Origin of the sequence: Aeromonas sp. QDB39, from assembly GCF_027707585.1 — a bacterium.
GTDB classification, from domain to species: domain Bacteria; phylum Pseudomonadota; class Gammaproteobacteria; order Enterobacterales; family Aeromonadaceae; genus Aeromonas; species Aeromonas hydrophila.
The window spans coordinates 1-42503 of record NZ_JAPCIV010000039.1; the positions used below are offsets into that span (position 1 = coordinate 1).

Genomic DNA, 42503 nt, shown 5'->3' on the forward strand with positions numbered 1-42503 from the left:
TTAGAAAGCCCCAAGTGTAACTATCACCTGGGGCTGGGGAAGTTGTGGCCTAATGGCTTATTTGGGCAACAACGCCAGTCGATGCCCCATGCCAGCCTGGACCAGATCATCCGGGCCGCCACCCTGGCCGGGGCCCACGACTTCATTCTGCGGCTGCCCCTTGGTTACGACACCGTGCTGGCGGAGGGGGGCAGCTCGCTCTCCGGCGGTCAGCGCCAGCGCATCGCCATCGCCCGCACCCTGCTGGCCGACCCCAGGATCCTCATCTTCGACGAGGCCACCAGTGCCCTCGACGATGAGTCCCAGGCGCTGATCCAGCGCAACATGCGCCAGATCGCCTGTGGCCGTACCGTCATCACCATCGCTCACCGACTCTCCACCGTACGCCAGTGCGACCGCATCATCGTCCTGCAGCGCGGCAAGATCGTCGAGCAGGGCGACCACGCCAGCCTGCTGGCGCGAGGAGAGCACTACGCCCGGCTGTGGCGACTGCAGCAGGACTTGCACGAGGAGACCCCATGAATCTGCGTACCTGGCTGGCCCGCTTTCGCCAACCCCGTCCACCCCGGCAGGCGGATACCCACTACGGCTTTCTGCCAGCCCACCTGGCGCTGGCCGAGACGCCCCCCTCTCCCTTTGCCCGCATCACGGCGCTGACCCTCAGTGCCGGCGTGCTGCTGACCCTGCTGTGGGCCTGCTGGGGCGAGCTCGACATCCAGGCCACCGCCAGCGGCCGCCTGCTGGTGCTTGGCCGCAGCCAGATGATCCAGTCCTACGAGCAGGCCAGAGTGGTGAGCATCCACGTGGAAGATGGTCAGGCGGTTGCCGCCGATGCGCCGCTGCTGACCCTCAATACGCTGGGAGTCAGTCAGGATCTGAGCCGCTTGCGCCAGCAGCAGGCGTTCCAGTACCAGACGTTGATCCGCTACCAGTCGCTCTATCGTGACCAGGCCCCCGACCAGCATCCGGACTATGTCAGGCTCACGCCGGAGCAGCAGCAGGCGCTGGTGGAAAACTACCAGAGCGAACTGCACGAATTTCACAGCACCCTCGGCAACCTGCAGGCCGAGCTCGGGGTCAACCAGGCCAACCAGGCCGCCAGACGGGGCGACATGGCATCTCTCACCACCCTGCTGGCCAACATCCGCCCTCGCCTGCAGGCCCGTCAGACCCTGAGCCAATCCCAGGCCATCTCCCGGGTGGAGTATCTGGAGCAGGAAAAAGAGCTGCTGGAGACCCAGCGCCAGCTCGCCCAGCAGCGGGCCGAGCTCGAGGTGCTGCAATCCCAGCAGCAGAGCCTGCAGGAGCGGCTGGCCGGCTTCAAGGCACAAAAGCAGCGGGAGTGGATCGAGAAACGCCAGCAGGCCAGGCTGCAGCTGACCGCCATCGAGCAGGAGCTCGCCAAACTGCGCGAACGGGAGCACCTGGAGGTGATCCGCGCCCCCGTGGCCGGCACGGTACAGCAGCTGGCCATTCACACCCAGGGCGCCGTAGTGCAACCGGCCCAGCAGTTGCTGGTGATCGTGCCCAACGAAGGGGTGCAGCTCGCCGAGGTGAAGATCCTCAACAAGGACATCGGCTTCGTGCACGAGGGGCAGGCGGTGAGCATCAAGGTGGATGCCTTCCCCTACACCCGCTACGGCACCATAGATGGCGAGCTGGTGAGCGTGTCGCGCGACGCCACCGCCGATGAGCAGCTGGGGCTGGTCTTTGCCGCCAGGGTCAAGCTGAGCCAGGGCGAGATGCTGATCGATCAGCAGCCCGTCAAACTCACCCCCGGCATGTCGGTGGTGGCGGAGATCAAGACCGACCGGCGCCGGGTCATCGACTATCTGCTGAGCCCCATTCGCGAGTATCAGGCCGAGGCGCTGCGGGAGCGATGACAATGACACACGCGTTGCCGGCCCGCGAGGCCCCCGTGAACGAGCCCCCCCCCATCGCCAATGGCGCCCTCGCAGCCCTCACCCACGCGGCGCACCAGCTGATGCTGACGGCCGATGCAGAACAGCTGGCCCACGCCCTGGGTTGCGATCTGGCACCGCCCGACCTGACGGTGCGGGAAGCCGCTGCCCATCTTGGCCTGCGCAGCGCCCTGTCGCAGGGGCCGGGCTGCCCGCTCGCGGCGCTGCCGCTGCCGGCCTTGCTCAAGCGGGATGGCCGCTGGTACACCATCACCGCCATCACGCCAGAGGGCTGGCAGCTGTTTGATCCCGCCAGCGGCAGCAGCGGGCAGCAACCGCTGCCGAGCCAGGCCGAGGCGGCGCAGTGGCACTTTTTGTTGCTGGCCCAGCAGGATCTCACCCCGGCCGAGGTCAAATTCGGGCTGGGCTGGTTCAGCCCGGCGGTGCTGCGCCAGCAGAAACAGCTGCGGGACGTCTTCTGTTTCGCCATCCTGCTGCAGCTCATCGCCCTCGCCAGCCCGCTGCTGTTCGAGAACATCATCGACAAGGTGCTGGTGGGGCGCAGCCTTGGCAGCCTGCACGTGCTGGCCCTGGCCATGGTGGCACTGGCCTGCGCCGAGCCGCTCTACGGCTTTCTGCGCGGCCAGGTGTTCGGTCACCTGGCCAACCAGGTCAATGCCGAGCTCTCCGGCAAGCTCTATCGCCATCTGGTCGGCCTGCCCATCGGCTACTTCAAAGCCCGCCAGACCGGCCAGATCATCGCCCGGGTCAAGGAGATGGCCCAGATCCGCCAGTTCCTCACCGGCTCGACCCTGATGCTGGTGCTGGATCTGCTGTTCATCCTGCTGTTCGTCGGGGTCATGTTTCACTACGCCCCGCGCCTGACCGCCTGCGTGCTGGGCTCGCTGCTGATCTACTTCCTGCTCTGGCTGCTGATAGGGCCGCTGGTGCGCAGAAAGGTCGAGGCGGAGTATCAGGCGGATGCCGATGCCACCAGCTTTCTGACCGAGGCGGTCACCGGCATCGAAACCATCAAGACCACGGCCACCGAACGCCGCTTCTACCAGGAGTGGCAGCGCCTGCTGGCACGCCAGCTCAGGCGCGGTTTTCAGGCCAAAAAGGTGGGGTTGGCGGCTGGCCAGGGCATCGACCTGGTGCAAAAACTCACCGCCGCCCTGCTGCTCTGGCTCGGGGTCGGCGAGGTACTGAACGGTCGCATGAGCCCGGGGGAACTGGTCGCCTTCAACATGCTGGCCGGCCACGTCACCCAGCCGGTGCTGCGCCTGGCCCAGGTGTGGCAGGATTTTCAGCACACCCTGATTGCCCTGCGCCGGGTCGGCGACATCCTCGACGAGGCCCCGGAGCATGGCAACAACGGGCTCGCCTCCGTGCCCGCCCTCAAGGGGGCCATCGAGTTTCGCCACATCCGTTTTCGTTACCAGCCGGATGCCCCCGAGGTGCTGGCCAACCTCTCCCTCACCATTGAGCCGGGGCAGTTCATCGGCATCACGGGGCCATCCGGCTGCGGCAAGAGTACCCTGACCCGTTTGCTGCAGCGGCTCTATGTGCCCCAGCACGGTCAGGTACTGGTGGACAACATGGATCTCGCCATCGCCGATCCCGTCTCCTTGCGCCGCAACATGAGCGTGGTGCTGCAGGAGAGCGTGCTGTTCTCCGGCACCATCGCCGACAACATCCGCATCTGCTGCCCCGATGCCAGCCAGGCCGAGCTGGAGCAGGCGGCGCAGCTGGCCGGTGCCCTCGCCTTCATTCGCGAGCTGCCCCAGGGCTTCGAGCAACAGGTGGGAGAGAAGGGAGCCCGCTTGTCGGGCGGGCAGCGCCAGCGCATTGCCCTGGCCCGCGCCCTGCTGGTCAACCCCAGGATCCTGCTGCTCGACGAGGCCACCTCGGCCCTCGACTATGAGTCGGAAGCGGCCATCATGGCCAACATGGCGGCCATCCGCCGCGGCCGCACCCTCATCAGCATCGCCCATCGCCTCAATACCCTGCGCGAGGCGGACCGCATCCTGGTGATGGAGGCAGGGCAGATAGTGGAGTCGGGCAGCCATGATGAACTGCTGGCCCGCGAGGGGCTCTATGCCAGGCTGTGGCGTCAGCAGACCGGTGCTGAGACGAGTCAGGCCCTGGCTCACACAGGCTAGGGAGCGGCTAATGATGGGGTGGTGAGTAATGGCGGGCTGATTCAGTCCCGATACAGCCAGGGCTGTTAGGATCCGGATTGACTCTCCCCGTCATAAGCCCTCTAATTGACAGCCTGGATCCCCATGATCGCGCACCTTATGAAAATATTGTTGGTCGAAGACGACAAGCTGCTCAATCACCACCTCAGCACCCTGCTGACCGAAGCCCAGAATCAGGTACACAGCACCGACAGCGCCCAGGTGGCACTGCATTACGCCGCCGACTATCCCATCGACGTGGCCATCATCGATCTGGGCCTGCCGGACATGGACGGTTTGCAACTCATCCGCCAGCTGCGCGAGCAGCAGATCCCCTTCCCCATCATCGTATTGACCGCCCGCGGCAACTGGCAGGACAAGGTGGAGGGGCTGGAAGCCGGGGCGGACGACTACCTGGTCAAGCCGTTCCAGAAGGACGAGCTGCTGGCCCGCCTCAACGCCCTGGTGCGCCGCAGCGCCGGCTTCATCTCCCCCAGGGTCAAGGCCGGCGACTACGAGCTGGATCTCTCCCGCAAGGAGCTGACCATCGCCGGCACCCCGGTGGTGCTCACCAGCTTTGAATACCTGATCCTCGAATACCTGATGCGAAACGCCCGCCAGGTGGTCTCCAAGCAGCAGCTGCTGGATCAGCTCTATGGCGACGGCGAGGGGGACCCCAACACCATCGAGGTGATGGTGAGCCGGCTGCGCAAGAAGCTGGATCCGGAGGGGACCATCCAGCCCATCTCCACCATCCGCCGCCAGGGTTACATCTTCAACCTGTCGTGCAACTGATGGACGTTCGTCTGCTGCGCCCCATGCGCTTCATCCGCCGCTCGCTGCACATCAAGCTGATGCTGAGCGCCATGCTGGTCATCGCGCTCATCATGGCCTTCTCGGTCTACATCCTCTATCTGGGTCACACTGAGGAGCAGGCCCAGAAGGCCAGCACCCGCATGCAGGAGAACCTCTCCAAGCTGTTCTCCTCCAAGCTGCCGGACGCCCATGCCACCACGGATCTGGGTCGGATCACCCCGGATGCCGTCGACCCCAATCTGGATACCCTGATCTGCCGGGCCGATGGCCAGCTGAGCTGGTCCAGCATGCACATGCCGGAGGTGATCCAGGCCAGGGACACCATCTGTCAGGATCTGATGAAGTATCTGGGCGGGCTGGATCAGGACTACTTCTTCAAGCGTCACACCATCAAGAACGGCGAGAGCTACTTCATCTACAGCCTGCGCTTTTTGCGCAATCACGGCGACGGCCCCACCACCTATTACGTGGTGATGGTCGATTCGGCCAAGCGCTACCTGGCCCAGACCCGCGATTACCTCTACCAGTGCATCCGCCAGGCCCTGCTCGCCTACTCCCTGCTCGGCGCCTTGCTGCTGCTCACCAGCTTCTGGAGCCTGGGCTCCTTGCGCACCATGGCGCGCCAGATGGACGAGATCCGGGCCGGCAAGCGGGAGGCGCTCTCCAACGACTATGAGCGGGAGCTGACGCCGCTGACCGAGTCGGTCAACCAGCTGCTGGAGAACGAACGCCAGCAGACCCAGCGCTACCAGCACGCCCTCAACGATCTGGCCCACAGCCTGAAAACTCGGCTGGCGCTGATCCAGATGACGGCGCAGGAGGTCAAGCTGGGGCGCGACATCCACGACAACATCAATGAGCAGATCCTGACCATGGATCAGATCATCCAGTACCAGCTGCGCCGCGCCGTCACCGGCCGCAAGCGCCTCGCCAGCAAGGGTACCGAGCCGGTGCCCCTCATCGAGAAGCTGCTGGCCAGCCTCGCCAAGGTCTATCGCCACAAGAAGCTGCAGACCCGCTTCAAGTTCGATGACGACGTCTTCTTCGCCGGCGAACAGGGGGACTTGATGGAGCTGATGGGCAACCTGCTCGACAACGCCTTCAAGTTCGCCATCAGCGAGATCAAGGTGACGGTGAGCCGCCGGCTCGACCGGCTGCGGATCGAAATCGAGGACGACGGCCCCGGCATCGACCCCGGCAAGTCGCAGCAGATCTTCCAGCGCGGGGTACGCGCCGACAGCTCCCCCGGCCAGGGCATCGGGCTGGCGGTGGTCACCGAAATTGTGCACAGCTACGGCGGCCAGATCATGGTGGATGAGTCCCCGCTCGGGGGCGCCCGCTTCACCCTCGACCTGCCCTGAGCCCATCCCGGCCCACACACTGCGCCTGCCACCCGGCAGGCGCAGTGTATTGCGGCGCAGGCCCATCCTTGCGCAGAGGACGACATCCCCATCCAGCCGGCAAACCGCAGGCATAAAAAAACCGGCCGCGAGGGCCGGTGAAACAGTTCAGGCTTGTCAGGTGACAAACGCACCCAGCGGATGAAGACAAGTCCCAACTCCTTATGGAGCCCTGCCTTCTTGAGTACGTGTTGACACTCTACGCCATGGTCACTGAATCAAGGCTGAACCATGGCCGATCCGTCCCCCGGCAAGCCGCCTGCTTATAGCTTGATGCCGAGCGACTGGCGCAGATAGGCGCCGGCACCGAGCAGACCCGGCCCCTCGTGGGTGATGAGGAAGACGGGGATATCCTTGAGGTAGGATTTGAAACGCCCCTTGTCTTCGAAGGCCACCCGAAAGCCCGAGCCGATGAAGAACTCCTGAAAGCGCGGCACTATGCCACCGGCGATGTAGACGCCGCCGAAGGTGCCCATGTTGAGCGCCAGGTTGCCGGCAAAGCGGCCCATCAGCACGCAGAACAGGCTCAAGGTACGGCGGCAGTCCAGGCACTCGCCCGCCAGCGCGCGCTCGGTGATGTCCTTGGGTTCGAACGCCTGCGGCTCGCGGCCGTCGGATTTCACCAGACCACGGTAGATGTTGACGAGGCCGGGGCCGGAGAGCAGCCGCTCGGCCGAGACGTGGCCCAGCTCGGCGCGCATCACCTGCAGCACCGCATCCTCTTCTTCGCTGTTGGCGGCAAAGTCCACGTGGCCGCCCTCGCCCGGCAGACTCAGCCACTGCTCGCCGGTGTGCACCAGGTGGGCCACGCCAAGACCGGTGCCGGCGCCATAGATGGCGATGGGCTTACCAGCTACGGGCGCCGCGCCTCCCAGCTGGATGCAGTCAGCCGCGTCCAGCACCGGCACTGCCATGGAGACGGCGGTAAAATCGTTGATCACCTGCAACCGGCTCAGGCCCAGGTTGGCCTGCATCTCGCTGATGGAAAACTCCCAGCTGTGGTTGGTCATGGCGACCCAGTCGCCGTTGATGGGGCAGGCGATGGCGATGCAGGCTTCGCCCACCTGCACCTTGTGTTCATCCAAATAGAGGCGAACCACGGCTTCCAGACTGGGATGGGCCAGCCCGGAATAGGTCTTGGCCTGGGAAATGGTGCCGGTTGCCAGCTCGCACAGGGCCAACCGGGCATTGGTGCCGCCTACGTCGCCGACCAGCGCATGGGTATGCTGCATAAAACAACTCCTTCGTTACTGGGGTCGGGGCGGCCGTTACCGTCCCGCACTTATTATTTGGTGCCAATTCTACCCGAGCCCCTCCCCTTGCGGCGCGTTTGATGGGTGCAACTGTGCGCCCGCTCACAGTGTTGTTGCTTTGCAACATTTGTAAGCGCTTTCACGGAATGACTGGAAGTTTGTAACCAAAACAACGAAATAATTAGACATGAGTCATACTTTGCAGGGCCGAGATTAGTTTCGATAAGAGCTTGTCTTGTATAGTCATCAAGTTGATTGGAAACCTGCTTAGCCATGAATTTAGTGCAAAGACACTGAAGCTAAATTACAAAAACGCCTGGTGGTGATGATGAATACCCTTGATAAAATTACTAATAATTTGGAAAGTTTCAGTAAATCAGAGCGTAAAGTCGCCGAGGTCATCCTGGCCTCCCCGCAGACGGCCATCCACTCCAGTATCGCCACCCTCGCCAAGATGGCTGACGTCAGCGAGCCGACCGTCAACCGTTTCTGCCGCCGTCTCGATACCAAAGGCTTTCCCGATTTTAAACTGCATCTGGCCCAGAGCCTGGCCAACGGCACGCCCTATGTGAACCGCCACGTGGAGGCGGAAGACGGGCCCGATACCTATACCGCCAAGATCTTCGAATCCACCATGGCCTGCCTCGATGCCGCCAAGAACAGCCTGGACATCTCCGCCATCAATCGCTGCGTCGATATCCTGACCCAGTCCAAGAAGATCAGCTTCTTCGGCCTCGGCGCCTCTTCCGCCGTCGCCCGCGATGCCCAGAACAAGTTCTTCCGCTTCAACATCCCGGTGGTGAGCTTCGATGACATCGTCATGATGCGCATGAGCTGCATCAACAGCAGCGAAGGGGACGTGGTGGTGCTCATCTCCCACACCGGCCGCACCAAGGCGCTGGTGGAGATTGCCGCGCTGGCCCGCGAGAACGATGCCACCGTGATCGGCATGACCGCCAAGGACTCCCCGCTGGCACGCGAGTGCAACCTGGTGCTCTCCATGGACGTGCCGGAAGACACCGACGTCTACATGCCGATGGCATCGCGCATCGCCCAGCTCGCCCTGGTGGACGTGCTGGCGACCGGTTTCACCCTGCGCCGCGGCATGAAATTTCGCGAAAACCTGAAGAAAGTCAAAGAAGGTTTGCGCGAATCCCGCTTTGATACACCCCACTCTTCGTAAGCAGCGGGGGCCTCGGCCCCCGGCTGTCTCTGCCACCTTCCTTGGTGTAGTATTGTAATTTAGTAACAAAAGCCACCCAGATGGCTTGCAAGCGGGTGCAATGGGTCATGCGCTTGACGGGGCAGTATCTCAAGTCATATCAACTTCAAAACTGGAGTCTTTCATGCCAAGACGTACAAAGATTGTAACCACACTCGGTCCGGCCACCGATCGCGAAGGGATCCTCGAGGGGATCATCCGTGCCGGCGCCGACATGGTGCGGATGAACTTCTCCCACGGCACTGCTGAAGACCACATCCTGCGCGCCAACCAGGTGCGTGACATCGCCGCCAAGCTGGGTCGTCACGTCGCCATCATGGGCGACCTGCAGGGCCCCAAGATCCGCGTTTCCACCTTCAAGGACGGCAAGATCTATCTGGCCGTCGGCGACAAGTTCATCCTCGATGCAGCCCTCGGCAAGGGTGAAGGCTGCCAGGAGCAGGTCGGCATCGACTACAAGAGCCTGCCGGGCGACGTGATCGCCGGCGACATCCTGCTGCTGGACGACGGTCGCGTGCAACTGAAGGTGGAGCAGGTCGAAGGCACCCGCATCCACACGACTGTCACCGTGGCCGGTCCGCTCTCCAACAACAAGGGCATCAACAAGAAGGGTGGCGGTCTCTCCGCCCCGGCCCTGACCGAGAAAGACAAGGAAGACATCAAGACCGCCGCCCGCATGAACGTGGACTACCTGGCCGTCTCCTTCCCCCGTTGCGGCGATGACCTGCGCTACGCCCGCGAGCTGGCCCGTGAAGCTGGCTCCAACGCCAAGATCGTGGCCAAGGTCGAGCGCGCCGAAACCGTCGCCACCGACGAGGCGATGGAAGACATCATCCTCGGCTCCGATGCCGTCATGGTGGCCCGTGGTGACTTGGGTGTCGAAATCGGCGATCCCGAGCTGGTCGGCGTGCAGAAGAAACTCATTCGCCACTCCCGCCGTCTGAACCGTGTGGTCATCACCGCCACCCAGATGATGGAGTCGATGATCAACGCGCCGCTGCCGACCCGCGCCGAAGTGATGGACGTGGCCAACGCCGTGCTCGACGGTACCGATGCGGTGATGCTCTCCGCCGAGACCGCCGCCGGTCAGTTCCCCATCGAGACCGTCACCTCCATGGCCAGCGTCTGCGTCGGTGCCGAGAAGCACCCGAGCCTGAACGTCTCCAACCACCGCATGAGCTACACCTTCACTTCGGTGGAAGAGGCCGTCGCCATGTCCACCATGTATGCAGCCAACCACTTGGAAGGGGTCAAGGCGATCGTGGCGCTGACCGAATCGGGCACCACCCCGCTGCTGATGTCCCGCATCAGCTCCGGCCTGCCGATCTTCGCCATGTCACCGCACAACAAGACCCTGGCCTGGACCAACCTCTACCGCGGCGTCACCCCGGTGCTGTTCGACGGCGACGAGACCAAGCCGGTCTACGAGGTGTGCCGCGACGCGCTGGACGTGCTCAAGGCCAAGGGACTGCTGCAAAGCGGCGACATGGTGTTGCTGACCCACGGCGACAAGATGGAAACCGTCGGCAGTACCAACACCTGCAAGGTGATGATGGTCGAGTAATCGCCCTTCACCGGCACCAAAAACGGCTCCCGCAGGAGCCGTTTTTTTATGGCGAAACCGCCGCCTCAGCCGCGAAACAGTTCGACCTTGTCGCCATCCTGCAAGCTGCCGGCGCCGCGCACCACCACCCTGTCCCCCTGCTTGAGCGCCCCGCTCACCGCCACCTGCCGGCTGTCGCCAAACAGCACAGTCACCGGCACCCGGTTCACCGTCAGCTCCTCGCCGCGCTGCTCCACCTGATAGACCACGCTCCCCTCGGTGTTGAGCACCAGGGCATCGCGCGGCAGCAGCATGGTCTGCTGCTCCGCCAGCGGCAGCGCCACCCGCACCGGCGAGCCGATGATGAAGCGGCCCGCTTCGGGCTTGAGGCGCAGCTCGATGAGGCGCGACTTGGGATCGGCGCTCGCCGCCCGCTGGTAATAGACACCGTGGCCGCTGAGCTGCTCCCCTTCCACCCGCAGCCGGGTCTGGGGTGCCAGCTGGCCGGCCCAGACGATGGGGGCCTGCAGCCGGATGTCGGGCTGATCGGGGTTGACCAGCTCCAGCGCCTGCTCGCCGGCATCCACGTGCTCCCCCGGCTGGATGAAGTGGTTGTTCACCACCCCGTCGAACGGGGCAAAGATGTGGCTTCTGCGCAGCTGCTCCTCAATCTGGCGCACCTGTACCCGCGCCAGCCGCTCGGCCAGTTCAGCCTGCTCCACGTCGTAGCGCGCCTTGTCATACTGGCTCTGGGAGGTGCTCTTCTGGCGGTGCAGCGTCGCCAGCCGGCCAAACTCGGCGCGAGCAAAGCGCACGTTGCTCTCCCACTTGGCCTGCTCGGCCTGGGCCTGCTCCAGCGAGAGCCGCAGCGCCGCACTGTCGAGGCGCAGCAGCTCATCCCCCTTGCTGACCCGGCTGCCGAACTCGGCGATCCACTCCACCCGGCCGCTCACCTCGGCGCTGAGCGCCGCCTGCTGGCGGCTCGCCACCGTGCCGCTGACCCAGATGCTGGCCGCCGCCTCCCCCCGGGTCACGTCCGCCAGGGTCACCATCTTGCCCTGGGCCAGCGCGGGGAACACGCCCCCCGCCAGCAGCGCCGCGCCCACTACCATCCTTGTAAAACCGTGTGTCATCGATGAGCTCCTTGCTCAGGCCCGCTGGCGCAGGGCGAGCGGTGATTCGACCCGCTCTCCCAGTCGCAGGAAGGCGGGCAACAGGATCAGGGTAAACAGGGTGCTGCAGCTCATGCCGCCGACGATGACGGTGGCCAGCCCCCGGTAGATTTCACTGCCCTCGCTCGGGCTCAGCATCAACGGCAGCATGCCGAAGATGCTGGTGAGGCTGGTCATGGCGATGGGCCGCATCCGGCTTTGCAGGGCATCGGCCACCGCCAGCTGGCGGCTCATCCCCTCCCGCTCCGCGGTGCGGGTCTGATGCACCAGCAGGATGGCGTTGTTGACCACCAACCCCAGCAAAATGACGAAGCCGATGATGGTCAGCAGATCCATCGGCAGCGGCACCAGGAGGCCGCTCAGGTGCAGCGCCAGCACGCCGCCGACGGTGGCAAGCGGCAGGGTCAGCAGCACCAGCACGGCATCCTTGAGGGAGGCAAAGACCCCCCACAACAGGATCAGTAGGATCATCACCGCAAACAGGAAGATGGCCCCCAGGTTGCCCAGCGCCTGCTGCAGGCTGTCGGCATTGCCGGAGACCCGCAGCTCACCGCCGACGGGCAGCAGTGGCCGGATGGCGGCAAAGCTTTTGCTCTGCAGGGTATCGAGCACCTGCTCCATGCTCATCCCCGCCGGGGGCGAGATCTGCAGGCTGATGCTGCGCCGGCCATCGGCCCGAAAGATGCTGGCCGGCCCCATGTCGTGCTCCACCCGCAGCAGCTCGCCGAGCGGCACGATGCGCCCGGACGGCGTCGCCAGCGGCACCGCCTTGAGTTCGTCCGGGTTGGCCGAGGTCTGCCCCATCAACATGATGTCGAGCCGCTCCTCCCCGTCGAAATACTCGCCAACCCGCAGCCCGTCACCGAAGGTCTGGATGATGGCGGGCATGGGGGTGCGATCCCAGCCTACCTCGGCCAGACGCCTGTCCTGCGGCACCAGCCGCAGCTCGGGGGCGGTGAAATCGAGATCCGGCTGCGGCCTCACCTGAGCGCCCGGCAGATCCTGCTTGACGATGGCCATGGCGGCCCGCGCCGCCTGGTAGAGCTCGGCCAGATCGCCCCCCTGCAGCAGCAGGGAGATGCCGTTCTCGCTGTCAAAGCCGCCGAACAGCGACCCCTGGCCGCCAAACACCTGGGTGTCGGGGATCCCCACCAGCAGCTGCTTCATCAACAGCTGCTCCAGCACCTTGATCTGATCCTCCTCTTTCGGTCGCACCCCGATCTGGGCGCCGCCCGGGTAGCGCAGGATGTAGTAGTTCTTGAGGGCCGGCTCCCGCTCCCCCTTCATGTAGGGGGCGAGGCGGGCGATCAGGGTGTCGATCACCTCCTCGCGCTGGGCCTGGAGGTTGAAGCCCGGGGTGAAGTTCATCCAGACATCCACCGCATCGCGCTTCACGTCGGGCAGGTAGTCCATCTTGGGCAACAGGGCCCAGGTAGCCAGCGCCGGCAGGCTCATCATCAGGGTGATGACGGCCCAGCGCTGGCGGGAGGTGCCGGTCCAGCGGATCACCCGTCGGGTGGTGCCCTGCCACAGCCCCTCATAGGGATCAATCAGCCGCTCACGTCCCATCCAGCGCGCCGCCACCGCCGGCAGCACGGTCACCGCCACCAGCATGGAGACACTCACCGCGCAGGCGATGGTCAGCGCCAGATCAGCAAACAGCTGACCCTCCACGTCGTTGAGCAGCAGCACCGGCAGGAAGATGGCGACCGTGGTCAGGGTGGAGGCCACCAGCGCGGTCCACACCCGGCTGGTGCCTTCCAGCGCCGCCTCCGCCTTGCTCAGATCCCCTCGCTCGTGGCGCCGATAGATGCTCTCCAGCACCACGATGGCGGCATCGAGCACCATGCCCACCGCAAAGGCGATCCCCGCCAGCGAGATGACGTTGAGGGTCCGCCCCAGCACCTTGAGCAGGCAGAAGGTGAGCATGATGCTGATGGGAATGGCGATCGCGATCATCAGGGTCGCCTTGAGCTGGCGCAGAAAGACCCAGAGGATGGCGCAGGAGAGCAGCACGCCGAGCCCCAGGTTGGCGGTCACCATGCCCACCGCCCGGTTGATGTAGAGGGAGGCGTCGAACGACTGCTCCATGTGCAGGCCGACTGGCTCCAGCACCTCGCGGTTGAGCTCGCCCACCTTGAGCTTGATCGCTTCCAGCGCCGCCAGGGCGTTGGCACCGCTCTCCTTGAAGATCTGGGCCGCGATGGCGGTGTTGCCGTTCTGGATGCGCAGCACCGGGTTCTCTTCCCGGGCCAGCCTGATTTCCGCTACATCCCGCAGGTAGATGGGCAGGCCGTCGCGCCAGTCCACCACCTTGTCCCCCAGAGTCGCCACGTCGTAGCGGCCGGCAAAGCGCAGCTTGTACTCCCAGCGGCCGATGTCGAGGGTGCCGGCGGAGACGTCCCAGCCGGTGCTGGCCCGACTGGCCAGTACCGGGATCTCCACCCCCAGCTCGGCGGCGCGGTAAGGGTCGAAACGGATCTGGATCTGGCGCTCGTTGATCCCCTCGATGTCGACCGTCGACACCCCGGGGATCCGCTCCAGCTCCGGCTTGACCCGTGCCTCAATCAGCGCCTGGTGATCGTCGATCTGCCCCTTGGCACCGGGCAGCTGCTGGATGAAGAAGAAGGTGAGGGTATCGTTGCTGCTGTAGTTGTTGACGTAGGGGCCGCCAATCTTGTCCGGCAGGCCGGAGACCCGGTTCAGGCGGGAGATGACGTCGAGCTGGGCCCGCTGCATGTCGGTGCCGAGGGCAAACTCCAGGTCGATTTCGGTGAAGCCGGGGAAGCTGTTGCTGGTGAGGTTCTTGAGCCCCTGCACCCCCTGCATCTCCTGTTCGATGGGGTCGGTTATCTCCGACTCCATCTCCTGAGGCGAGGCCGAGCGCCAGTCCACCGAGATATTGAGGTGCGGGCGATCGATGTCGGGAAACAGCTGGATCGGCAGCCCCCGGATGCTGAACAGGCCCAGCAGAAAAATCAGCACGATCGAGACCGCCACCCAGATGGGGCGTTCGATCGCCGTTTTGGCGAGATTCATTCACTCTTCCTGAGTTTGTTGTTGTCGGCCATTCCGCTGGCCTTGCTTCCTGCCCCAAGGGTGAGGGGCCATTGCATTAAACTGGAATTAATCGAGGTTGTAAATGCAGGATTAACAAACAAAAAAACCGGCCATGACGGCCGGTTTCAGGTTCAGGAGTGAGTGCTCTCTCAGGCGGCGTGCACCACCGGATTTTGCTGGGATAACCCCTCCAGCTCGCCCGGGGCGAAGTTGTCCACCTGGATCGCCTCGTAGCGCAGAGCATCGGCGGCCAGCAGCTTGTCCGCCTCGTCCTTGCTCAGGATGGATTGAGACAGGGCAGCGGCAACCAGCTCCGGCAGCGCCAGTTTGCGGGGCAGCTTGCCCTCTTTCTGGGCCTGCACCAGTTTCTTCTCGTAGGGCTGCACCGAGACCATGGCCTGGAAGGCGCGCTCCATCAGGCCGACCGGATCCGCCTCGTCTTTACCGACGTAGCACAGCGCCGTCAGACGGTCGCGGAACTCGCCCGGTTTCATCATGGCCAGACAGATGGCGTGGCAACGATCGTCTGCCGGCATCTTGTAACCGACGCCGAACGGGAACACCACCCGCTTGAGTACGGCACCCACCACCTTGTTCGGGAAGTTCTGGAAGAAGCCCTCGAACGCCTTGCCAATCAGGTAGAGGTTGCGCTCCACCGCGTACTGCACGAACGGCAGATCGGAGACCATGCGGCCCTGATCCTCGTAGTGCTTGAGGGTGGCGGAGGCCAGGTAGAGGTGGCTCAGCACGTCACCCAGACGGGCGGAGATCATCTCCTTGCGCTTGAGATCGCCACCCAGCATCAGCATGGAGACGTCGGCGCACAGCGCCAGCCCTTTACTCATGCGCGACAGCTGCTTGTAGTAGCGGGCGGTCTCACCGCTCACCGGGGAGCCGTTGAACTGGCCCAGGGTCAGCCCCTGGAACAGGGAACCGAAGAAGTTGCCGGCACCAAAGGCGATGTGCTTCATCAGCAGGGCGTCAAACTTCTCGAGACCGCGCTCCACGTCGGTATCGGCCGCCGCTTCCAGCTCGGCAAACACGTACGGGTGGCAGCGGGTGGCCCCTTGCCCGAAGATCATCAGGTTGCGGGTCAGGATGTTGGCCCCTTCCACCGTGATGGCCACCGGAATACCCATGTAGGCGTAGCCGGTGTAGTTTTTCGGGCCCAGCTGGATGGCACGGCCGGCGTGGATGTCCATGGAGTCATCCATGATCTGGCGCGCCATTTCGGTCATGTGGTACTTGGAAATCGCGGTCACGATGGCCGGAGCCTGACCCAAGTCCAGCGAACCTGCGGTCATGCGGCGGGCCCCTTCCAGCTGATAGGTGAGGCCGCCGATACGGGCCAGCGCTTCCTGCACCCCTTCAAACTTGCCGATGGACATGCCGAACTGCTTGCGCACGTAGGAGTAGGCGCCCACGGTGCGGCTCGCCATGTGACCACAGGCGGTGCCAAGGGCTGGCAGCGAGATGCCGCGACCGGCGGAGAGGCACTCCACCAGCATGCGCCAGCCACGGCCGGCGTAATCCGGGCCGCCGATGATCCAGTCGAGTGGAATGAACACATCCTTGCCGAAGGTCGGGCCGTTCAGGAACGCCAACCCCATGGGGTAGTGGCGATCGCCAACGCGCACGCCGGGATGGCTGGTGGGGATGAGCGCGCAGGTGATGCCGAGCTCTTCCTTGTCACCCAGCAGTTTTTCCGGGTCATAGAGTTTGAACGCCAAGCCCAGCACGGTGGCACGGGGGGCCAGGGTGATGTAACGCTTGTTCCAGTTGAGGCGAATACCCAGCACCTCTTCACCCTTGTGCATCCCCTTGCAGACGATCCCCTTGTCCGGGATGGCGCCAGCATCGGAGCCCGCTTCCGGCCCAGTCAGGGCGAAGCAGGGCACCTCTTTGCCATTGGCCAGCCCCGGCAGCCAGAAATCTTTCTGGGCCTGGGTGCCGTAGTGCATCAGCAGTTCGCCCGGGCCCAGGGAGTTCGGCACCATGACGGTGACCGCCACGCTCAGGCTCTTGGTGGCAATGCGGGTGACGATGGTGGAGTTGGCGATTGCCGAGAATTCACGGCCGCCATAGGATTTCGGGATGATCAGGGAGAAGAAACCTTCCTTCTTCAGATAGTCCCAGACCGGCTCCGGCAGGTCTTTGGTCTCGTTGACGATCTTGAAGTCGTCGACCATGGCGAGCAGGGTTTCGACCTGGTTGTCGATGAAGGCCTGCTCCTCTGCGGTCAGCTCGGCTTTACCGTAGCCGTGCAGTTTTTTCCAGTCGGGGTTGCCGCGAAACAGCTCCCCATCCCACCAGACGGAGCCGGCTTCCATGGCCTCCCGCTCGGTGGCCGACAAAGGCGGCAGTATCTTCTTGAAGATGCCGAACACCGGGCGGGTGACCACCTTTTTACGGATGGAGGGCACGCCGAGCACGACGGCTATCGCCAGCACCAGCAGGATAAGCAATGTGATCATACTCAAGTTCCTTCTATTTCACTGTTTCCGTTGATTTATTGTTGGTTGTTACACGGCCAGGGAGAGCCTGGTCGACTCCACGGGCGCCCCGACACCGGACGCCAGATAAGGAATGACGTTGCGTACCAGCCCCTCCACATCGAGCTGCTGGCCGAAATCGGCCTGGGCGATGTCGCGCAGCGCATCGGCCGAGGCCATGGTGAACACGACGGTGCCCAGGGTGAAGTGCAGCCGCCAGAACAGATCCGCCGGCGACAAGGCCGGGTTGGCCTTGGAGATGGCCTGGGTGATCCGTTGCAAAATGGGGCCGTAGTGGGCAGTGATGAAGCGGCGCAGGTGGCCCTGGCTGTCGATGTAGCCGCGACCCAGCAGCTGCATGAAGATGGCCGGGCCGTTGGTGCGCACCGCCACCAGCTTCATCAGCGGGTCGACGAAGCTCTCGAACACCTGCAACAGGGTCAGCTGCTCTTGCGCCATCAGGGTATGCAGGCGTGCATCCAGCTCGGGCATGAACAGGCTCAGATAGCGATCGAGCACCGCCTGGATCAGCTCCTTCTTGGAGCCGAAGTGGTAGTTCACCGATGCCAGGTTGACATCGGCCTCGCTGGTGATCAGACGCAAAGAGGTATCGGCGAACCCCCGTTCGGCAAACAACACCTCAGCGGCATCGAGAATGCGGTTTTTGGTATCGATTTTACTCACAGGACACCTCACTTAAACGAATGTTTAAAAAGTACGTTTCACAACCTTTTGTGTCAAGAGAATGTGAACGGGTGTTAGTGAAATGTTTTTGTTGAAAGTGGGGAACAAGGCGGGAACTTCACGGACGAATCGGACTCTATATCTATGCCACTGCAATTAAACATTAAGTCTCGCCCAACCTGCTCCATGCTAGTTGGGCATTTTTTTGCCCGGTAACCGCGCAGCGCGCTGGCAAACAGGCAAAAAAAACCGTCGCAGGGCGCGACGGCGGGGAAATGAGGTTGCACCATCCTGATCCAACCCATCGATGCGAGTTCAGGCTTTCATCGATGACGCCATCATGACCGCCAAGCGTGTTCAAACTTTGTCAGCCAGCCCCCAATTTGTGACAAAGTATGACAAGCCACGACATGGTCTCGACCCGCCGCCTTTGCTATGCTGGCGCCTCACGCCAGAGGGGAAGATAAGATGAAGTACACGGTCGATACCCACACCCACACCGTCGCCAGCACCCACGCCTACAGCACCATTCACGACTACCTGCCCATCGCCAAGGCAAAGGGGATCAAGCTGTTCGCCACCACGGATCATGGCCCCGACATGGCCGATGCCCCCCACTTCTGGCACTTCGTCAATCTGCACGTGTTGCCACGGGTGGTCGACGGGGTCGGCATCCTGCGCGGTATCGAAGCAAACATCAAGAACATCGATGGCGAGATCGACTTCCCCGAGCGCTACGAATCGCGGCTCGACATGATCATGGCGGGCTTTCACGAGCCGGTGTTCCCCCCTTGCGATCAGGCCACCCACACTCAGGCCATGATCAACGCCATCAAGAGCGGCCGGGTCGACATGATAAGCCACCCCGGCAATCCCGCCTTCCCCATCGATATCCAGGCCGTGGTCAAGGCAGCGGCAGAGTATCGGGTGGCGCTGGAGCTCAACAACTCCTCCTTCAGCCACTCCCGCCCGGGCAGTGAAGGCAACTGCCGCGCCATCGTCGAGGCGGCGCGGGACATGGGCGCCTACCTCACCTTCGGCTCCGACTCCCACGTGGCCTTCAGCCTCGGGGATTTCGAGCACTGCCACCGACTGGTCACCGAGGCCGGCTTCCCGGCAGAGCGGATCCTGGCACGCTCCCCCCGTGCGTTGCTCGATTTTCTCGAAAGCCGCGGCCGGGCCCATATTCCGGAGTTCGCCGACCTCTAACATTGACCGTAACTCCATGAGCCCACTCATAAAACTGAGTACAGCTCATTGACTTGTCCTGCTGTTTTCGGGAATCTAGTGACACGCCGGTATAGCTCAGTTGGTAGAGCAGCGCATTCGTAATGCGAAGGTCGTAGGTTCGACTCCTATTACCGGCACCAGATAAAACAAAGGGTTAGCTTAACTCAGAAGCTAACCATTTGTGCTTTTTAGCTCTATACCCCTCCCCATACCCCGCTTTTGTTCATCATTACCCCCCTGAACTTCACTTTCTGATCCAGCTCCGTCCTGAATGTACTTACCCCCTAAAGATGAATGCGTCTTATTACATTAATTTACAGGTATATGTTATCTCCATGAACCTACCCAAGGGACTGCTCTGTACAGTCCCTTTTTCATTGGAGATTTCTCATGGCTCACCTGATCGATACGATGGCCTACACCGGCCAAACACCTTGGCACGGCCTTGGTAATATCTTGCCCCCGCAACAATCCCTCGATATCTGGCTACAGGCAGCCGGGATGGATTGGACCATCGAGCAGAGCGACGTGATGTTTAACGTCGCCTCCGATGCACTGCATATCCGCCCCTACAGCGACAGCAAGGTGCTGTATCGCTCCGATACCCTCGCCCCCCTGTCGGTGGTCTCAAGCCGCTACAACGTGGTACAGCCTCACGAGGTGCTGCACTTCTATCAAGATCTGGTGGAAGCCGGTGGCTTTGAGCTGGAGACCGCAGGCTCACTCAAAGGCGGCCGCAAGCTGTGGGCACTGGCTAAGACCGGGCAGGATCTAAAACTCAAAGGCAATGACTTGGTAAAGTCCTATCTGCTGTTGGCGACCAGCTGCGACGGCACACTCTGCACCACGGCACAGTTCACCTCGCTGCGAGTAGTCTGCAACAACACCCTGCAGATGGCACTGCGCGGCGCTACCAGCGCCATCAAGGTGCCCCACTCCACTCAGTTCGATGCGGCGACAGTCAAAGAGTCGCTCGGGCTGGGGCTGTCTCATTGGGATGAGTTCAAGGCACAGACCAAGGCGCTGGCACAGCGGCCCGTCGCCCCCGAAGAGGCGCTGCGCTTTTTCAGCGATCTGTTGGCGCAACCGCTCGATGAGGAGAACATCATTCTCACCAAGCCGGTACAACGGCTGCATGAGCTCTATCAGGGCGTAGGCATGGGCTCAGAACTTACGAGCTCCCGCAATACCGCCTGGGGGCTGGTCAATGCGGTCACCGAATACGTGGATCACCACCGCCGTGCTCGCAGCCAGGATCACCGGCTCGATTCCGCTTGGTTCGGTCAGGGTGCCCAACTCAAATCCCAAGCCCTGAATCAGGCACTCACTCTGCTGCAGTAATTCCGCTTCCCCATTCAAACCGCATAACGACCTCACCCGGACTGGCGCAAGCCAATCCGGGCGTCGCCATTTATGCCGTCAACAAGGAGTCGTCATGAAAGCAAAATATGGCCAAGCCTTACGGCTGGCCTCCACTACCCAATTAACCCGCGAGCAGTGGCTCGCTATCCGCAAACTTGGCATTGGCTCCTCCGATGCCGCCGTGGCAGTGGGACTATCCCCCTACAAATGCCCGCTCAGCCTGTGGCTGGAGAAGACCGGCCGCAAGGAGCCGGAGGATATCTCCCATAAGGAAGCTGTGCTGTGGGGCATTGAGCTGGAACCTGTGCTGGCGCAGGTCTATGCCAAACGCACCGGCTTTCGTGTACGCCGAGTCAATGCAGTACTGCAACATCCCGAGCAACCCTTCATGCTCGCCAACCTCGATCGGGAGGTGGTCGGCCATCCCGATGGGCCGGGCATTCTGGAGATCAAGACCGCCAGCTATCACAGCGCCCCCCAGTGGGAGGAAGGTGTGCCGGTTGCTTACCAGTGTCAGGTACTCCATCAACTAGCCGTCACTGGCCATGCCTGGGCTGAGGTAGCAGTGCTGATCGGCGGCCAGGATTTTCGGATTTACCGCATCGAGCGCGATGAGGAGAAGATCCAGGATCTCACCGAGCGGGAAGCGCAGTTCTGGCAGATGGTGCAACAAGACCAGCAGCCTGAGCCTGACGGCTCCAGTGATGCCGCCAATGCCCTGAGCTGGCTGTTTCCGCGTGACGATGGCCAGACTGTGGATCTCTCCGATTCTCCCGAGTTCAACCAGCTGTTTGGGGAGCTACTGCGCTTGCGTCAGCAAAAGGAAGCTGTCGAGCAACAAGAGTCACAACTCAAACAGCGGCTGCAAGCGACCTTGGGTGAAGCGACAGCCGGGCTGTTTGCCGATGGCAAGATCACCTGGAAGCGCAGCAAAGACCGGCTGGCGCCGGATCTGGATAAGCTCGGGCAAGATCATCCCGACCTGCTCACCCGTTACGTCAAACCGGTGCCCGGCGTGCGCCGTTTCACCATTCAACCCTTGAGGCAAACACCATGATCAAAGGACTGGCGATAACCCCGCCCGTGATCGGGCGGATCTGCATCGGCAAGCTGGTGCAAAAACAGGATAAGTGGGTACCGGAGAAGGACGACAGCTTCACCCTCACCACCCAGATACAACAAAAAGGGGGATGGTTGCTCCATCCCCTGCACCAACACTACTCATCGCAAAAGAGTGGCCAAGGACAGGAGCAGACCAAGATCCGCGCCATTCCGGTGCGAGTGCTGTTCAACGACAGCGACCTGAACCTGCGGGCCGAATACAGCGCCTTCGACCGGCAGACCGGACGGCCACTGTGTGTCGGCAATGGGGAGGTGGCGAGACGCGTCGGCGCACAGGGGATGGAAGAGGTCGGTTGTCCCGGCCCGGAACGCTGCCCCTACGGTCAGCAACAGGGCTGCAAGCTGTATGGGCGACTGAACCTGTTTGTGGAGGGACAGGGGGACGAACTCGGCAGCTTTATCTTTCGCACCACCGGCTACAACTCGGTGCGCACTCTGGCGGCGCGGCTCAAGTACCTGGAGGCGGTGAGTGGCGGCCTGACCCGCTATCTGCCGCTGACGTTGCGGCTGCGGGCCAAGAGCACCACCCAGTCCTACCGCACCCCGGTCTACTACGTGGACCTGACCCTGCGCGACGAGCTGACGCTGACCGAGGCGGTCGGTCAAGCACGGCAGGAAGCGATGCAGGACGAGGAGGCAGGGATGACGATCAGCGAGATGGAAGCGGTGGCACGGGCGCTACTGCGCAACGGCCAGTTCGAGGAGGTGGATGAAGAGGTGCCGCTGTTGCTGGAGGAGTTCTACCCGGAGACTGAGACGACAGAGGCACAATCTGCCTCACCGCCGATGGCAACGGAAGCGACGCCAGCACGTCTCCGCCCTCGTTCCTCCCCCCTGACCAACAAGCTGGGCAAAGGCGCGGATCCTTCACTCTCTCGCGCCTGAGCCCGCGATTCCCGACGCTCAGAGTCGGGAATCGCGATAACCCCTTTCAAATCAACTCGTAGCGGTACATCTGGCTACGACCTCATGACGGGGCGTCTGTCACAAAACAGCCCCGTTCTTATCCCCATCGCTAGTTTTGAGTCAATAGATCAAGGTACACTGACACCCCAGGTCAAAAGCCTCAAAGAGACCTTATTGACCTGAAAAGGGTGGGAAATAGCTGAAAAAGGTTGTCGTTTTCAGAAGGCGACTGCACGAAATATCAGGAGTCGGCTGCACTGCCAGAACTGGCCGCCTGCAAGGCAGCGTAGAGAGCGGTTTTTCCTACCTTGAGGCGTGCGGCGGCCTCGCGGACATTCAAGCCGTTGGCGACAAGCTCCCGCGCTCGTTGCAACTTGTCGGCAGTGACAACCGGCTTGCGTCCGCCTTTGCGCCCGCGTGCGGCGGCAGCGGTCAACCCGGCCTTGGTGCGCTCGCGGATCAGGTCGCGCTCGAACTGGCCCAGCGCACCGAACACATGGAAGATGAGCCGTCCGCCCGGCGTGGTGGTGTCGATGTTTTCAGTCAACGAGCGGAAGCCGACGCCCCGTGCTTCCAGCTTGCCGACCGTCTCAATCAGGTGCGGCAGGGAGCGGCCAAGCCGATCCAGCCGCCAGACGACCAGCACATCGCCATCGCGCAGATAAGCCAGCGCATCGGCCAAGCCGGGCCGGTCTGCCTTGGCCCCGGATGCCGTGTCCTCGAAAACCCGTTCGCAGCCTGCATTGCGCAGCGCATCCGTCTGCAAGGCGGTGTCCTGTTCCGCCGTCGATACCCGCGCATAGCCGATGAGTGCCATTTCCGCCCATTTGTCCGTTATACCGTCCGCCTATCTTATTGTCCGTCATCCCGTTGCGCAAGATGTTTTCGGACAGGCGTCCGGTTTGGCCGCCTAATGATCGTTTGGCGGACAAGGCGACTGGCATCAGCCGAACAGCTCGCTATGGGAGCCAAGCCGCGCCAGTCGCAGGGTGTCGGCGTCGGACTTGCGGTAGATCAGCAGCAGGTCGGGCTTGATGTGGCATTCGCGGTAGCCCGCCCAATCGCCGGAAAGATCGTGGTCGCGGTATCGCACATCCAGGGGCTGATCGGTCGCCAGCGCGACCAGAACCGGCTTGAGGTCATCATTCGTGCAGCGGACTCCTGATACTGTTCGTTCAATAGACGACTGCACAACAGCCTTCAAACCGCGTTGTCTGGTGCAGTCGTCTTCTGAAAATGACAGCTATTCCTGTTACTGGCCGCAGCCGATGCGGCGCTGTATCAAGCCAAGCAGCGGGGGCGGAACCGCACGGAGATTGACGGTCTTTAAGTGTCCGGAAGCTACGACCGGTGCCGACTCCACCAAACCCGGGGCGATTCAGGGGGGATTCTCTATCGACAGTTTGATCCGCCTCCAGACGACGGCGCCAGGCTGCGCGGATCGTCCTTCAACAGGTATTCGAGGTGGACCAGCAGCGCGTCCCAGAGTGCGTGAAGTTCCGCCATACCGGCCAAAGCTTCGACATCGTGACCCTGCGAACGCCGCTTGAGCAAGTCGGCGGCCAGCGCGTGTACCCGGAGATGTAAGGTTTCAATGGTGGCGAAGGTTGCGGCGTGGCGCGGCTGATGGATGGTCTTGTCGAGCCACTGGCCGAATCGGCATTGATGATGATCGAGTGGCGGCGGCGCGTCGCGCCTGCCATCGAGGTGTTCCCCCAGGGCAACAATCCAGCCTCGATGCTCGACACCGGCAATCAGCACCGGCATCAGCTCGCGGTCGAGGCAGTGTGCATGCGCCCATCGTGGGTCGGGGCGCCAACGCTGGCGCCACGCAGGCAGATCGGCCGCCGCCATCGGTCGGGCGATGCCATAGCCCTGGCCCAGATCGCAGCCGAGCCGCAGCAGGGTTTCGCCGTGCGCCACCGTCTCCACCCCCTCGGCAATCGCCCTGCGCCGAAAGGCGGTGGCCAGCCCCAGTATTCCTTCTAGAATAGCGAGGTCGTCCGAGTCCTGCAGCATGTCGCGAACGAAGCTCTGATCGATCTTGAGCACTTGCGCCGGCAGGCGCTTGAGATAGGTGAGCGACGAATAACCGGTGCCAAAATCATCGAGCGCAAAACTGACTCCGAGCGTCGCGGATGCATCGATAACCGCGGAGACCAGGGCGATGTCTTCGAGAGCGCTACTCTCCAGCACTTCTAGCTCAAGATAGCCGCGCGGCACGTTCGGGTGCGCTGCCAGCAGGGCTCGCAGTTCATCCAGAAAACCGGCCTGCTGCAGATGAAAGCCGGAGATGTTCACGCTAACCGGTAAATCGACTCCCGCGTCCTGCCATGCCGCGATCTGGGTCAGCGCAGTGTCGATCACCCAGCGTCCCAGTTCCACTTCCAGCGGATGTTGTGCGATCGGCGGCAGAAACTCCACGGGTGCAAGCAGGCCCTGATCCGGGTGTTGCCACCGGATCAGGGCCTCGGCTCCGATCACCTCGCCGCTGCGCATGTTGACCTTGGGCTGGTAGTGAAGCACGAACTCGTTCTTGATTAATCCCTCCCGGATGCTCTCCAGGTGCTCGTGCTGACCGCGCAGACTTGCATCCCGTGCGGTGTCAAAAATATGGTAACGGTTCTTGCCCGCGACCTTGGCCTGGTACATCGCTTGGTCCGCCTGGCGCAGCAACTGATCGGGATCGACATCATCACTTTGCGGGTAGTGGGAAATCCCGATGCTGCCGGAAACCTGAACGACCACGCCATCCACCTTTACCGGTTGGGCGATGACGGACAGCAATCGATCGATCAGATCCTTCGCTGTACTCTGATTGCTCAGATCGGCAAGTACGGCGACGAACTCGTCGCCACCCAGGCGGGCGACGGTATCGCCCTCGCGCAGGCAATCCTTCATGCGCGCGGCAAGGGTCACCAACAGTTGATCGCCGACGTCATGGCCATGTACATCATTTACTGACTTGAACCCATCCAGATCGATATAAGCCAGTGCCAGCGGCAGGCCGCTGCGCCTTACCCGTACGATGGCCTGCTCGAGGCGATCGGCCAGCAGCACCCGGTTGGGAAGGCCGGTGAGCGGATCGAAGTGCGCGATATGCCTGAGCTGCTGCTCATTGTCCTTTTGCCGCGTGATGTCCGAGAACAGCGCCACATAGTGGGAGGTCTGCTGATCGCTCCCGCGCACGGCCGCGATTGCGAGTGACTGGGCGTACTCCTGTCCGGACTTGCGCATATTCCAGACCTCCCCCTCCCAGTACCCTCGGGTGCGCAGATCACGCCACATCTCGTCATAGAAAGCTCGATCATGGCGCCCGGAGCTGAGGATGCGGGGGTTGCGGCCGAGTACCTCGTTTCGGGGATAGCCGGTGATACGGGTGAAGGCGTCGTTGACCTCGATAATGTGGCCATCGGCATCGGTGATAACGATACCTTCACGGGCGTGGCTGAATACGCTTGCTGCGAGTTGGAGCTTTGCGTCGGATTGACGCCGGACATTCAAACCATCCAGAAAGGCATTGAACCCGCGCGAGAGATTGCCGATCTCGTCATCGCCGCGCGGCGCCAGCGGCAGCAATTCGGCATCGGGCAGGTCGCGTAGTTGCCCGAAGCGTCTGGCAACATCACGAATCGGTTGCACCACCCGGCGCGCGAACAAGACCGCCCCCACGCCCACGATAAGGAGCGACACCAGCATCGCCACGGTGGTGGTCCGTCCAATGGCCTGCGCTGAGCGATACCGCGTTTCTTCCGGAACCAAGATCGCAAGTCGCCAGCCGGGAGCGTGCAGGGCGACTTGACTAATGAGTACTCCACTTGCAGCATTGATCGTTACCGTCGCGCTGTGTGCTTCGGCCAGCTGGGCAATCAACGCTGGTTCTGCGTGCGAGCCGAGGCGTGCTGGATCGGGGTGATATACGAGGCGATCACGCCCGTCCAACACGATCAGCAGGCGATCTTCGCTAACGCCTGCTTTGCTGAACTCGCGGCGAATCTGGTGTGGGTCGTAGTTGATCAGCAGCAAGGCGACCGGGACCTCGCGCGAAGTCGCCAGATCGAAACGGCGAATCACTCGGGCTACCGTTACCACCTGGCGGTGGGCGGAGTCACGATTGAGGTTGGCCTGCACACCTGCCCAATGTATCCGGCTGGGAGCGGCCAGGGTCTCTGCGATCAACTGTTCGCGCACCGTTACATCCAGGTTATTTGAAACCAGGGTGTCGCCGACGTGGTAGTGACTACCCCCCAAGGTAAAAATGTCGATGGAGACAAGGCCGTCCAGGTTGATGTAATTGTTGAGCACGTAGCCGATCTGCGCCTGGGTGGCCAGGCGCGTGAACACATCGCCATCGGGCGGCTCAGCCGAGACCGCCTCGACAATCTGCTCAACCCCGCTGATGTTAGCGATCAATGCTTCGATCTGCGCCATCTGCCCGTTGAGCAGGGCAGCCTTGTCGTGAGCCTGTTGAATCGCACTGCTGCGCGTCTCATGTTCCAGAGCCTGGTTCGACAGGTGTATCGCCGATAAGCCCACCACCAACAGTGGCAGGATGCTAAGCACAATCAGGTAGACAATGAAGCGCTGGGTGAGGTTCAGCCGCATCCGCCCCCCACCCATGAGCAACGGGCCGACTCCGCCAAGGGAGCGGCGAATTTGATCGTCATGATGTTCAAACGCAATCCCGGGCCTACTTCGGCGCGCTGACCAGCGCCACATCGATCAGCGTTTCTGATGGCACTTTTTCGCCCTTGAGCAGGCGAATCGCATACAGAACACCTTGATAACCTTGCTCCGCCGAGCGCTGGTCGACGGTAACCGCTAGCTTGCCCTGATCGACCATGGTCCGGATTTCGGGCAAGGCGTCGAAACCGGCCACCTTGACCGAGCTCAGCCCATTGTCGCTCAAGTATCGCAAGGCCCCCAGTGCCATCATGTCGTTGGCGGCGAACAGCAGGCCGATGCCCGGATGCAGCTCGAACATTTTCCTGGTTACCTCATAGGCCTCATCGATCTTCCAGTTGGCGGTTTCACTGGCAACCACTCGGATCGCCGTGTTCTCTGAAAACGCACGCTCCGCACCTTGCTTGCGCGCCTGCGCATTCTCGGCACTACGAATGCCTTCGAGAATGGCTGCCGTGGTCGGCACTTCAATCCCTGCGCTCAGCGCCTTGACCGCGAGATAGGCCCCCTTCTCGTTGTCCACGCTGATAAAGGGCAGGCCGGCGAGATCCGCCACTGCGAGTTGGGTGGCATCCAGGCGGGCATCGATAATCACCACCGGAATACCCGCATCACGCGCCTTTCGCACCGCAGGAATCAGATGGTGTGCATTCGCAGGGGCGATCACGAGCGCATCGGCCCGCTTGTTCTGAACTAGATCTTCGACGATCGAAACCTGCTGTTCGAATGAGGTTTCCTGCGCTGCCGTCTTGACGATCAGTTCAATGCCGAGCTCAATCTCCGCCTTGCGCGCACCCTTCTCCATCTCAACGAAGAACGGATTGGTCAGCGTTTTCATGACCAACGCCACTCGCGGCTTTACAACGGGGGGCGGGGATGTGGAGATTGCGACCGCGGGTTCTCGATCGACACCCTCACCACACCCAGCAAAGACCAACGACAGGACCAGGAAGGCAAGACATCGGATCGGCCGCATGAGCGTCACTCTGGGAAAGGTGACAAATGTTACCAGCTTCTTTCCGACCGGCGGAGCAGCTTGACTGTGGCCACGATCTCGACCACTTCGGCGGTCCGTCTCTTGGAGGCAATCAGGGTGGCCAGCAGCAACGTAAGCGGTAACCGAGCGGCGTTCTTGCCTACTTCGAGCGCGGGTGGAGATCGGATCGAAGCGGATTGGCCGCGAAGTGTTGCTTCCACAGCCTTGGGGTGAGTTGCCGTCGACCGCGTGTTGGGTTTCGTTTTGTATACTCTGCGTCATTTGTCCGATTTCCTGTGTCGCTCTGGCGGTTCGCTCGGCAAGTTTGCGCACTTCGTCGGCCACCACGGCAAAGCCGCGCCCGGTTTCTCCGGCGCGAGCGGCTTCGATGGCTGCATTGAGCGCCAGCAGGTTGGTCTGGTCCGCAATGTCCTTGATGACACTCGTGACACGGCTGACTTCGCTGTGAAGGGCTTCATCGTCGGCGTCCTGGCGCACGGCAGGCAGTTGTTTCTGCAACGCCGGCAGCCATTCTTGTACCGTCTCCCACACCACATCGAGATTGATGGCGAAATAGCCGTGGGCCATGCGATTACGCATGTTGCGCATGCTGCGCCACGGCACATCGGGGTGCGCCTGGATAAAGCCGGCGTAGCCCTCCATCACTTTCGTAGCGGCCTCACCGATGATGATCAGGCTCATGATGACAGCCTGCTGGGTGCGCTTGTCGGCCAGGAAGTCGTCTTTGGTCAGCCCTTCCACGAAGCTGCACGCATCGGTTGCTGCCTGCTGGATGTGATCGAGGTAGTCGGGCAGTCGGTGGTTCTCGCTCATACCGATTGCGCTTCCGCGAGTACCTTGGCCCGAAACTTCGGCGGCAGATCGCCGGGCGTCAGCAAATCGACGGGAACGCCAAGCAAGGATTCCAGGTCGTCTTGCAGATCGCCCAAGTCCAACAACGTGGCACCCGGCAGCGCATCGACCAGTAGATCGAGGTCGCTGCCATCGCGGTCAGTACCATGCAGCACCGATCCGAAGACGCGCGGGTTCGCCGTGCGAAAACGGCTTACTGCTTCGCGCACTGCACTTCGTTTCATGTCGAGCACAACGGACGGTCGCATGGGTATCCTTTCTTATCGAAACTCATTGCAATGCTAAGGGGGCGAGAATAGCCTTTCAAGAACTATTTTCGAGAACCGCAATGCCTTGATTTACTGTGTCGCGCTGTCGTTTTCAGAAGACGGCTGCACTGAACGTCAGAAGCCGACTGCACTATAGCAGCGGAGGGGTTGGATCCATCAGGCAACGACGGGCTGCTGCCGGCCAACTGCTGCCGGTCGGCCTGTCTGTAGCGTCGTCACTCGAACGGCAGCTTCGCTCAGATTGAGGACGAGCCGGTGCCTTGAGAATTCGAGATGCTGACTTTATGACATCTTTCAGGTAATTTTCGCGTTCGACGTCCTCGTGCGGAATCTCTATTCGGTTGCGAAGGAAGGGAGAACTATGAATCGAGTCATTGCAGTCATCTATGGTGTTGCAGGCCTTTGGTTTCTGCTGCTGGCCAGTCCTAGATCCCTCGGAGAAGCTGCCGTCAAATATGCGTTCGCCGCAATTTTGTTGTTCTTTGCATACCGGCGTTTCCGCGCCTCCTCGAAGAATGCGGCCGAGTATGTCAAACAGGAAGATGGCGCTTGGCTGCAGTTGACAGTTGTTCCCGCTGCGCCGCCCATTCTCTGGTTTCCTGCCGTGCTCTCGATCATCCTGGGCGCAGGCGTCGTGGGAAGTGGAATGGCTTACCTGTGGGTCCTGGGCTTGATCTTCGCTTTGCTGACATGGCTGGTCTTGCTGCAGGACCACCGGGGTGGCAATCCCACGGCACCTCGCCGTTTTCGCGTGAATCCAGAAGGCATTGAGACCGACGGAACCTTCTTGCGTAAGGACGACATTCATGACCTGCGCATCAGGAACAAGTTCGCTGGGGGCGTCGAGATCGTTTACGACGCGAATCAAGGCATTCCCACCGGCGTCACGATGGGGCTGGCGGGTCGGCGAGCACTTGCCGAGGTGGCGTATCGGGTTGAAGTCGAAGCTGCCGGAAAGGCTTATGTGCTCGCTGCCGGACTGGATGAGGTCACTGCCAAGGGCGTTGCCACTGAGATCGGCAAGGCGTTGAACTTGGCCATGCCGGCATCATGAGCAAGGCGCCTGGTACCCTCCAGACGTCCGTCACGAGGGCAAAGTGGGCTCAGTGCCGGATCATCCTGCTATGCCTCCTGAGTGCAGCGTGCAATCCTTCGCCTGAGCTCCAAGCCTCCCGAGACGTCCGCGCAACGACAGCGCAAAGCCTCCGGCAGGTGGCTGTCCTCCCGCTGCAGCGCGGCTACTACGTCGCCAGCGATACGCCTTGCGCCAAAGCCTCGAACGCCACCCTCTTGCTTCTGAGACGGAATGGCATCGGCGGAGCGCGGTATTTCTGCGAGTTCAAGCGTATCGAGCAGACCGGTCCAGCCACTTATCGCGTGGAAGAAGAGTGCGCCGATTTCCAGGGGGACGCGCCGGAGACTCGGCATCTGCAATACATACTTGATAATGACTCCCGCTTCTTGGCCAAGGAGCAGGACGTCGTCGCTCTTGACGCTCGGTACTGTGCCCAGTCGGAATTGCCTCTCGAGTGGCGTAACACGGACATCGAGTCCGAAATCGAATGAACACCGCCATTCTGTTCAATGGAAGGGGCGTCCGTCATACATCCGATACAGTTGCGAGCGGAAAGAATGTCGCTCGCGAACGGCCGGTTCCTGCAGGACAAAGCCCTTCAGCCGTTGTGTCAGCGACTGGCTGGTCCGGGTCGACACCGGTAATCGGATCGTTGCCGCACTGAACAGCGCCCCGTTCCAGGTCGCCTCCATTTATGCGGCTGAACCGAGGGAGAGCAGCTTTACGCCGTCTGGCCGCAGTTCGCCCTTGGGCGACACGTGCCGGTAGAGCGTCTGCCGGGTAATCCCGAGTTCTTCGCAGAGATCGCCCACCTTGGTTTCCGGTTGCCCCATGCTGGCCATCGCCAGGCGTAGCTTGGCGGCGGTCATCTTGAAGGGGCGCCCCCCTTTCCTGCCGCGAGCGCGCGCCGAGATAAGTCCAGCGACTGTTCGCTCGGAAATCAACTCACGCTCGAACTCGGCCAGCGCGGCAAAAATACCGAACACAAGCTTGCCGGCGGCAGTCGTCGTGTCGACCGCCGCACCGTGACCGGTCAGGACCTTCAGGCCCACGCTACGCGCAGTTAGGTCGTGCACGGTGTTGATCAGGTGGCGCAGATCACGGCCAAGCCGATCGAGCTTCCACACGATCAGCGTGTCCCCTTCACGAAGCGCCTTCAGGCAAGCAGCCAACCCTGGGCGATCATCGCGCCTGCCCGAGGCCAGATCCTCGTAAAGGTGCGCAAGGCTCACACCAGCGGCGATGAGCGCATCGCGTTGCAAATTGGTGGACTGGGATCCGTCCGCCTTCGATACCCGCATGTAGCCGATCAGCACCTTTTCACCCGTCACGTATACGTTCGATTATGTGACATTGTGTGCCGGAAAGCTCAGGCCGTCAAAATTCGTCACTTAACCCGTCATTCTGTCTAAGACACGCAAAGGGTCCGTCAGGCTCATAATGTGACAGAAATTCCGCGGGGATACCTTCCTTCGCGAAGGTGGCGCGCAACTGTTCCAGGGAAGCGGGGTCGCGCCTACCATAGGAAGCCAACGCGAACAGTGAGCGTGCCGTCTCGGGGTTGTGCCGCGCTTCAATGATGGCCTCGTCGATGGCCTGGACTGCACGCTGCCAGTGATTGATGGGTTCGGGCTTCGGCGTTTTCGTCGGCAGGCCACTGGTGAAACCTGTTTGGGGTTCTGACCAGAACAGCTTTGCCTGCTCGCCTGGCGGGCTGATGTCCCTCACCTCAATCAAGCTGATTGCCGTTGCCGCCGCCTCCAGCATCTGTAACCGTATTACCGGGTTCAAGGTTTCATACGGTCGCCACAAACTTTGCCCAGCACGCAGCGGATGCCCGCAGCCTTCCCAGACTTGGCGGAGATACCCCGCGCAGGTTCCGCACGCGGAAAGCGGGGTGTTCAGCTCATCGAGCAGCGTGCGAAGAAGTCGAAACCACAATCCGGCGTGGATGCGTCGGCGCGGCAGCTCCACGTGACCGGTCGTCAGTGCCTGCCAGGTACGCTGATCCATCGCCGCAATCGCGTCGCTGGCGGTGCGCGGTTCGGCGTCGGCGTTCTCCCAGCCGAGAAACCGCCCAGGCACTCCCCAATAGGATTCCAGCCAGCAGCCATGCAGCGGGCAGCTCAGCATCAGGGGCAGCTTCCAAGCGAGCAGTACGGCTTGGTTCTCTGGATCGTTTAGGCAGAGCGGACAGGCGCGGTGTATCGGCTGGCCGGGCAGCCAGGCACGCCAGCTCGTGATGGATCGTGTCTTTCGGCGGAGTCTTGGCAGCAGCACCGAGAGCTGAAATGCATAGGTTTCCAAGGCGTCTGGAATCTTGTCATCAAGGCTGTCCAGTAGCCAAGGCACCCATCCGGCGAAACTCATACAGCGCAGCCGGTCCAGCTCGATGCCGCTCCGCTGGGAGAGCATCGTCAGCAGCGACAGTGGTGGCGCAGTGTCCAAGTCATCGACCTGACCGTAGCCAAGATCGTGCTCCAGCAGCTCGGACAGTTCCATGTGATAGCAAAGGGCCACGCGGTTGAGCCACGAAGACAGGGCTTCGCCTTCCCTGGGAGCCGGATGCAATGGCCAGCGCAGCGCTGGCTTCACATCAGTTCCCGCTCGAATTGCCGACGCCGCTCGCTGGGTCCGGTGTAATCGGCCATGCCGAGCGTGCGGTGGTTGATCGCTTCCTCTCCGCTCTCCACGGCGGCGACGGCCGCTGCCATCAACAGGTGTGCCAACTCGCCAATGGTGCCCTCGCTACGCGTGAGCAGGTAGCGGGCCATATCCAGCGTGGCAATCGACGAAGGTCGCCGTAGCGGGAGCGAAGCCGCGAAGCTGGCCAGCAGTGAGCAGCAATCGTCGTTGGCCTCCCATACCGGCAGCAGCATCGGCTCGAACCGGTTCTCCAACTGATCGTCCGAACGGATGACCAGATAGGCGTCGCGTGTGCCGACCCCGGCCAGCGGAATGCGCAGCTCGTTGCCGAGAAAGCGCAGCAGGTTGAGAAATTCCCGGCGGTTGACGCTATTGCCGGCCAGGACGTTGTGCAGTTCGTCGATCACCAGCATACGCACACCGACCTTGCGCAGCAGTGCCAGAGCCAGTTGCTCCATTTCCGGCAACCGTGGGCGTGGGCGCAGCGGCGCGCCCATCGCGGCGAGCAGCGCGACGTAGAAGCGGATCACGGACGGCTCGGACGGCATCTGCACGACCAACACTGGGATGTACTCCTAGTCGGCGTCGGAGCTGGCCGGGTGGGTGCGGCGGAACTTCTCGACGATCATCGACTTGCCATTGTTGGTCGGGCCGACCAGCAGCAGGTTGGGCATGCGTTGCTTGTTTGGCCACGCATAAAGGGCTTCCAGCCGGTTCAGCGCCTCGACCGCGCGCGGATAGCCGATCCAGCGGTCGGCGCGAAGGCGCTGGATGCGCTCGTCCGCCGGCAGCCGAGCCAGCCCCTGCGCCGCCGGCAGCAGGTGGGACAGGTCGATGATGGGATATTGGTCCACGGCTACCACTCCTCAATCTGGTCGAACGGTTTGGCGGGCGGCAAGTTGTCTGCCTGCGGGTCGGCAATATCCGTATCCGGCGGAACGGGCTTGTCCGGCCGAGCTGATGTCTTGAGATGCTGGCGGCGATCCGCGTCACGCCGCGCCTTGCGTGTGGCCTTCTGCGCGCTGGTCACAATCTCACGCATCTGGCCGATCATGCGGAACAGCGCCGACTCATCCACCTGTTCGCGCCCTTGCTGCCGCAGTTTCGCCAGCGCCTGCCGTTGTTCCCACAAGGTGACAGCCGGATGTGACAAGGTACGGTAGGGAATTTCCAGGTAGTGCTGCCCCTCCGGTTCCAGCACCCAGATGCGGCTGATGTCGCGCTGGTCGCGCCGGATCAGGAAGGCGGGTAAACGGTCGCGCCGAGCGATCCACGGTTTGAGCGCGTCAGCGTAGTAGTGGATGTGGTCGATGACGAAGCCAGTGCGGGTCAGGGTGCGGCGGAGGATGGGCAGAAAATCGACCAGAAAAGCTGTGGCGCGAGTGACGACGGCCGGTACGCCGGCACGCGCCACGGCCTCGGCCCAGCGCGCGGCCGGCGGTTGGAGCAGGCCGTTGTGCACCGAACCGTGGTAGGTGCCGACCGCCAATGTGAGCCAGCGCTCTAGCTCGCGCAGCGTCAGGGCGGCCTTGTTTTCGGAATCGTAGTCGCCGCGCTGGTCAGGGTTGGAGAAGGTCGTTCCCGGCAGTTCGTCGTGAATCATCTGCATCGCCGTGCCGATGATCCGTTCCACGATGCCCCCATAGTGGGGCTGTCCCAGCGGGCGATAGTCCAGCCGGATGCCATGCTGCTCGCAGCCACGGCGCAGCGCTTCGCTCTTGAACTCGGCCGCGTTGTCCAAGTAAAGCAGTATGGGCTTGCCGCTCATCGGCCAGTCCATTTCCACGTTCAGCCCTTCCAGCCAGGGACGCTTGTCGCAGGCGATATGCGCCAGGCACAGACCGACCGAGACGGCAGACGGCGCTTCCAGCGTGACGACCATACCGAGCACGCAGCGGGTGAACACGTCGATGGCTAGGGTCAGGTACGGGCGGCCAATCGGTTGCCGGTCGCGCTCATCGACTACGATCAGGTCGATGACCGTATGGTCTATCTGCACCTGCTCCAGCGGCGCGGTCACGGCAGGAGGCTCGCCGCCAACACCTTGTAGGTCACGAGCGGCATCCTGGCCTTCCCGTCGGCGAATGACCTTGCGCGGGTCAAGGCTAGCGATCCGTAAGGCCACGGTATTGCGCGCCGGCACTCGCAGTTTTTGAGCCTTGCACACCTGAGTGACTTCGCGGTGAAAGGCCGCTAGGCTGCGCTTCTGCTTGGTCAGGAACCGCTTTTGCAGTAGCTCGTGGATGACGCGCTCGACCGGTTCCGGCAAGCGCCCCTTGCCTTTACCTCCACCGGACTGGCCGGGCACCAGATCCGTCACGAGGCCGCTGCCTTGCCGGGCACGCCGGATCAGAACGTACACCTGCCGCCGAGACAAGCCCAGCGCCTGAGCCGCCATATCGGCCGCTTCGTGCCCGACCGTCTCCGACTGCGCCAACGGGCCGATGATCTCCGCACGACGGCGCGCACGCTCCCAAGCCTCATCAGGCAGAGTGGCCACGCCTTGTTCTGGAATCCGTGGGGTGTCCGTCGCCATGCTCACCTCGCTTTGGTGCACACGAGTATTGAGCATAGTCGAGATTGGTGCAGATCACTTCTGATATTGAACTGTCAGGAGCTGGCTGCACAACAGCCATTATGCCCAATCAACTGGTGCAGTCGTCTTCTGAAAATGACAAAGGTGCCTATTTCGTGAGTGTCACTAGGGCTTGCCCTATTGACCGGGAGGAGACCATGGCACTGGTAGGTTATGCACGCGTGAGCACGGTAGGCCAGAGCCTGGATACCCAGCTTCAAGCGCTGGCCGAGTGCAGCAAGATTTTCCAAGAGAAGGTGAGCGGCGCCAGCGATGACCGGCCCCAACTCGCCCTGCTGTTGGATTGTGTGAATGAGGGGGATGTGGTGATGGTGACCAAGCTGGATCGCTTGGCGCGCAATACCCGTCACCTGTTGGAAATATCGGAGTCCCTGCAACAGCGGCAGGTGGCCCTGCGCATCTTGAACCTGGGGATCGACACCTCAACCCCGACCGGCAAGTTGATGCTGACCATGATCGGCGCCATCGCCACCTTCGAGCGGGAGTTGATGCTAGAGCGCCAAGCCGAGGGGATTGAGCTTGCCAAGCGGCGTGGGGCCTACAAGGGCCGCAAGCCCACCGCGATGGCCAAAGGGCGCGAGGTGCAGGCGCTGGCCAAGCGCGGGTTACCCAGGGCCGAGATCGCGAGGCAGGCTGGGATCAGCATCTCCAGCGTGCAACGCATCCTCAGGGCAACAGAAAAATAATGCCGGGGTATCTCCCGGCGCATCGGATCCGTATTCAACACCAAGGAAGAAAAATAATGAAAAAACATCATCATCTCTCGTTAATCGCCGCGTTGGTCCTCAGTGCTTGCGGCGGTGGCAGCGACAACAGCAGTAGTGATAATGGCAGCAATGGCGCTCCCGCCGATATCACCCTAACCGGTCGCGCCCTCTCCGGCGACTATCTGGCTGGGCAAGCCGTCTGCCTGGACCTCAATGCCAACCAACAGTGTGACAACGGCGAACCGCAGACCACCACCGACAGTCAGGGGCGTTTCAGCTTCACCTTGCCAGAAACGCAGCAGGCCGACGCCCGTCAGGCATGGGCCATTCTTGCCGCCCCTGCCACCTCGCCGACGGTTGCTGCTCGGGCCGCCACCACCCCAACCCTGCTCGGCTACGTTGACGGTGCCGAGTTTGTGGTCAGCCCCTATACCCACCAACTGGTCACCAGCTCCGACCCTGAGCAGCGCAAGACTCAATATCAATCCAGCATCGCCACCAAGGAGAAACAACTGATTGCCAGCGAGCTGGGGCTGACGACGCAGGAGGCCAGCGAACAGAAGCTGTTTGGCGACTATCGGGCGGCGGGTGACGAACACAGTGCGGCCCTGGCTGAAGAGGCTGCCACCAAAGAGCAGCAACTCGTTGAGGCAAGCACCCTGCAAGCCGAGCTGGCGGCGGCCCTTGCCACCGACAACCCGCAAGGATGGCAATCGGTCACGGTCAGCATTCGCAACCTGCGCGAGTACAACCGCAATCAGGACATCTGGCAGCAAATCCGCCTGCAAGAGGTTGTCTACACCAAACGGGTTGAGGCCATCGAGACGACCCGCACCGAGAGCACCCGCTGGCTGCTCGATGAACAGGGCGGCTATGATGCCCAGCAGCCACTGCGCCGCTTTATCGACGAGGAGCACAAGCACTGGGACAGCAAGCAATATAGCCTGCACTCCGCCTGGGACTGGACCTACGACGAGAGCGGCAATGCCACAGTCAAAGGCGAGAGTATCCGCAGCGGCACCTTCAGTCAGGATGCGAATGGTCTCTACAGCTACCACACCACGGAGTTCACCAACGAGGGCACGCCCGTTCCCCATGACACGGCCCCGTTGCCTGAGGATAGTTATTGCGAAGGCTTCGACATCCAGGCCGAGTTCGCCCGCTGGCAAGCCGACCCAAGCCTGACGGCACTCGACCAGTGTGTAGGCAATGTCCTGCAAAGCGATGACCAGGAGAACCTCGACAGCCAGGGCGCATGGACACAGCACCGCGCCCTGACCTTCTGGCTCAGAGGGGAAGACCCCATCAATCCCAATGGCCCCCCCAGCAGCTACGAAACCCGCACCAGCGTTGTCACTGTGCAAGGGGATACGCAGTTTGTGAACCAACTGGATAACCAGGCTCTGACCATCAACGCCCCAGCGTTGGGTCAGTCTCCCTTCAACCTCACCCGCGATGACAAGCTGAGCCATACCGGTGACAGCGCCATCAAATTGGCCCAGCCGATTTGTGGCGGGTGCGCGGCGACCGAACTCGACAGCAGCATCCCCGGCTTTGGCAAGGTCGAGCTGCAAAACTACAACCCGACCCGCTGGCGCTCGCTGGCCGGGGCCTATCTGGAGCAGGATCACCAGAAGCAGGCGAATGGCTTCACCCTCGCTAATCGCTTCTACCAGTTGGATGTACAGCAGCCTGATGGGCTGACCAAGCCATTGTTCTTGAAATACGCGGGCAATAGCACGCCGTTTATGACTCAGGACTGGCAGTTTGATAGTGCCAGCCAGACCCTGACTGCCACCCATCACTACACCCCCGTTGCCGACCTTGCCGATGTCTGGCCACTGCCACACCAGGTCATGCAAGGTGACGCGTTGGAACTGAAGGCAACCGTCAAGCTCGTGCAATCCAACGGCTTGCCCAGCGCCACGCAGACCACGGCGGTTGATGGCGGTAATGCCATCAGCACGCCCACTTTCGCAGAAGGGCTCTTCAGCTCGCCGCTGCGCTGGAGCGTGCAGAGCAGCGACACCAGCCCGGATGGCCAAGAGTTCGCCGAACTGCTGTTTGGCACCGCGCCGCTGAGCTTCAAGGCCAGCCGTGAGGCGGGTATCAGCCAGGGTATCTGTGGCGGCGACCCCGCCACCGTGCGTCAGGAATTGCTGTTCGCACCGGTTGGCGGGGACATGGTAGTGAGCGTGGTCTGCGATGGTGTCGATGTGGCGCAGCAATATCTGCTGCGCGTGACCACACCGTTCAACGGCACAACCTTCCAGGCAGAGCTGCAATTCTTTGCCGATGGCGCCAACATCTACCGGGAGGCCCCATTCGAGCGTACCCAGCTCACCTTCACCAAACAGTAAGCCTCACTCGTTCGACAACATAAATCCCACAGGGCGTCACCACATGGTGACGCCCTTTTTCATTTTCAGTTCATAAGGAACCGCTATGACCATGCCCCCTCTCAACCTCGGCGACCACCTCGCCGTCCAGCGCCTCGGCTACAGCCACCACGGTCTCTATGTCGGCGACAGGCAGGTGATCCACTACCAGGGACCGTTTGCCAACGATGACCGGACAGGCCAAATCGTTCTGTGCTCGCTCGATGATTTTCACAGCGAGCAGCCGCTACAGGTGCTCTCTCACCCAAGCCGTCCGTTCAGTCCGGAAGAGTGCGTGGCACGGGCGTTCTCCCGCTTGGGCGAGCAGGACTATCACCTGCTCTTTAACAACTGCGAGCACTTTGTGCAGTGGTGCATTGAGGACCGGCACAGCTCACCCCAGGTGAACCAGGCCACCACCGCCCTCGCGGCCACCGGCAGCCAGTTGCTTAAATCCAGCCAAGGCAGTCAGGCCATCACCAGCGCCTTGATGGGGGCCTCCGCCAGCTTGGCCAGCGTTCCGGCGACCAGCAGCACCATCTTGTCTGTCACCGCCATCAGCGCCCCGGCATGGGCACCGCTGGCCGTGGGCGTTGCGGTCGCCTATGGCACACACCGGTTATTTAAATGGCTCACCGATGACTAACCCCTTCATTCATCGCTCAACCACTTCATCACCACGCAAGGAAAAATCCCATGACCATCATCTTCAACCAGGACGGTATCAGCCTGCCCGTGAGTCAGGCGCTGCTGATCCTGCTCAACCAAGAAGCAGAGCGTACCAACCTCGACCTGGTGCGTTGCACCCAGCTCACCTTCCACTTCCGCAACCCCGGTTACAGCGCCGAGCAAGGCGGCGTTCATCCGGTCGAGATCCGCTTGGTACGTGGTCTCGACGATTGGCTGTTCGATTACGTCACTGATTTCAGCTATCAGGGGCTGGGGCAAGATGCGGAGCTTTGTAAAGAGCTTGATTTCAACTTCCTCGACGGCGAGCACGTTATGCAGGGCTGGGGGCCGCTCCGGCTGGCAGAGGCGCGAGAGCTGTTCGCGCTGTGGCAGCGCAACTTCATCGCCTACTGCGGACTGGAGTGCTTCAGCGTCACCGTCAGCGGGAACTAGGAAGTATCGGTAATCCGCTGACCCACTCACCGCAATCCCCCCTTTATCGCAAAAAAGCACACCCCACCGGCCCCCATCGGCCAGTGGGGCGAACGCTTTGGAGGATCAATCATGTTGCATCAGAAACTCACCGCCGGGGAGCAACCCGGCACCTATCGGGTGACCGACTTAGTCACCGACGACGACTTGCTCACCATCGCCCAGGCGTTGGCCCGCCAGAAGCTCGCCAAAGGCGTAGCCCTCACCGACAAGCATCTGGCCCACCAAGCGCTACAAGGGCTGCTGCAAACGCGGGATCGCGAAGTGTTCGCCGCACTGTTCCTCGATAACCAGCACCGGATCTTGGCCTACGAGGAGCTGTTTCTCGGCACCCTCTCCGCTGCGACTGTCTACCCCCGCGACGTGGTCAAGCGGGCGCTGCACCACAATGCCGCCGCGCTGATGCTGGTCCACAACCATCCCTCAGGTTACCCAGAACCCAGCCGTGCAGATATCGAGACCACTCAGCGACTGCAAAGCGCCCTAGCGCTGGTCGATATCCGCACGCTGGATCATCTGGTGGTGGGGGCGGAGGGCGTGGTGTCGCTGGCAGAGCGTGGGCATTTGTAACGGTTACGCCAGTCAAGAGGTCCGCTTGGGACACGGGTGATAAACCAGGGTCCAGCGGTGACCTGTATGACGACCGAACATCAATTGGAGTAAAGAACATGAGCACGATAGGCAGTTGGGGATTACATACCCAGGTTCAACCCCGTTTTGGCGCACGGGCCATTGTCGAACGAAGCGGAGTCTCCCTACTCTGGGATCGCAGCGGCGTCTATGGCAATGCTGACGACCAGTGGCTCACCGACATCGACACCGTTTTACCGGGGTTTATTGAGCGCCTTGGCAGCCTCTTTCGGCAAGGGGAATTGCTGAGCGACCAGGACAAATTGGTGACATTGAGGCAAGGGGAATGGGTCTGCCTGGCCAATCCAAGGGCCAGCTATGGCTATCTCTATCTGGATATCTATCGGCAAGAGGACTCGAAAATGTAGCAAACTGAGGCAGATGGCAAGCATGGTAGCTTGCCTCTGCCTGCTACTTCTTTTCCCCTAAATACTGAAAATGGTCGCTGAAGGCCAAGTTCGTGGTCAGGAGCAAACTGATTCGTTCGTACCGCGTCCTTGCGGCGAAGGGCCAAACCGGATGATTCTGGTCTGGCGGGATTTTTCTTTTTTTGTCGTCCGATATCTTACTCAAACTTGTTCAAATACCGGTAAATGGTTTCGATGAAACTGCTCAATACCATATTGGCGTAGTGTTTCCAGCCAGCGTTCTGCGATTGTCCGACCAATACCACGTTCAAGCGCAGCTTCACGTAATAGTAAAAACTCGGTGCGCAAAGTCGTCGGCATGATACCGGGATCATCTGTATTGACCAGCACTCGTATAGGACCTCTGCGTAAGTTGTGACGGTTATGCTCCCCTCCCGGCACCAGTACACTCTCTTCTGGCGGATGCCAGCGGAAGATCGGGTGTTCACTGTGCTGTTTGAGTCGAGCAATATAGACATTCGAGGTTGGGTTTGCCTCAATGATGAGTCCCATACTTTCGTAACGATCGAGCAGATAGTCCTGCAGCGCATGCATGAATTCGAGTTCGGCGGGCGTATCCGTATCATTAAACAGCTCAACCCTGCATACAGTATTCTGGCTATGAGGAGTCCCCCCATGCTGTTCAGGGTATAAACTGTCCCGCCCTTGCCAACTGTTACTAAAACGCACCATAACCAATGGTAGTTCTTGACCACTTTCCAGATAGCTGTGGCGGTTGAGATACAATCGCACTGCCTCGTCATTGTTATCCATCAGACACCTCCAATCAGGCAGAGCGCTCCTTTCCCTCGCGGTTAGAGGTTGCCCTCCATGTAATTCTCGAAGCGTATAGTGGCAATTTTGACGCAGCAGCCAAGCACGATAGAGGGTATCCGGCGTCGTAGTTCCTCCCAAGTGAGATGGCGAGTCGACTACTGACAAGCTCCGATCATCACGCTCGAACTCATAGCCGAAGTGTGGCACTCTCCAGCCACTGAGCTCGCGGGAGAATCGTGCGATACGCCGTTCCAACAAGGGTAATACCTGCTGTGCCAAGAGCAATCGACCGCTAAGTTCGACAGCGTAATGCCAAAGCCAGACCAAGTTATCCAGATGCTCATCCAGAGGCAGTAGCATATCGCCTTGGCGCTCAACCCAAAAGGTAGGTTCGATACCTAGCGCCAGCGCATGGCCTAAGCGATCACCATCACGAAACTCGCAAAAACGTACCGTTTCGTCGATGTGGCGCAGGCCGGAAGCCGGGTGAGCATAGTCTTCACCAGCATGAATACTCAGATGAAAGCCTGTACTAGCGGACTCCCCTTCCGACCGCCCCATCAAGCCACTGCGTAACCAGCGCAACATGGGGGAGAACCACTCAATCTTCAGGGCATTCTCGTCCCCCGCCACATCCAATCCACGGAACCAACGTGCCGGCTGGAAATGAAAATGCGGATTCAATTTACCCCCAAGAAAAACGGCATCGTTCCAGCCAGACTGATTATTGAGCTTGTTCAGCAGCTTCCTGGTAGTTTTCCATAGATCCTTACAATTCGCCTTGGGGCGTTTACCACGCTCATGTCGGCTTGTGCGAGAGAAGTGCCCGCAGAATTGCCAACGCTCTAACGTTTGCAGATAAGTCTGAGCGTTGGCATTGGGTCGGATCTCGTGTTCACCGAAGATAAATAGCTGTTCCGAATAGTAGATCACCGGAGGAAGGGAACTCAGTCCAGTTTGTGCGATCTGATTAGTCGCTAAA

At 61.6% G+C, this 42503-nt stretch carries 32 protein-coding genes, 1 tRNA gene and 2 pseudogenes; 19 read left to right on the plus strand and 16 right to left on the minus strand.

What is annotated here, in order from left to right:
• The first annotated feature begins 42 nt into the window (after positions 1-42).
• The 5 genes from PG899_RS19540 to PG899_RS19560 all read left to right on the plus strand — a co-directional run bounded on the left by PG899_RS19540 (position 43) and on the right by PG899_RS19560 (position 6258).
• A complete protein-coding gene (locus PG899_RS19540; RefSeq protein WP_442866365.1) occupies positions 43-522 on the plus strand; it encodes an ATP-binding cassette domain-containing protein in 480 nt (159 codons plus the stop codon).
• Positions 519-1883, plus strand: coding sequence for an HlyD family type I secretion periplasmic adaptor subunit (locus PG899_RS19545; RefSeq protein WP_077096041.1), 1365 nt, complete (start codon positions 519-521; stop codon positions 1881-1883). The genes PG899_RS19540 and PG899_RS19545 overlap by 4 nt, the downstream gene beginning before the upstream one ends.
• A 2-nt stretch (positions 1884-1885) precedes the next feature.
• Positions 1886-4063, plus strand: coding sequence for a type I secretion system permease/ATPase (locus PG899_RS19550; RefSeq protein WP_077096042.1), 2178 nt, complete (start codon positions 1886-1888; stop codon positions 4061-4063).
• A gap of 138 nt (positions 4064-4201) precedes the next feature.
• Positions 4202-4876, plus strand: a complete 675-nt coding sequence (locus tag PG899_RS19555; protein WP_016350040.1) for a response regulator — start codon at positions 4202-4204, stop codon at positions 4874-4876.
• The gene (locus PG899_RS19560; RefSeq protein ID WP_016350039.1) at positions 4876-6258 is read left to right on the plus strand and encodes an ATP-binding protein; all 1383 of its coding nucleotides are present in this window, start codon (positions 4876-4878) and stop codon (positions 6256-6258) included. The genes PG899_RS19555 and PG899_RS19560 overlap by 1 nt, the downstream gene beginning before the upstream one ends.
• A gap of 302 nt (positions 6259-6560) precedes the next feature.
• On the opposite strand, the gene glk is transcribed toward PG899_RS19560, so the two are convergent.
• Complete coding sequence (glk, locus tag PG899_RS19565) at positions 6561-7529, minus strand: glucokinase (protein ID WP_011705258.1); 969 nt, start codon at positions 7527-7529, stop codon at positions 6561-6563.
• A 349-nt stretch (positions 7530-7878) separates the two neighbouring features.
• Between glk and PG899_RS19570 the strand changes: the two genes are divergently transcribed.
• Both PG899_RS19570 and pyk read left to right on the plus strand, forming a co-directional pair.
• Complete coding sequence (locus PG899_RS19570) at positions 7879-8733, plus strand: MurR/RpiR family transcriptional regulator (protein WP_005298732.1); 855 nt, start codon at positions 7879-7881, stop codon at positions 8731-8733.
• Between the two features lie 163 nt (positions 8734-8896).
• Positions 8897-10336: a pyruvate kinase gene (gene pyk, locus PG899_RS19575; protein WP_011705256.1), complete on the plus strand. Its 1440-nt coding sequence runs from the start codon at positions 8897-8899 to the stop codon at positions 10334-10336.
• A gap of 65 nt (positions 10337-10401) precedes the next feature.
• Here the strand turns inward: pyk and PG899_RS19580 are convergent, their stop codons facing one another.
• The 4 genes from PG899_RS19580 to PG899_RS19595 all read right to left on the minus strand — a co-directional run bounded on the left by PG899_RS19580 (position 10402) and on the right by PG899_RS19595 (position 17723).
• A complete protein-coding gene (locus PG899_RS19580; protein ID WP_017408448.1) occupies positions 10402-11448 on the minus strand; it encodes an efflux RND transporter periplasmic adaptor subunit in 1047 nt (348 codons plus the stop codon).
• A gap of 15 nt (positions 11449-11463) precedes the next feature.
• The gene (locus tag PG899_RS19585; protein ID WP_077096043.1) at positions 11464-14526 is read right to left on the minus strand and encodes an efflux RND transporter permease subunit; all 3063 of its coding nucleotides are present in this window, start codon (positions 14524-14526) and stop codon (positions 11464-11466) included.
• Between the two features lie 170 nt (positions 14527-14696).
• The gene (locus PG899_RS19590; RefSeq protein ID WP_077096044.1) at positions 14697-17021 is read right to left on the minus strand and encodes an acyl-CoA dehydrogenase; all 2325 of its coding nucleotides are present in this window, start codon (positions 17019-17021) and stop codon (positions 14697-14699) included.
• A 48-nt stretch (positions 17022-17069) separates the two neighbouring features.
• Positions 17070-17723 carry a TetR/AcrR family transcriptional regulator gene (locus PG899_RS19595; protein ID WP_011705252.1) on the minus strand — a complete coding sequence of 218 codons (654 nt, stop codon included), beginning with the start codon at positions 17721-17723 and terminating at the stop codon, positions 17070-17072.
• Between the two features lie 468 nt (positions 17724-18191).
• On the opposite strand from PG899_RS19595, the gene PG899_RS19600 reads away from it, so the two are divergent.
• From PG899_RS19600 to PG899_RS19620, 5 genes are all read left to right on the plus strand, one after another.
• Positions 18192-18932, plus strand: a complete 741-nt coding sequence (locus PG899_RS19600) for a phosphatase (RefSeq protein ID WP_011705251.1) — start codon at positions 18192-18194, stop codon at positions 18930-18932.
• Between the two features lie 85 nt (positions 18933-19017).
• A tRNA-Thr gene (locus tag PG899_RS19605) sits at positions 19018-19093 on the plus strand.
• A 250-nt stretch (positions 19094-19343) separates the two neighbouring features.
• Positions 19344-20294 carry a DUF932 domain-containing protein gene (locus tag PG899_RS19610; RefSeq protein ID WP_223917369.1) on the plus strand — a complete coding sequence of 317 codons (951 nt, stop codon included), beginning with the start codon at positions 19344-19346 and terminating at the stop codon, positions 20292-20294.
• Between the two features lie 94 nt (positions 20295-20388).
• Positions 20389-21372, plus strand: coding sequence for a YqaJ viral recombinase family nuclease (locus PG899_RS19615; RefSeq protein WP_223917371.1), 984 nt, complete (start codon positions 20389-20391; stop codon positions 21370-21372).
• Complete coding sequence (locus tag PG899_RS19620) at positions 21369-22322, plus strand: recombination directionality factor (protein ID WP_182939012.1); 954 nt, start codon at positions 21369-21371, stop codon at positions 22320-22322. The genes PG899_RS19615 and PG899_RS19620 overlap by 4 nt, the downstream gene beginning before the upstream one ends.
• A 262-nt stretch (positions 22323-22584) precedes the next feature.
• Here the strand turns inward: PG899_RS19620 and PG899_RS19625 are convergent, their stop codons facing one another.
• The 6 genes and pseudogenes from PG899_RS19625 to PG899_RS19655 all read right to left on the minus strand — a co-directional run bounded on the left by PG899_RS19625 (position 22585) and on the right by PG899_RS19655 (position 29123).
• A complete protein-coding gene (locus tag PG899_RS19625; RefSeq protein WP_001173919.1) occupies positions 22585-23160 on the minus strand; it encodes a recombinase family protein in 576 nt (191 codons plus the stop codon).
• A 126-nt stretch (positions 23161-23286) separates the two neighbouring features.
• On the minus strand, positions 23287-23535 hold the full coding sequence (locus PG899_RS19630) for a type II toxin-antitoxin system YafQ family toxin (protein WP_012585400.1): 249 nt from the start codon (positions 23533-23535) through the stop codon (positions 23287-23289).
• A 200-nt stretch (positions 23536-23735) separates the two neighbouring features.
• Positions 23736-26948 carry an EAL domain-containing protein gene (locus tag PG899_RS19635; protein WP_270697582.1) on the minus strand — a complete coding sequence of 1071 codons (3213 nt, stop codon included), beginning with the start codon at positions 26946-26948 and terminating at the stop codon, positions 23736-23738.
• Between the two features lie 85 nt (positions 26949-27033).
• Positions 27034-28002: a substrate-binding domain-containing protein gene (locus PG899_RS19640; RefSeq protein ID WP_043851129.1), complete on the minus strand. Its 969-nt coding sequence runs from the start codon at positions 28000-28002 to the stop codon at positions 27034-27036.
• A 303-nt stretch (positions 28003-28305) separates the two neighbouring features.
• Positions 28306-28836: pseudogene (locus PG899_RS24315) on the minus strand (methyl-accepting chemotaxis protein); the annotation flags it as partial.
• On the minus strand, positions 28833-29123 hold the full coding sequence (locus PG899_RS19655) for a nucleotidyltransferase family protein (RefSeq protein WP_043851119.1): 291 nt from the start codon (positions 29121-29123) through the stop codon (positions 28833-28835). The pseudogene PG899_RS24315 and the gene PG899_RS19655, both read right to left, overlap by 4 nt.
• Before the next feature lie 382 nt (positions 29124-29505).
• Between PG899_RS19655 and PG899_RS19660 the strand changes: the two genes are divergently transcribed.
• Positions 29506-30198, plus strand: coding sequence for a hypothetical protein (locus PG899_RS19660; protein WP_043851120.1), 693 nt, complete (start codon positions 29506-29508; stop codon positions 30196-30198).
• A 713-nt stretch (positions 30199-30911) separates the two neighbouring features.
• Here the strand turns inward: PG899_RS19660 and PG899_RS19665 are convergent.
• From PG899_RS19665 to PG899_RS19680, 4 genes and pseudogenes are all read right to left on the minus strand, one after another.
• On the minus strand, positions 30912-31550 hold the full coding sequence (locus PG899_RS19665) for a recombinase family protein (protein WP_003830791.1): 639 nt from the start codon (positions 31548-31550) through the stop codon (positions 30912-30914).
• Positions 31551-31596: 46 nt separating this feature from the next.
• A complete protein-coding gene (locus tag PG899_RS19670) occupies positions 31597-32814 on the minus strand; it encodes a TniQ family protein (protein ID WP_043851121.1) in 1218 nt (405 codons plus the stop codon).
• Positions 32811-33728: pseudogene (locus tag PG899_RS19675) on the minus strand (TniB family NTP-binding protein). The gene PG899_RS19670 and the pseudogene PG899_RS19675 overlap by 4 nt, the downstream one beginning before the upstream one ends.
• Positions 33722-35401 carry a Mu transposase C-terminal domain-containing protein gene (locus tag PG899_RS19680; protein WP_043851131.1) on the minus strand — a complete coding sequence of 560 codons (1680 nt, stop codon included), beginning with the start codon at positions 35399-35401 and terminating at the stop codon, positions 33722-33724. Before PG899_RS19680 ends, PG899_RS19675 begins: the two are co-directional and overlap by 7 nt.
• A gap of 197 nt (positions 35402-35598) precedes the next feature.
• Between PG899_RS19680 and PG899_RS19690 the strand changes: the two genes are divergently transcribed.
• From PG899_RS19690 to PG899_RS19715, 6 genes are all read left to right on the plus strand, one after another.
• Complete coding sequence (locus PG899_RS19690; RefSeq protein WP_223917169.1) at positions 35599-36147, plus strand: recombinase family protein; 549 nt, start codon at positions 35599-35601, stop codon at positions 36145-36147.
• A gap of 56 nt (positions 36148-36203) precedes the next feature.
• The gene (locus PG899_RS19695) at positions 36204-38528 is read left to right on the plus strand and encodes a hypothetical protein (protein ID WP_270697583.1); all 2325 of its coding nucleotides are present in this window, start codon (positions 36204-36206) and stop codon (positions 38526-38528) included.
• A gap of 85 nt (positions 38529-38613) precedes the next feature.
• Positions 38614-39192 carry a lecithin retinol acyltransferase family protein gene (locus tag PG899_RS19700; protein ID WP_052497078.1) on the plus strand — a complete coding sequence of 193 codons (579 nt, stop codon included), beginning with the start codon at positions 38614-38616 and terminating at the stop codon, positions 39190-39192.
• 50 nt (positions 39193-39242) lie between these two features.
• A complete protein-coding gene (locus PG899_RS19705; RefSeq protein ID WP_043851125.1) occupies positions 39243-39668 on the plus strand; it encodes a DUF2787 domain-containing protein in 426 nt (141 codons plus the stop codon).
• A 111-nt stretch (positions 39669-39779) separates the two neighbouring features.
• Positions 39780-40277 (plus strand): RadC family protein, encoded by a 498-nt coding sequence (gene radC / locus PG899_RS19710; protein WP_043851126.1) that lies wholly within the window; start codon positions 39780-39782, stop codon positions 40275-40277.
• 98 nt (positions 40278-40375) lie between these two features.
• On the plus strand, positions 40376-40705 hold the full coding sequence (locus tag PG899_RS19715) for a type IV toxin-antitoxin system YeeU family antitoxin (RefSeq protein WP_223917173.1): 330 nt from the start codon (positions 40376-40378) through the stop codon (positions 40703-40705).
• Between the two features lie 201 nt (positions 40706-40906).
• Here the strand turns inward: PG899_RS19715 and PG899_RS19720 are convergent.
• On the minus strand, positions 40907-42503 hold a 1597-nt coding region (locus tag PG899_RS19720), incomplete at its 5' end, for a hypothetical protein (protein WP_270697585.1).

What these genes read in the sequence shown, in the direction of transcription:
- PG899_RS19705 (WP_043851125.1), top strand. Translation starts at nt 39,243, where the DNA reads ATGACCATCATCTTCAACCAGGACGGTATCAGCCTGCCCGTGAGTCAG.
- PG899_RS19655 (WP_043851119.1), bottom strand. Translation starts at nt 29,123, where the DNA reads ATGCGACCGTCCGTTGTGCTCGACATGAAACGAAGTGCAGTGCGCGAA.
- PG899_RS19680 (WP_043851131.1), bottom strand. Translation starts at nt 35,401, where the DNA reads ATGGCGACGGACACCCCACGGATTCCAGAACAAGGCGTGGCCACTCTG.
- PG899_RS19570 (WP_005298732.1), top strand. Translation starts at nt 7,879, where the DNA reads ATGAATACCCTTGATAAAATTACTAATAATTTGGAAAGTTTCAGTAAA.
- PG899_RS19700 (WP_052497078.1), top strand. Translation starts at nt 38,614, where the DNA reads ATGACCATGCCCCCTCTCAACCTCGGCGACCACCTCGCCGTCCAGCGC.
- PG899_RS19585 (WP_077096043.1), bottom strand. Translation starts at nt 14,526, where the DNA reads ATGAATCTCGCCAAAACGGCGATCGAACGCCCCATCTGGGTGGCGGTC.
- PG899_RS19580 (WP_017408448.1), bottom strand. Translation starts at nt 11,448, where the DNA reads ATGACACACGGTTTTACAAGGATGGTAGTGGGCGCGGCGCTGCTGGCG.
- PG899_RS19620 (WP_182939012.1), top strand. Translation starts at nt 21,369, where the DNA reads ATGATCAAAGGACTGGCGATAACCCCGCCCGTGATCGGGCGGATCTGC.
- PG899_RS19695 (WP_270697583.1), top strand. Translation starts at nt 36,204, where the DNA reads ATGAAAAAACATCATCATCTCTCGTTAATCGCCGCGTTGGTCCTCAGT.
- PG899_RS19690 (WP_223917169.1), top strand. Translation starts at nt 35,599, where the DNA reads ATGGCACTGGTAGGTTATGCACGCGTGAGCACGGTAGGCCAGAGCCTG.
- PG899_RS19545 (WP_077096041.1), top strand. Translation starts at nt 519, where the DNA reads ATGAATCTGCGTACCTGGCTGGCCCGCTTTCGCCAACCCCGTCCACCC.
- glk (WP_011705258.1), bottom strand. Translation starts at nt 7,529, where the DNA reads ATGCAGCATACCCATGCGCTGGTCGGCGACGTAGGCGGCACCAATGCC.
- PG899_RS19715 (WP_223917173.1), top strand. Translation starts at nt 40,376, where the DNA reads ATGAGCACGATAGGCAGTTGGGGATTACATACCCAGGTTCAACCCCGT.
- PG899_RS19590 (WP_077096044.1), bottom strand. Translation starts at nt 17,021, where the DNA reads ATGATCACATTGCTTATCCTGCTGGTGCTGGCGATAGCCGTCGTGCTC.
- PG899_RS19550 (WP_077096042.1), top strand. Translation starts at nt 1,886, where the DNA reads ATGACACACGCGTTGCCGGCCCGCGAGGCCCCCGTGAACGAGCCCCCC.
- PG899_RS19625 (WP_001173919.1), bottom strand. Translation starts at nt 23,160, where the DNA reads ATGGCACTCATCGGCTATGCGCGGGTATCGACGGCGGAACAGGACACC.
- PG899_RS19610 (WP_223917369.1), top strand. Translation starts at nt 19,344, where the DNA reads ATGGCTCACCTGATCGATACGATGGCCTACACCGGCCAAACACCTTGG.
- PG899_RS19660 (WP_043851120.1), top strand. Translation starts at nt 29,506, where the DNA reads ATGAATCGAGTCATTGCAGTCATCTATGGTGTTGCAGGCCTTTGGTTT.
- PG899_RS19615 (WP_223917371.1), top strand. Translation starts at nt 20,389, where the DNA reads ATGAAAGCAAAATATGGCCAAGCCTTACGGCTGGCCTCCACTACCCAA.
- PG899_RS19635 (WP_270697582.1), bottom strand. Translation starts at nt 26,948, where the DNA reads ATGCGGCTGAACCTCACCCAGCGCTTCATTGTCTACCTGATTGTGCTT.
- PG899_RS19560 (WP_016350039.1), top strand. Translation starts at nt 4,876, where the DNA reads ATGGACGTTCGTCTGCTGCGCCCCATGCGCTTCATCCGCCGCTCGCTG.
- PG899_RS19555 (WP_016350040.1), top strand. Translation starts at nt 4,202, where the DNA reads ATGAAAATATTGTTGGTCGAAGACGACAAGCTGCTCAATCACCACCTC.
- PG899_RS19600 (WP_011705251.1), top strand. Translation starts at nt 18,192, where the DNA reads ATGAAGTACACGGTCGATACCCACACCCACACCGTCGCCAGCACCCAC.
- pyk (WP_011705256.1), top strand. Translation starts at nt 8,897, where the DNA reads ATGCCAAGACGTACAAAGATTGTAACCACACTCGGTCCGGCCACCGAT.
- PG899_RS19640 (WP_043851129.1), bottom strand. Translation starts at nt 28,002, where the DNA reads ATGCGGCCGATCCGATGTCTTGCCTTCCTGGTCCTGTCGTTGGTCTTT.
- radC (WP_043851126.1), top strand. Translation starts at nt 39,780, where the DNA reads ATGTTGCATCAGAAACTCACCGCCGGGGAGCAACCCGGCACCTATCGG.